Genomic DNA, 57,671 nt, shown 5'->3' with positions numbered 1-57,671 from the left:
GAAACTTGGTAATGACGTGCCGAATGATGTGGCCTCCGCTCTCGCATCTGCAGCCGCCGGGTGGAATGCCAGCAAGTGGTCAATTGCGGAGCCGGCTGCACTCTGCCCGCCCTCATTTAACCACATGCCTGGCACCATGGCGGAGAAATAGGGCCCCCACACGCCCGGCACGAAAACCGGTGCTGCGGTAGATGTCATTGTGCAAGAGGATGTTCCGAAAACGTAGGCCAGATTGGATGCCGCGCCATCCAGAACACCAACCGTGCCAATACCTCCGGCATGGGCATCGATCATACCGGCGGCAACCGCTGTCCCGGGATTTAGCCCCATCGCAGCGGCGGCCTCTGGAGTCAGCCCCTGACCAAGTCGTGTTCCTGGTTCAACGATGTGCGTTCCGATTCGAGAAAAGCCTTCATCTGCGAGAACCCCGAGGCCAATGTTTTCAAAATAGCTCGGATCCCATCTCTGCTCGTGGGCAAGATAAGTCCATTTGCAAGTCACCGTGCAGGTCGAGCGCGAAAGATCGCCGCTGGACTTCCAGGTCAGAAAATCGGCGAGATCGAAAAACTGCCATGTGGCATCGAATATCTCAGGTCGATTTTCTTTAAGCCACAGTATCTTCGGGGTTTCCATCTCAGGGGAAATCCGGCCTCCGACATAACGCAAAACATCATGACCCAAGGCATTTATGCGCTCCGCCTCATCAACCGCGCGGTGATCCATCCAGACGATAATGTCCCGTTTTTCATCTTCGGAAGGGCCGACCGGAAGAGACCGTCCATCCTTGCCTACCACGACCAGCGAGCAGGTTGCGTCAAATCCAAGTCCGACCACCAGTGCTGGATCGACAGCGGACATGGCAATCGTTTCACGGACGACGGTGCAGACCGCATCCCAGATTTCGGCGCTGGACTGCTCCACAAGCCCACCGGCTTCACGGAACAGGGAAATGTCGCGTTTGGCCACGGCCAGCATGTTGCCGTCGAGATCAAAAATCCCCGCACGCGCACTGCCCGTTCCGACATCCACACCGATGAGATAGCGCGAGGAATCTGACTTTGACGTCACGTGTGAAGAGGTCATGGTATTGGGCTCTTGCTGGTCTTTAAATGACAAAGGGACGGAGACGTCGATCAGAGATCGACGCTATTGGGAAGAATGACGAGATCGCGAATGGTGACGTTGCGGGGTCTCGACAGCATAAACAGAACCGCGTCAGCGACTTCTTTCGGCTGCATAAGACTGCCATTTGCCAACGCCTCATCCATTTTGGCCTTCGGCCAATCATCGAGCAGCGCCGTGACGACGGGACCAGGCAAGACGGCACCGACGCGCACGCCATGGGGGGCGACCTGCCGACGTGTCGAATGAACGAAGGCCTGCACCGCAAATTTCGAGGCGGTATAGATAGGCTCCCAAACGACAGGAACGACGCCCGCAATCGAGCTGGTAAACAGGATATCACCTGATTTTTGCGCGATCATATGCGGTAGAACTGCGTGAACCGAGCGGAAGGCCGCATTGATATTGAGGTTCAGCATACGGTCCCAGGCATCCGGATTGCCTTCTGCAACCGGCCCGCCAATATAGCCGCCGGCATTTGCGTGAAAGATGTCGAGGCCACCGGCAAGTTCAAGGATACGCGGCAAAATGGCCGACAGGTCCTCACCGTTCAGCAGATCAACCACCAGCGGCTTGGCGCGATCACCGAGTTCCCGGCACAGCGTTTCCAGCTTGTCGGCAGCGCGGTCGATCAGGACAACGGTTGCACCTTCCGCCAAAAGGGTTCTGGCGCATTCGAGGCCGATGCCGGATGCTGCACCGGTGATTGCGGCAACCTTGCCCTTCATGAGTTCAGCCATAATTTCTTCTCCACTTCCTAGAGCGCTTGCGTCCTTCAGGACGCACAAAGGACACTCTCACTTATTGAATCTACGCATCATGCTTTACGAAAACCGGCTCTGACTTTCCTGCCGATGCGCTAGGCACGGCCATGGCTGACACGCGATCGGCGTGCAAGCGAATCGACGATGACTGCAATTGCCAGAACGGCGCCGGTAATCATGTAGCGCAGTGACGAGTTGAGGTTCAAAAGGGTCAGACCGTTGGAAATCGCCTGAATGACGATAATGCCAAGAAGTGCAGAGTAGGCACTGCCACGACCGCCAAAAAGGCTGGTTCCCCCGATGACCGCTGCTGCAATCGCGTTGAGGTTGACATCCCCTGTTCCCGCCTGCTGACTGGACGAGGCAAGACGTGATGCAGACAGGACGCCACCAAGTGCGCCAAGTGTTGAGCACAGCATGAAGGCACTGAGATAAATCCGGCGGACATTGATGCCCGAACGGCGTGCTGCTTCCCGATTGCCACCAACGGCAAACATCGAGCGACCCCATTGCGTCTTCGTCAGCGCGTAGTTCAAGATAACCACCAGGGCGACGAACAAACCAAACATCCATGGCACCCCCCGACCGAGGTTCAGGTAATAGACGGCGGCTTCCAGCACGACGGTGAGGACGGCGGATTTGACAAGCAGATTGCCAAGTGGTTGCGAGGAAAGGTTAACTGCTTCGCGGCGCTTGCGGATCAGCAATCCCGCAACGACCATCACCAAACCGGGCATCAGCGCCAGAGCATGGGATATCCAGTCCGGCATCACCAGGATTTGGCCGAAACGAACCAGAGGTGAGGCATAGGGCAGATTGATGCTGCCTGTCGGGCCAAGAATGTAAAGCTGGAGACCAAGCAGTGCGAGCAATCCGGCGAGGGTGGCCACAAAGCTCGGCATTCCCAGACGATTGTACATCTGCGCATAAAGCGCACCCACTAGCGCACCGGTCAGAAGAGCAGCAAAGATCGCAACGATGACGGGAAGGCCGGAATTGACCCACAGCACGCCAATGATGGCCGATGACAGGCCGCTCATGGAACCGACCGACAGATCGATCTCTCCCAAAAGCAGGACACAGACGATCCCGAGCGAAATGATGCCGACGGTGGCGCAATCGAACAGCAGGTTGACCAGATTGTTCGGTGCCAGAAAAACCGGATTGAGAACACTGAAGACCGTCGAGATGACGATCAACCCGATGGCGACCGGCAGCATGCCCAGATCGCCCGAGCGTACACGGTTGATGAAGCTCTGCACCATGCCCGACAGGCCATCATTATGGCTGACACGTTCATCGCTGCGATCAAGGGCCTGACCCTTGTTTGAGTTGTTCTGGTTCATGCGGTGCTCCCGCTGTTTTCTGTAGGATGACCCGACTTGCGGTCGAGGCGACGGGACACGGAATTTTCTGTGGCTCCTGTGATGGATGCCACGAGTTCCTGATTGGACGCATCAGGGCTGAAAATGCCGTTGTTGCGACCAAGGCGCAACACAACCACACGGTCGGCAACGGCGCGGACATCTTCCATATTGTGGCTGATGATGATGACACCAAGCCCGCGATCCCGAACCCGCTCGATGAGGTTCAAGACCTCTGCCGTCTGGGCGACACCCAGTGCTGCGGTCGGCTCGTCGAGCATGATGATCTTCGGGTCGAGAAGAAGTGAACGCGCAATCGCGACGGTCTGGCGCTGGCCACCCGAAAGCGACGCTATAGGCTCGCGGACGGAGGGAATGCGCGCCGCCAGTTCCTTGAGAAGCGTCCAGGCGCGAACTTCCATGGCGACTTCATCGAGGTTCCAGGGCGATATTTCATGGCCAAGGAAAAGATTGGCTACGACGTCGAGATTTTCGCACAAAGCGAGATCCTGAAAGACGGTTGCAATCCCAAGCTCAAGCGCCCGGCTGGGGCTATCCAGAGAAACCTCTTTGCCACAAAATTCGATGGTGCCGGAGGTCGGTTGATGAACGCCAGCCAGTACTTTGATCAAAGTGGATTTGCCGGCGCCGTTGTCGCCAACGAGGGCAACAACCTCTCCAGCACGCACTTCAAGATCAATGTCGGTCAGTGCCGAGACCGCCCCGAAGTTTTTGGAAATATTGCTCAGGCGAAGAATAGGGTCGCCCTTTTTGGGGGCCGGATCTTGGGCCATGGATTGACACTCTTTTTTGCTTTTAGGGGTCAGCCCGGCCGGGCACATGGCCCGACCGGACATCCTTGGGAGATGTCTTACTGGATGCCGAGTTTCTTGCAGCCTTCGGCATATTCGCCTGTGCATACCTCTGCCGCCGTCTGAATCTTCTTGTCGAAGATTTCAGCCTTGATGTTTTTGGCTGTGACAACCGCAGGGATAAAAAGCTCGGATGGGGTGTCGTACAGCGAGGTCTTGGCTTCAGGCTTTTCACCCTTGAGAAGCTGAACCGCAACCTTGGCGGCGGCGGCGGCAACGACTTCCGATGGCTTGGAGATCGTGTTGTACTGATCACCGGAAATAATCAGTTGCAGAGCTGCAATCGTCGCATCATTGCCGGTTACCGGCGGAACGGGATTGACGCCAGCAGCCTTGAAGGCTGCAATCGCTCCGCCGCCGGTGCCGTCATTGGCTGCGACCACGCCCTTGATGTCGCCACCAAAACGGGTGATCTGGCCAGACGCCCATTCCTGCGCCTTTGGTGGTGCCCATTCCGGAGTGTCGAATTCGGCGAGAGTCTTGTAGCCGGAATCTTTCAGTCCGCTATGAATACCGTCGCGAATAAGGCCGGCGGCCGCATCCGTTGGAGACCCGTTTATCTGCAAGACGCCTGCGCCTGCGGGAACGCCCGAAGCCTTCAGATGCTCCACGAGTGACTGGGCGATTGCGTGGCCGATGCCTTCATTGTCGAAAGAGACGTAGAAGTCGGCAGGCTTTGCGGGGATCGGACGGTCATAGGCGATGACCTTGATGTCCTGGGACTGCGCGATTTCGACCAAGGCGGCTGCTGCTGCCGAATCGACGGGGTCGAGCACGATAACTTTGGCACCTTGCGCAATGACCGAGTTGAACTGCTGTTGCTGAAGCGCTGTATCGCCATTGGCGTTCTGATAGATGACCGTGCACTTAGCGCAGAGCTTAGCCATCTCAGCCTTGAAACCCGGATAATCGTGATTTTCATAACGCGTCGATGCCTGATCAGGCATCAGGAACGCGACCGTTGCTGCATCCTGCGCGTATGCAGAGCCAGTGAGCATGGCAAGCGCAGCCGATGCCATCATTGTTGAGCGAAAATTCATAGTCTCCTCCTTTGATATATAACCATGTCGAGAGAAGCATTCCGGTTTTACTGTCAGGGGCTGCGCCACAGCGGCACGCGCCTTGTCTGCGCGAGCTGGATGTTCCAACACGACCAACACTACCGGTTTTCGCAAATGCTCCCGATCGACCCTCCACAGTCAACCAATTTCATCGATTGCGCAGGTTGCTCAATCGATGGAGCATATTTGTCACGAAGTCATAATGGTGTCAAGTTGAGTTTGAAATGGAGACGCCCGTGAATCAGAAAAAGCTTACAAAGAAGACGACGATCTACGATCTGGCCGAACTTGCGGGAACGTCTGCCAGCGCCGTCAGTGCTGTCCTCAACGGGAGTTGGAAAAAACGCAGGATTAGCATTGCGCTTGCGGAGCGCATCAATCGCATCGCCGACGAACAGGGTTATGCGGTTAACATGCAGGCGAGTTTGCTCAGACGGGACAACTCGAAAATCATCGGCATGATCGTGCCGAAGTACGACAATCGGTATTTTGGTTCAATTGTCGAGACATTCGAAACCATGGCGCGCGCGCGCGGACTATTTCCGATCATCACCTGCACCCGTCGTGATCCTGAGCTGGAGATCGAAGCGGCCCGCGCCATGCTTTCCTATCAGGTTGAATGGCTGGTCGCGACCGGCGCGACGGATCCGGACCATATCAGTGACATGTGTATTGCAGCTGGGGTGGGAAGTTTGAACCTTGATCTTCCCGGAACGAAGGCGCCATCGATCATTTCCGACAACTTCGGCGGCGCGCGGGAATTGACAAGGCGTATTCTCATCAAAAGCAAACACGAGCACGGCGCGGCACAACCGCTTCTTTTCATCGGCGGCCGCGCAAGCGACCATAACACATCCGAGCGCATTCGCGGATTTCGCGCTGCCCACCAAGATATCGGCGTTCGCGTCGACGAAAGCCATATTCTGGCAAGTGGCTATGCCCCTGAAAAAGCTGAGGGATCGCTGGCGGCACTCGCGACGTCGGAAGGACATCTGCCGAGCGGTATGTTCGTAAACTCCACGATCTCGCTGGAAGGTGTCATGCGATGGATCAAGCGGTCGGGCCACTATAAAGAGCAATCACCTCTGATCGGGTGTTTCGATTGGGATCCGTTCGCCGATTTATTGGGAGACAAGATAGAGATGGTTCGGCAGGACGTTCAAGGCATGTTGACCGAGATATTTACAATCATCGACAGCGGGGCGTCCAGCACAACGGTTATACAGGTCCCACCGATCTTCGTGACAGGTGATCAGCCCGTACCAGTATATTAGAAGCCTTATTGTGTGCGACCAGGACCGGGGCTGCCGCAAAAATAGCGACAGGGTTGGTAAAGCGCAGATCATTGGGGATCTGCTAGAAATCCCCTTTATTTCTGTCGAATAGCGAGGTGCAAGTCTCCACCAACCCCGAACGCACGCACGGGAAATTCCCGCCGTAGCGCAAGGCGAAGACGCACCGAGACTGCCACTTCATTCAGATTCTCAAGCCGTCGCTTCCGAAGAAATGCAGATTTGCGTTGTCGAACGTCAACATGATCTCATCTCCCTTGCGAGGAGAAGCAACGCCAGGAAGTTTGGCCGCGACGGATGTGGAACCGCCTATATCGAGATAGACAATGGTGACTTCGCCCAGCTTTTCACTATGGACCACCTTGCCTTTGATTCTGGCAGTCTCTTCCGTTGCGGGATACAGGTGTTCTGCCCGGATGCCGGCACTCAGTTCCAAATTGTCTGCCATCGCTGCCAGGCTGGTTCGATCCGTCACATCGATGATGTTGCCTGCCATTACGATGTCGCTGCGGCTCTCTTTTTTCTGTAGTTTTGCCGGTATGACGTTCATCTCCGGCGATCCGATGAAGCGCGCAACGAAAAGGTTTTGTGGCGTGTCGTAGAGTTCCATCGGCGAGCCGATCTGCTCGATGCGTCCGGCATTGAACACGACGATCCTGTCTGCCAGGGTCATCGCCTCGACCTGATCGTGGGTCACGTAGATCATCGTGGTGTCCGGCATCGCCTCATGCAGACTGGCGATCTCCATGCGGGTCGCAACGCGCAGAGCGGCATCCAGGTTCGACAGGGGTTCGTCGAACAGGAACACTTCCGGATCACGCGTAACGGCACGACCGATGGCAACACGCTGGCGCTGGCCTCCCGAGAGGTTCTTCGGGCGACGATCCAGATAGGGCGTGAGCTGCAACATATCGGCGGCACGGCGCACGCGCGTATCGATGTCGCCCTTCGCCATGCCACTCACCTTCAATCCGAAGGCCATGTTGTCGTAAACCGACATGTGCGGATAAAGTGCGTAGGACTGGAAAACCATGGCAATGCCACGTTCGCCCGGCGGCACCTCGTTGACGACGGTGTTTCCGATTTTAAGCGTGCCGGATGTGATTTCTTCGAGACCTGCGATGATGCGCAGCATCGTGGATTTGCCGCAGCCGGAAGGCCCGACAAAAACGACGAACTCTCCCTTGCTGATGTCGAGATCTATGCCGTGAAGCACAGAAACGGCCCCGAACGACTTCTTGATTTGATGTAACGAAATTCCAGACATGATTTCCTCCCGCTAGAGCGTTTCCGCCTTTCTCCGAAACGCGAAAATGCTCTATCTATATGTTTTAGAGCATTATCCGGACGCAAAACCGCTGCGCACTTTTGCTGGAAATGCTCTAGTCTTTTACTGAACCTTGGTGGATTGAGCCGCGCGCCATTCTTCGTATTCGGCGCGCGCTTCGTCCTTAAGGGGATAATACTTGCGCAGATCGCCGCCCTGCGAGAGACGAAGGCGGGAGAAATCTTCCCATTCCGAATGTTCGCTCGCGATTTTCAGCGCCTGCTCGGCAAACTTGACCGGCACGACAATCGCGCCGTCATCGTCGGCGACGATGATATCGCCAGGCATGACCAGCGTACCGCCGCAAGCAATGGGAACGTTCACGGCGTGTGGAAAAAGGCTGGTCTGCGTATGGAAATTGGGGGTTGAGCCACGGGTCCACATCGGCAGGCCGATTTCGCGCGCCTTGCGGGTATCGCGAATACAGCCATCTACGATGACGCCCGCCCCGCCACGACCCTGGAGGTAGGTAATCATCATCTCGCCGAAAACGCCGCTGCGCATGTCGCCACGTGCATCGACCACGACGACATCGCCTTCTTCAACCTGATACAGAACCTGTCGGTGCATCTGCGCTTCCGGGTTTCCGTATTCATCGATGTCATAGACATCTTCGCGCTTGGGAAGAAATTGCAACGTCAGCGCCGGTCCGGCAATGGTCTTGCCGGGAGAGACGGAAACAGGCCCGCAGATATGCGCATCTCTTATGCCGATTTTACTCATTTCGCCGCTCAGCGTCGCGGTGCCGATTTCGGCAAGCGCCCGGATCAGTTCTTTGGAGGGGCGGACAATTGTTGGTATCTGCATGGGAGATCCTGCATCATTAAAAGAGGGTGGGGAGCCGGGCGGGACGATATCTCCGCCCGGCGATCAATGATTACTTCTTTGCAGAAGCCAGTTTTTCGATTTCAGCCTGCGCCCAAGCTGCGGCATCCTTCGGCGACTTGCCGTCAACGATCATCTGCTGCACGGATGTGGAGACGATCTTTGCGGTATAGACCTGAGACGCGAGCGGTGTCGGCGCGCCTTTGAAGCCAATCGTCAGGCCGTCTGTCGCAAGCTTGTCGAAGTTTGCAAAAGATGGATTGTCCTTGAAGAGCGGCATGCTCTTGGCCAGAGCGGGGAAAATTGGATACCAGCGGCCGCCTGTTGTTTGGATCAGCTTCTCGTAGTTTTCAGGCTGGAAGAAATACTGGATCCATTCCTTGGCAAGCGCTTCCTGTTTCGTCTGGCTGCTGACCAGCCAGGAGAAGGTACCGAGCAAGGTTGCCGAACGTCCCTTTTCGCCCGGACCCTTCGGGATATTGATCAGAGCAGAATTTTCCAGCAGCTTCTTGTCGTTTTCCACCATCCAGGAATAGACGCTGGGCGGGTTCATAATGAACGCGGCCCGGCCCGTCTGATAGGCGGTGTTGTTGCCGCCGTCATCCCAGGTTACGACGTTGCGCGGAATAGTGCCTTCTTCATACATGTCCTTGATGAACTGGTATGCCGCCACTGTTTCAGGAGAGTTCCACGTCACGCTCTTGCTGTCTTCGGCGAACATCGCGCCACCGAAGGACCAAAACAGCATACGCAGCTGGGATTCAGCGTCGTTGGCGTTGGAAAGCGGTATTCCGAGGCCGACATATTGCGGGTTCTTCTTGATGATTGCCTGACTGACCTTGCGAAGATCGTCCCATGTTTCCGGAACCGGCAGTCCGGTCTCGGCAATCAGATCTTTGCGGGCGAACATCGGCACAAGGTCGATTTCGATCGGAACGGAATGGGCATGACCTTCATACATGGCCTGCGGCACGACGCTTTCGTATACGCCGCCATCACGGGCGCGCATGGCGGCAAGAACGTCGTCCAGTGGCTTGGTCAGGCCGCTCTGCGCGTAATATTGAGAATTCTGGCCTAGCTGCATGAAAGCGTCAGGTGCAGCCTTGCCTTCGAAGGCGGAAGCGAGACGTTCGGTCAGAACGTTTGCAGGAACGACGACATATTGAACGTCTATGCCCTTCGCCTTGCCAAAGTCTTTCGCCATCTGGCCGATCAGCGCGTCTGCGTCCTTGTTGAACGCCTGCAAGCCCCACACGGTGAGATCCGCTGCACCTGCCGCCGTAGCAGCGCATAGCGCCAGCACAGATGCCATCAGGGTCGTTTTGAGTTTTATCATGTTGTCCTCCTCAGGTTGATAAAAAGTGTCAGCCTTTGACGCTGCCCGCTGCCAGTCCTTCGACGATGTAGCGTTGGGCGCCAAGGTAGATGATGAGTATGGGAATGATCGCCAGAACCGAGCTGGCCATGAGCTGGCCCCAGATGAACGTGTCACCCATCACCAGTCCCGAAAGACCGGCGGTGAAGGTTTTTGCCTGATCCGAATAGACGTAGACCAAAGCGAACAGGAACTCGTTCCAGGCATGGGTGAAGGCAAACAGCGCAACCACCGCAAGGCCGGGTGTGGCAATCGGCAACACCACACGGATCAGCGTTTGCAGACGCGTGGCGCCGTCCATCTGCGCCGCCTCGTCCAGCTCCAGAGGGATCGTGTGGAAGTAGCCGATCATCATCCATGTGCAGAAAGGCACGGTGAATGTGAGATAGGCGACGATGAGGCCGGGCCGCGTATCGATCAGACCGAGGTTCTGCAAGACCAGAAACAGGGGAATGAATAGAAGCGAGGGTGGCAGCAGATATGCAGCTACGATAAGCCGCGCGGCGTTGACACGCCCTTTGAACTTCATGCGGGCGATGGGATAGGCGGTCAGCGCACCGAGGCATACCGAGATCAGCGTCACGCCAACGGCAACCACGAAACTGTTGAAAAGATAGCGCAGGAACGGTGAACCGAACAGGGCTTCCCGATAATTCTCCAGCGTCGGCTCATGCGGAAACAGGGTGGGCGGCAGTGCGTAGATTTCACGCGGGATTTTGAATGATGTGACGACGACCCAATAGACCGGCGCCAACGACCAGAACAAAGCGATCGCGATACCGATTGCAGTCAGGATGTTGCGGATGAGTTTGGTTCTTTTTCTCTCCACCATGGTCTTATTCTCCGTCCCGGTTGAGCATGCGTTTGGTCAGCAGGAAGATCAGGATGACGAACACCGGCACGACCGAGACAATGACCGCCGAACCGAGGCCGAGCTGGCTCTGGGCGATGGCAAAGTCATAGGCCAGTGTCGGCATGATGTGCGTGCGACCTGCCGGACCGCCGCCCGTCAGCACGAAGACCATTTCGAACGAGTTGAATGTCCAGATGGTGGACAGCATAACGGTCACCGCCATGACACCACGCATTTGCGGCAGCGTGACAGAGAAGAAGCGGCGAACGATACCGGCACCGTCAATAGCGGCAGCTTCGTTGAGATCCGACGGAATGGAGGCAAGCGCTGCCACAAACATCATCGTAAAGAAGGGCAGGCCCTGCCAGACCATAGCGATGGCCACTGCAAACAGGGCAACCGAGGGATCAGACAGCCAATAGACCGGCTTATCGGACAGGCCCAGCAAAAAGACGAGATATTGGAGCACGCCGCTCTGTTCGTCGAAAATCCATTTCCACGAGAGACTGGCGATCATGCCCGGGACAGCCCAAGGCAGGAATGCCAAAGCACGAATAACACCGCGCATGGGCATTGGCTGGGATAAAAGCACCGCGAATGTCAGGCCAAGAACCAGCTTTACTGCGACCGTGCCCAGCGTCAGCACCAGAGAGTTCCACGCTGCAAGCCGGAACTGCGGGTCGGCAAACAGTTTTGCGAAATTCTGGAAGCCGACAAAGACGCCTGGCTGTGCGACGGCACGGCTGGTAAAGGCCGTCGAGATACCATCGATCAGCGGATAGGCGACGAAGGCTGCAAAGATTGCGGCAGCCGGTGCGAGGAAAAGATACGCGACCAGCCAGTCCGGCTTGTGACGACGCTTGCGCGAGGGGAGTGGCGGGCTGGAAAAGCCCGCTGGAACCGATGACGTAGCCATGGTGATTACCTCGTGCTTGCTGCTTCGGCTTCTGCCGCCTGCATCAATCCGCGCATGTAGCCGACCGCGTAGATACGCCCCAATCCCTCGTAGCCAGGATTGGCATTGGGCTCACCCCACATCACCGGGGCGTGGTCAGGACGCATGACGCCCTTAAAGCCAATGTCGCGATACGCCTTGATGGTAGCGTACATGTCCGTCTTTCCCTGGCCGTGGAACGTCTCGGTAATGTGATGGGCATCACCTTCGATATCGCGGAAATGGACAAAATGAATTCTGCCGTCGCGGCCTAACTGTCGGATTGTGGCCGGAACATCGGCATTCATCGCTGCGAAATTCGCTTGGCAAAATGTGATGCCGTTGGCAGGACTGTCGGAAATCGATAGCAGTCGCTCGAAAGCTTCTACGCTGCGCATGATACGACCGACGCCCAAGAGCGGCGACAGTGGTGGGTCGTCGGGATGCATTGCCAGCTTGACGCCAGCCTTTTCGGCAATCGGCGCAACGCGCTTGATGAAGGTTTCGAGAGTGCCCCAGAGCAGCTCTTCCGAAACAGTAACCTCACCCTTGGAGCGGTGGTCTTTTTCGATAATGGAATGATCGTAACTGGTGGTCAGCGCCCCGCCGGGCAAGCGTGTCGTTGTCGAGGTCCGCATCCAGCCGTGGACCGCCATCCAGCTATAGCAAAACACTTCGATCCCCAGCGCGCCCATGTTTTCGATCACTCGAATGACGCGTTCGATCTCTTCCTCACCTTCGGGAAGGCCGAGTTTGATGTTGTTCATCGGAACCCAGCCTTCGAGAACGCCGATCTTGAAGCCGAAGTCCTCGTAGGATTGCTGCACCTTTGCCAAGGTCGGCAGCTCCCATATAGGGACATCCAACGTCACGTCCCGGATTGTCACGCCATCGACAACACCCATTTCACGGCCGTAATGCCATTTGGAGTTCACCTCTGGCTCAAGGCACATCGCAATTCTCATGACTTCCTCCCAAACCAGCATTTTTTTGCTGGACACACCATAAATGTTCATATATGAACTAATATGCTTCTTATATGAACATTAGCGCTAAATTTACTCGTCCGTCAAGGCGCAGGAGGCCACATGCCGAACAGCAATCCGACGATTGAAAGAATGATGCAGATTTTCGAGGTCATCGAGAGCGTCGGCGATGCGGTGTCGCAAACCACACTGGTCGAGAGAACGGGGCTCGCACGTTCCACGGTTTACCGATTGCTGAACTCTCTAACCGAGTGCGGTATGCTGAGGGAGGTTTCGGCGGGCCGGTTCGCGTTCGGTGGGAGGATGTTACAACTCGCTGAAAAAGTGACGCCGGGCTCCGACTTCATTTCACGGCTGCGGTTCCTGCAACCAATCCTCGACAAACTTGCGTTGGATATTGGCCAGACATGCAAGATTTCGGTGTTTGAGAGAGGCGCAATCATGGTGGTTGCGGGAGCCAGCGCCCGCACGCCTCATGCAATGAGTTATACCATCGGCGAATATTTGCCTCTCCATGCAGGTGGCGCAAGTAAAGTCCTGATGGCTTATCTCGAAAATGCGCAACGCCAGCGGCTTTTGGGCAACAACAGGCCCTCTCTCACCGAGCGAACCATCGTCAATATGGATGAGTTCGAACATGAAATGCGTCTTGTCCAGGAAAGAGAGTGGGCGGAAGATCCGGGCGAGTATAGTCTGAGCGTATGCTCTTACGCGGCGCCTATTCGTGGCACGGGCACCGAAGTGATCGCTGCGCTGAGTGTTCCCTTCATGTCAGGGACAAGCGACGATGACCGAGCAGCAATTCTCCATGGTACTATTGTTGGCGCCCGCAAGCTTTCAGATGAATATCGCCGGTTCATCTGAGTGATTATCGCCCAGCCGGACTTCACGATTTTGTTGGCGTTGAAAAATCGAAGCGGATGGCGACATCAGACACGTTGTAGTCGCACTTATCACGAACCGAACCACTGGTACGGTTCCGTCGCGGACGCGCCGTTCTTCAGAGGTGGGCGACGGCGCTCCGCTCGTCAAACAATCTGGTGAGACCGTTCTGCTGGCGAATGATGTTCACCAAGGATCGTAGGGCCGGATGGCCGTGGCGGCGGCTATCGTAATAGACATGGAATGGCTCACCTGCCGATGCATGGTCGGATAAAACCACCTTCAAGGTACCTTTTCGGATTTCGTTCGCAATCCGAGCCTCCAACAAATATGCCAATCCAAGGCCGGCCTTTGCCACCGCTATGGTGGTCGCCGTGTCATTGATAGTGATCGAACCCGGCACGCGCAGCCTTACGGTTTCGTCGCCATCCGACAACTCCCATCTGAATGCGGCGTTATCGCCAAGAAGAAGCTGGAGGCAGGTATGCTGAGCCAAGTCGTCGATGGCGTTCGGAGTGCCGCGTTCCTGAAGGTAAGCGGGTGACGCCGCAACCACCCACCGCTGCGGGCCGGTCAGGGCCAAGGCAACCATGTCCTCCGGTACGGTATGGCCGTAGCGGAAGCCTGCGTCATATCCCTCAGCGACAATGTCGATCGGGCGGTCCTCCACGACAACTGTTATCCTGACCTCCGGGCACTGCCGTGCGAACTCCGGCAGCGCAGGCGCGATTAGCAGATGGGCGGCATCGGCAAACGCATTGACGCGAAGCTCGCCAAACCGGGCAGCGCCGGGTGCTTTTAGCGAATGCAGGGCCGCGCCAATGACATCAAACCCTTCGGCAAGTCGAGATGCGAGTTCCACGCCAAGATCCGTCGGTGCCACGGCCCGGCTTGTACGGTTCAATAATTTGGCGCCAAGGCGGCTTTCCAGACGCCGTATCGCGTGGCTGGCAGCCGATGGCGTCATGCCGAGTTCGATCGCCGCCGATTTGAAGCTCTGCCGCCGCACGATGGTCGTGAAGAGTCTCAAATCCGCCAGATCGACGCGCTCGAAAAAATCCATGATGCTTCTGCTTCATCGTTAGATTGAATCCTGCTCATCATAAAACATGCGGCTTTGGGCCTGGCAATTGCTATTACAAGTCATGAGAACTTTGAGGAGGAAGTAAGATGTTCAATGGATTTGTGTTTGACGACCTCAAGGGCAAGCGTGTCCTCGTAACAGGAGGTTCGACGGGAATTGGTGCGGCGGTCGCGTCGGCATTTGCGGCACAGGGTGCTCGCGTCGCCATTCACTTCAACGAAAGCCGCGATGCCGCCGCTGACCTTCACGCCCAGCATCCTGAGAATACCGTGCTCGTTCAGGGCGATCTGGGTGTTCCCGGTATCGGCGTAAAGGTCGTTGAGGAGGCATCACGTCTTCTCGGGGGTCTCGACGGCATCATCAACAATGCGGGCGGAATGTTGGGACGAGTGCCGACCACGGAAGCCACTTCCGAGCATTTCGACCGCGTCCTGGACCTGAATGCAAAGTCACTCTGGGAGGCAAGCGTCGCGGCCCACCGCCACATCGTTGCGTCCGGGGGTGGGTTCATCATCAACACAACGTCGATCGCAGCAAGAAATGGCGGTGGCGGTGGTGCCGTACTCTACGCAGCGGCAAAGGCTTTCGTCAGCAGTCTGACCCGAGGGCAGGCCAAGGAATTCATAAAGGACAAAATCCGGGTGAATGCGGTTGCTCCTGGGTTGATCCAGACACCATTCCACGACCGGTATACGTCGGCGGACGTCATGGCCGCGCAGCGAGTGACCATCCCCATGGGACGGGAAGGAACGCCGGAGGAATGCGTCGGAGCGTTCCTCTTCCTCGCCTCTGAGGCTATGTCCGGATACATCACCGGGCAGGTCATCGAGGTGAACGGCGGACAATTGATGCCATAAGGAGATAGACATGAACTATAGAGAATTTGGTAAGACGGGACGTTCGGTTTCGGACGTCGGTTTTGGTGCATGGGCGATTGGCGGCTCGTGGGGCGATGTTTCCGAAACGGATGCGCGGGCGGCGCTTAACGCTGCCTTGGATGCAGGTACGACATTCATCGACACCGCCGATGTTTATGGTGACGGGCGATCCGAGCGGATCATTGCTGATGTCCTGAAAGAACGTGGCGGCGAAAGGCCATTCGTTGCCACCAAGGCGGGACGTCGCCTGTCACCGCACGTGTCCGAAGGTTACAACAAGGAGAACTTGGTCTCGTTTGTTGACAGGTCGCTCGGTAACCTCGCAACGGATTGTCTTGACCTCGTTCAACTCCATTGCCCGCCAACGGAGGTGTACTATCGCCCCGACGTTTTCGAAGCTCTGGAATCGTTTATCAAGGCGGGGAAGATCCGAAGCTACGGTGTTTCCGTCGAGAAGGTTGAAGAAGGCCTCAAGGCGATTGAATATCCTGGCGTAGCGTCCGTCCAGATCATCTACAACATTTTCAGGCAGCGCCCGGCCGATCTATTTTTCCGCGAAGCCAAGCGCAGGGGCGTGGCGGTGATCGTTCGGGTTCCTCTTGCATCCGGTCTGTTGACTGGCAAGATGAATGCCCAGACCACCTTCGCTGCCGATGATCATCGGGCATTTAATCGCAATGGGGAGGCGTTCGACAAGGGTGAGACATTCTCCGGCGTCCCTTATGACGTGGCGCTAGAAGTCGTCGAAGATATCCGCAGGCTTGTTCCGGGTGACGTGACAATGGCCCAGTTCGCTTTGCGTTGGATTCTCATGAACGAGGCTGTCAGCACGGTCATCCCAGGCGCCAAAAACGCCGATCAGGCTCATGCCAATGCTTTGGGGAGCAGTCTCGCTGCAATCTCGCCATCGGCGATGGAGAAGCTCAAAGCTATCTACGAAAGCCGAATTGCGTCTCACGTCCATCAGATCTGGTGATCGTACTAAGCATACTTTGGAATTAAGTATGAAGGGTCATCAGGAAATGTCAGAGCGATTGGGCGATCCCACCCTGAAAGGGTCGCCCTTTCAATATTCTTGTCGACCTTTACCTAGCCAATCGGCTGGCTGGTCGCAACAATCCTGTCTGACGAATGCGCCAACTCTATCGCAAAGGCAGTATATGTTTGCCTTCAGATCACATCACCACGCGGATTGAGAGCGCTCATGGACAAAATTTTGCAGCAATTTTTGGCGATTGCAGAAACTGGATCTTTTAGTCAGGCTGCGAACTCGCTCTTTGTGACCCAGCCTACCCTGACCTTCAACATGAAGAAACTCGAGGAGAGCTTGGGTGTGCCGTTGTTGACGCGCTCGTCCAAGGGCACGACGTTGACACCCTATGGTGAGACGCTTTTTGAGAATGCGCGCATGATGCGCCGGCTTTACGACAACACGTTGAAGTCCCTGGAAGCGCAGCGCATTGGGGTTGAACGCGGTTTGAGCATCGGCACCGGCTATTCATGGTGGTTTCTGTTTTTGCGCGACCTCGTGTTCAAGCGGAACCAAGAATTTCCCACCGCCCCTTTGCACGTGAGTTTTGGCAATCAATTGCATTGCATGGATCAGCTATTGGCTGGGGAGATTTCGCTTTTTCTTGGACACGAAATACCTGGACTGGCGCGGGACTTCGGTACGAACTTCATACCTTTGGCGCGCGCGCGGTTAAGTTACTTCGCGCGTCCGGGTCACTTGCTTCTGGATGCGCCACGGCTGCGCCCGGAGATATTGGCATTTCCGCAAGTCCTGAGTGGATTGCCGGAAACAAGGCACAGGCGGCTTTTGCAGGCGAACTCCAGAGAGGACGTCGGGCGTGTCTTACAGGAAGACCGGTATGTTTTCGCGTCCAATTCGTTAAGCGCTTGCATCGAATTCGCTCTCAACAGCGACGCAGTTTGCCATCATGCCACTGTTATGAAGAGTTTTTTTCTCCAGCGCGGCCTTTGCGAAATCGAACTTCGAGAAACGGAAGTTGTTTGGGAAACCGTTGGTATCTACGTTCCTGAGGACGAAACGAGCGATAAGCGTGTTGCCGAGCTGATTACGGAAATCAAACATGCTATCGCTGCCGCGCTTGTTGGCCGGGAAGACCAGCTTCATCAGAACCCATAGATTTTATCTATGTTTCGTCGCTAAAATCGTATTATTCTTATATGTAATTCCTTGGTACCTAGTGAATCTCTGTTGGAGGAGAACGGCTGTCGGCCTGGGAGGTTACCATGACATATTCGCTTAATCGGCGATATTTTCTGAAGTTTACAAGCATTGCGGCTGCGGCAAGCGTTTTCAGAGCGCCTTTTGCGGCGGCGCAGGCCGAGCGTCTGCGGTTGATTTTCTGGGGTGGTCAGGATCGCGCTGACCGTACAAGCAAGGCCGGGGACATTTTTGCGGCCAAGACAAACATCTCGGTGGAAAGTGAATTTCTTTCATGGAACGACTACTGGCCGAAGCTTGCGACACAAATCGCAGGCGGTAATGCGTCGGACATCGTCCAGATGGACTACCGGTACATCGTGGAATACGCCAAACGCAACGCCATAGCGCCCTTGGACGAATTTGTCGGCAAGGAGCTTCTGCTCGAAGACTTCGACAAGGATCAGATTGCCGGCGGATCGGTGGGTGGAAAACTCTACGGCGTCAGCTTGGGTGCGAATTCCTCCGCGTTGATCATCAACAAGGCGGTGTTTGAAGAGGCTGGCATTGAAGCGCCGGGCAACGAACTCACCTTTGACGATCTCCATGGCTTTGCAGAAAAGTTCAAAAGCAAGAATGTGCGTGGCGGCATGAAAGTCACTGCCGACTCGTCTGGTCTGGAGCCGGCTTTTGAGAACTGGCTGCGCCAACGTAAAAAATCGCTCTACACGACCGACGGAAAGCTTGCGTTTGACGAAGCAGACGGCGCTGAATGGTTCAAATTATGGGCTGCATTGAGGGATGCTGGTGTCTGTGCTGGCGCAGAAGATCAGGCGCTCGACACGGGATCGATCGAAAGCTCCATGCTGGTGATCGGCAAAGCCGCGATGATTTCCTCGAATTCCAATCTGCTGATTGCGCATCAGGGTCTCGTCAAGGACAAGCTGTCTCTCGGTGCCTGCCCGCGGATTGCTCCCGGATCGGGAGGTGGCCACTATCGTAAGCCGGCGATGTTGTTTTCCATAGCAGCATCCTCGCAGAGCAAAGCGGACGCGGCAAAATATATCAGTTTCATGGTCAATGATCAGGATGCCGCCAAGGCCGTCAGTACGGAGCGCGGAATCCCTTGTTCCGCAGCCATCCGTGATTTTCTTGCTCCGACCCTGGGCGACGAGAAAAAATCGATGTTGGAATTTGTTGCCAATCTAGGAGATCTGCTCGGCCCGATCCCTCCGTCCCCTCCATCGGCTGCGGGGGAGATCGAACTCTCCATCCTTCGCACGCTCAGCCAGGAGGTTGCTTTCGGACAGAAGACGCCGGACGAAGCAGGAAGCGCACTCGTTTCCCAGGCCAACGACCTTTTGAGCCGAGGCTGACATGACGACAAAAATCGATGATCAGGCCATCCCTTTGCCCAAGGGGATGGCGGCGGGGAAGCCACGCCTGTGGTTTTCAGCACGCGAGCGCGCCGGGTACACATTTCTTCTTCCGTGGGCGATTGGATTTCTGGGGCTATCCGTTGGCCCCATGCTGTGGTCTTTGTACCTCTCGTTCACGAATTTCGATCTTCTCACCAGCCCAAAGTGGGTGGGTGCGAGTAACTATGTGCGGATGTTCTCCTCGGACCCGAAGTTTCTGACTTCGATGCGGGTGACCTTCTCTTTTGTGCTGTTTTCGGTGCCGTTGAAACTCGCCTTTGCTCTCGGCGTCGCACTGCTACTCAACAGAGGCATTCGCGGGCTTTCGCTCTACCGCGCCATGTTCTATCTGCCGTCACTTCTGGGGGCGAGCGTGGCCGTTGCCATCCTGTGGCGCCAGCTTTTCGCCGGCAACGGCTTGGTAAACAAGTTTCTCGCAATCTTCGGGATTGAGGGACCAAGCTGGATTTCCAATCCCTCTTATTCGTTGTGGACCCTGGTTGCCCTTTCTGTCTGGCAATTCGGCTCCCCGATGATCGTTTTCCTTGCCGGACTGCGCCAAATCCCGGCTGATGTCTATGAAGCGGCCAGCATCGATGGAGCGGGCAAGGTTCGTCAGTTCCTGCGGATAACATTGCCCTTGTTGACGCCGGTGATTTTCTTCAATGCCATCATCCAGACGATCGACGCGTTCAAGAGCTTCACCCCAGCCTTCATCATATCGGGTGGAATGGGCAATCCCGTCAACTCGACCTTGTTTTACACGCTCTATCTCTACCAGGAGGCATTCGGTTTCTTCCGCATGGGTTACGCGTCCGCCCTGGCGTGGGTGTTGCTTCTCCTGATCTCTTCATTCACCGCGTTCGCATTTCTCACCAGCCGGTATTGGGTTCATTACGATGAATAGCAAGTCCTATCCTGCGGCCCGTCAAGGCACGCGCTCCAAATCCGCTCTCGTTTCGCATGTCGTGTTGGTCGTCGCATCGGTGATAATGCTTTATCCGCTGCTCTGGATGTTGTCGGCATCCGTGCGACCGGAAAACGAGATATTCACGTCTGCCAGCATCATCCCGTCAAGCCTCAGCATCGACGCGTATATTCGAGGGTGGAATGGTCTCAAAGTCAGTTTCGGCACGTTCTTTTTCAACTCTCTGACGATCTCGATTCTGTCGGTTATCGGCAACGTCCTGAGCTGCTCGATGGCCGCCTTCGCTTTTTCTCGCCTCGAATTCCGCGGTCGAAAGATTTGCTTTGCGCTGATGCTGATCACTTTGATGCTGCCCTATCAGGTCACCCTCATCCCGCAGTACGTGCTGTTCCGCAGCCTTGGATGGGTGAACACCATTTTGCCATTGGTCGTTCCGAAGTTTCTAGCTGCCGACGCTTTCTTCATCTTCTTGATGGTCCAGTTCTTTCGCGGCCTTCCAAAAGAACTCGACGAGGCGGCGATGATGGACGGTTGCTCTGCCTGGCGAATCTATTGGCGGATCATGCTTCCGTTATCGACCCCGGTGCTGGCGACCGCGGCGATCTTCACGTTCATCTGGACATGGGACGACTTCCTTGGCCCCCTGATCTACCTGAGCGATATGCGCCAATACACTGTGATGCTGGGCTTGCGCACATTTACGGATTCAAGTGGAGTCTCGGACTTTGGTAGTCTGTTCGCCATGTCGGTTTTGACGCTCGTTCCGGTCTTTCTCTTTTTCCTCGTGTTCCAACGCCTTCTGATCGAGGGCATTGCAACCACTGGCATGAAACGGTGATCCCCATGAAAAAGCTATCGGTCGCCCTCGTCGGGTGCGGCATCGGACGCAGCCATATTGAGGAGGGCTACATCCCAAATGCCGACCTCTTCGATTTGAAAGTGGTTTGTGACCTGGATGCGGAGAAAAGCCGCAAGATTGCAGACGACTTCGGCATCAAGACGACGGTGCAGTCCTTCGACGCGCTGCTCGACATGCCGGACATCGACGTCATCGATATCTGCACACCTCCGCAGCTCCATCTGCCCATGATTATCAAAGCTCTCAAGGCTGGCAAACATGTCATCTGCGAAAAACCTCTCGTTGGGTCGCTCGCACAAATGGATATGGTGATCGAGCAGGAGAAAGCGTCTGTGGGCCGGTTGATGCCGATCTTCCAGTATCGCTTTGGCGACGGTGTGCAACAGGCAAAGGCCATCATCGACGCCGGTATCGCGGGTCGCCCCTATGTCGGCTCTGTCGAAACGTTCTGGCGCCGCGATGCCGACTACTACTCGGTTCCCTGGCGGGGCCGCTGGGCCACGGAACTGGGTGGCGTGCTCATGACCCATGCCATCCACCAGCACGACATTTTTACCTACTTGATGGGCGATATAACCCGCGTCTTCGGAAGGGTCGCCACGCGCGTCAATGACATCGAGGTGGAAGATTGTGTTTCCGCCTCGGTCGAGCTGTCCAGTGGCGCGCTTGGCAGCTTCACCGCCACCCTCGGTTCCGCAGATGAGATCAGCCGCATCCGGCTGGCCTTTGAGAACGTGACCTTCGAAAGCGATCTGGCGCCTTACAATCCGGGAGACCGGCCTTGGAAGATATTACCGAGAAACGAACGGGCGCGAGCCAGCATCGAAGCGGTTCTTGCCAACTGGGTCCATATTCCATCGCGGTTTCAAACCCAGCTGTTGCGGTTCTATCATTCGGTTGCGAGCCAGGGGCCGCTTCCGGTGAGCACCACAGACGCCAGGCGTGCACTGGAACTGGTGACGGCGTTCTACCAGTCGGCGTGGAATGGCAATGATGTGACTCTACCCATCTCGTCGGAACACGAAACCTATCACAATTGGGTTCCTGCTCATGCCCGCACGCCCATGGAGGTTCAAAATGTCAGCCACGGTTGAGCTTCAACAGGTCAGCAAGACCTACGGTGAACTGAAAGTCATTCACGGTGTCGACCTCAAAATCAACCCTGGCGAGTTTACCGTTTTCGTTGGTCCGTCCGGTTCCGGAAAATCGACACTCCTGCGGATGGTCGCCGGTCTTGAGGAGATAACGGATGGAGAGCTGATGATTGATGGCGCACGCGTCAACGATGTTGCGTCGGCTGAGCGCGGTATTGCGATGGTATTTCAGTCCTATGCGCTTTATCCGCATATGAGCGTCTACAAAAACCTGGCCTTTGGGCTTGAGACAGTACGCACGCCCAAGGCGGAAATCGAAACTCGTGTTCGACATGCAGCAGACATTCTGCAAATCGAACCGCTGTTGAAACGCAAGCCTCGCCAATTGTCGGGAGGCCAGCGCCAGCGCGTTGCAATCGGCCGCGCTATCGTGCGGGAGCCCAAAATATTCCTGTTCGACGAGCCGCTGTCCAACCTTGACGCCGAACTTCGCGTGCAGATGCGGGTGGAGATTGCAAAGCTTCATCGCAAGCTCGGCAGCACTATGATCTATGTAACGCATGATCAGGTCGAAGCTATGACGATGGCGGACAAGATCGTCGTTCTGAGAGGTGGCGTCATCGAACAGGTCGGTTCACCGCTCGAACTTTACAATCATCCCCGAAACCAGTTTGTCGCAGGGTTCATCGGTTCGCCGAAAATGAATTTTCTCCGTCTTGCCGGTCTGTCGCTGGAAAAGGGGTCCATTCAGGGCGGAGCAGGGTGGAGTGCGGAAACGCTTGGCATAAGGCCTGAGCACCTTCTCATCGAAAAGGCGCCAGCGCTAAAAGGTCTTGGTGTCGCTTCGGTCGACCTTGTCGAGAACCTTGGCGGACAAACCGTCGTCTATGCCACTCTGCGTGATGGGCAGTCGTTGACGGTTCTTCTCAATGGCCAGCGCGCGGTCAGTGACAGCATCGAAATTTATTTCGACCCGGCTCATGCGCACTTCTTTACAGCCGATGGGGACAGAGCGTCCCACCAGCAACATCAGTCCGCTTAGTGAGCGACGGCTCGGCCACCGGCGGCAGGGAGATTGCGAAGATGCGACACACATGGAACTGGGTTGAACCAACCGGCCTGACGACAATCTCCAATGTTGTACAGGCAGGCTTGGTCGCTCAACGGTTCGCAAAACCTCTCAAAGATTTATAATGATTTGGATAGGCCCAGACGGGCTTACACTGGAAGGAGTACAAGAATGCTGAGATTTGCCGTCGTCGGAATCGATCATGGGCATACGTTCGATCACGTGAAGGGCCTCCTTGCGGCTGGCGCCGAGTTTGTCGGCTATTGCCCGAAAACGTCCGTTCCGGCGCTTCTGGAAAATTTTCAGAAGACCTATCCGGATGTACCGCAGATCGATCGCGAGACGATCTTCGCCGATCCCTCGATCAATGTGATCTGCATAGCCGCCATCCCGCGAGACCGGGCCGGACTGGCGATCCGCGCGATGAAGGCCGGAAAAGATGTGATGACCGACAAGCCGGGCGTCACGACATTCGCACAACTCGAAGACGTCAAAAAAACGGTGGCCGAAACCGGTAAAATCTTTTCGATCTGCTTTTCCGAGCGCCATTGCGTGCGCTCCGCAGTCAAGGCAGGCAAGCTCATCAAAGAAGGTGCGATCGGCACGGTCATACAGACGCTCGGCATGGGTCCGCACCGCCTACAGCTTCCCACCCGTCCGGACTGGTTCTTCGATCCAGATGCCTTTGGCGGCATTATCGTCGACATCGCTTCTCATCAGATCGACCAGTTCCTGTTCTATACCGGTTCAACGAGCGGCGAGGTCGTGGCGAGCTCGATCGGTAATTTCGGCATGCCGGAAAAGCCAGCCTTCGAGGATTTCGGCGAAGTGCTGCTGCGCTCGAACACGGCGTCCGGCTACATCCGTGTCGACTGGTTCACGCCGGATGCACTGCCAACCTGGGGCGATGGCCGCCTGACCATTCTCGGCACCGAAGGCTACATCGAGCTTCGTAAATACATCGACATCTCGGGCCGCCCGGGCAAGGATCATCTCTTCCTCGTGAACGGCAAGGAAAACACCTACATCGATTGCAGCGACGAAAAGCTCGATTATTTCGAGGCTTTTGCTGCCGATGTACGTGATCGGACGGAAACCACGATGACGCAGGCGCATGTCTATGAGGTTTGCCGCCTTTCCCTGGAAGCGCAGACCAATGCCGCAAGCCTGGGTAAACGATAGGAGGATTGTCATGACAAGAAAACTACGCGTCGGCGTGATCGGTGCAGGCATCGCTGCGCGACACCTGATCGGTTACGACTGGAACAAGGATCTTTTCGAGGTTCCCGTGCTGTGCTCGCTGGACGAGAGCCGGGGGAGGGATCTTTGCGCCAAACACGGTATTGCCGAGTATACGCAGAACACGGATGAACTCTTCGCTCGTGACGACCTCGATATCATTGACGTCTCGACGCCACCAGGCTCGCACTTCGAATTTTGCCGCAAGAGCATCCAGTCCGGCAAGCACGTCATCTGCGAGAAGCCACTTTTTGGCTCTATTGCCGAGGTTGATGAGATGAGCCGCATTGTTGCCGGTTCAAACGGTAAGAAACTGATGCCCATTTTTCAGTACCGCTATGGCACCGGTTTGCAAAAGCTGAAGCGTCTGATCAATCTCGGCCTCGCCGGTCGTCCGTTTCTCACGACGATCGAAACGCATTGGTGGCGCGGCCCGGATTATTATGCCGTTCCGTGGCGTGGCAAATGGAAGACCGAACTTGGCGGTGGGCTGCTTGGCCATGCCATCCATGCGCATGACATGTTGAACTATGTGCACGGTGCCTGTGCCGAGGTGTTCTCTTATGGGGCGACCTTGGTTAATCCAATCGAGGTGGAGGACACGGCGGCTATCTCCATAAAAATGCAGAATGGCTCGCTTGCAACCTTGTCGATGACACTAGGATCGCGAAAGGAAATCTCACGCCTGCGCTTCTGCTTTGAGGATCTGGTGGCCGAAAGCATTGTCGAGCCATACACGATGGGTCGCGACCCCTGGACCTTTGTTGCGGGCAACGAGGAGCATCAAAAACGGGTCGATGACGCGCTTGCGGCTTACGAGCCCGAAGAGGACGGCTATACCCGCCAGTTTGAGCTCTTTTATCGGTCGGTCGTAGACGGCGGCGAGCCTCCCGTGACCCTTCAAGATGCCCGCAACTCGCTGGAGCTCGTGACCGCCGCCTACCATTCGCAACGAACCGGCACGCCGACGCAGATGCCGATTACGGCCGAACATCCGCTTTATCGGTCCTGGCTTCCCGAGGAAGAGCGCCGCATCGTCACGACGGCATAGGTTTCAATAGCAGTGCCCAAGACTACGATTGGAATCAGGTTGCAAACATTGCAAGGAAAGGCGGGTGGACCTCCTCTTGCGCTTGCCTGTCGACTTGGTTCATTGGTGGACCAGCGACAGGCGATGCACGGTGCTTGCACGTCATTTCGTCGTTACAATATTGGAAACACGTCCGCCTGATGTGACTGGTCGTCAGCGGAAAAATCGGAAACGCAGATCATGAAAACATTCGAACTGGCTCAATCCGGCGTTCAGGTCTCGAGCGTCATTCTCGGCCTCATGCGCATCGCCACGCTGACAGACGATCAGATTCGGTTGCTCTACAAAGCGGCCAAGGATAGCGGGATCAACGTTTTCGATCACGCCGATATCTATGGCGATGTGCCTCACCAGTGTGAGGCGCGTTTCGGAACGGCGGTCAAAATGTCGGCCTCTGAGCGGGAAGAGGTCGTGGTGCAGAGCAAGGTTGGAATTCGGTCTGGATTCTTCGATTTTTCCAAAGATCATATCTTGCAGCGCGTCGATGGTTCTCTGGCGGCACTCAAGACCGAATACATCGACGTCCTGCTTCTGCATCGCCCTGATGCACTGGTGGAGCCAGAGGAAGTCGCAGAAGCATTCGAGACGCTGCACAATTCGGGTAAGGTTCGGCATTTTGGTGTGTCCAACCACACGCCGGGCCAAATACGTCTTCTCAAAACGGCAGTCCGCCAGCCACTCGTTGCGAACCAGATTCAGTTGAGCATTGCCCACGCCCCGTCGATTGCGTTTGGCATAGCCGCAAACATGGCAGGTCTTGACCAATCGGTGGACAGGGACGGTGATATCATCAACTACAGTCGCACCCATGATATGACGTTACAGGCTTGGTCACCCTTCCAGAGAGGGTTCTTCGGAGGCGTCTTCGTAGGCGACCGTGAGAATTTTCCAAAGTTGAACATTGTGCTCGACGAACTTGCAGAAAAATACGGCGTGTCACCATCGGCGATCGCAGTGTCATGGATCGCGCGCCATACGGCGAACATTCAAACGGTTCTCGGAACGACCACTCCCGAGCGTGTCAGTGACGCGGCTGCCGGCGCGGACGTCTCATTGACGCGTGAGGAGTGGTATCGTCTGTTCACCTCCGCTGGCTATACATTGCCCTAACCTCCAGTCGAAGAGGCTCTGCAAATACCGAGTTTTGGTTTTCTGGCTAAGGCGGCGGTATTGCTGATCGTACGTTTGAATAGCATTTAAAATGTTGAAGAAATTCAGTATAAATATATATTGCCGACAATAGTCATATTTTGGTTGAAAAATCAGCTCGACGTTCTGCGCCGGATTATTGAGGAATTTACGTGACATGAACCGCAAGGCAGGCACTTCTGATTCGTTCGGAAAAAACTGGCGACCAAGGACGCCTGCGTAAAATGACTGTTTCTGATCACCAGCACACAAAAAACCAACGGAAGCGGAGCCTTTACGAAGAGCTTTATTCACGACTGAGGGACGATATTTCCCAAGGGCGGGTGCCTGCGGGTATCGTACTGACGGAGGCGCCTCTGGCAGAGCTTTTGGGAAGCAGTCGTGCACCGGTGCGGCAGGCTCTTCAACTGCTTGCCGAAGATGGCCTTATCAGTCGTTTCGATGGCCGTGGATTTGTCGTCGGCCCGGCAGGGACGCAGATCAGACGCATCAATATTACGGAAAGCCTTGGACACCTCGTTGACGCGCAGGAAAGACCGCTGTTTGCGTGGCAAGCGCTATACGAGGATGTAGAACGGATCGTTGTCTATCGATCCTTCTTCGGGCGGTTTCGTATCAACGAGTTGGAGCTTGCGCGCTACTATGGCGTGGGTCGCACTGTAGCAAGAGACGTTCTTCTCAAGCTGGAAACTCTGGGCATCACGGAAAAGGACGACAGCTTTCGTTGGTCGATCGTACCCCTCGACGAGTGCCGTATTGCCGATCTTTACGAAGTGCGGGAACATATCGAGCCGTTGGCACTGGCACGGGCCATGGATGCCGTGCCCGATGACCATATCGACAGGATGCTGACGCGGCTTTCGCAGACATTGGAGAGTTACCCAGCGGTCTCGGCTGCAACGATGTATGATCTCGAACTCGATCTGCATGTTCGCAGCATCCAGCCTTGCCCCAACAAAGAGCTTCTGAGCGTACTCCAGCGTACCCACTGCATTCTCACGCTCAGCAAGCATGTGCTTGGCATCCAAATGGAAATGCCGGAATACGAACCGTTTCTCGCCGAGCATATCGCCGTTTTCCGAATGATGAAGCGGCGCGACAAGGAAGGTCTCGTCCTGGCGATGCGCAGCCATATTCATGGCTCCCAACCGAAGGTGGTTGAGCGGGCGGCCACCGTGCGCAAAACCTATAAGCCGGACGATTGCAGCTTCATCATCTGATCGTTTCGCGGATCAGGTCACCGCGCCGACCTGCCACGGAACGAATTCGTTATCGCCATAATCGTAAATCTCGCTCAGCGTCTTTTTGCCGGATGCGACGGCGATGATGCTTTCGAATATCCGCTCGCCTGCCGCTTCGATGCTGTCTTCGCCAGTAACGATCCCACCGCAGTTTATGTCCATATCCTCTTGCATATGCTCATACATTTCCGTGTTCGTGGATATTTTGATGCAAGGCGCGGGTTTGAAACCCGAGACGGAGCCGCGGCCTGTCGTGAAACAGATGACATTGCAGCCACCAGCAACTTGGCCCGTGACAGCGACGGGATCATATCCGGGCGTATCCATGAAAACGAAGCCGGGCTCGGTGACAATTTCGGCATATTCGTAGACGGCTTTCAATGGCATTGTGCCCCCCTTGGCAACAGCACCCAGTGACTTCTCCAGAATTGTTGTCAGGCCACCCAGCTTGTTACCATGTGACGGATTGTTGTTGAGTTCGGCACCGTTTCGCTGTGTGTAGTCGCGCCACCAGTCGATCCGCGACAGAAGTTTTTCGGCAATTGCCGGGGTCGCCGCACGGCGGGTGAGCAGATGCTCCGCACCGTAGATTTCAGGGGTCTCCGCCAGAACGGACGTGCCGCCGTTGCGCACAATCAGGTCGGACGCGTAGCCGAGCGCCGGGTTTGCGGAAATGCCGGAATAGCCATCCGAACCGCCGCATTCCAGCGCCACCTTCAGGCCAGACAGGGGTTGTGGCGTGCGTTTGGCAGCGTTTACCTCCGGCAGCATATCGCGGATCATCTCGCTTGCCGCTTCGATCGTCTTGCGCGTACCACCGAGGTGCTGGATGGTCATGGTGCGCAGGCGCTTGCCTTCTTCCAGCTTGAAATGTTCGAGGATCGGGCCAATTTGGTTGGTCTCGCAGCCAAGGCCAATCATAAGGATCCCACCGAAATTGGGGTGCCGTGCATAGCCTTGCAGCGTGCGGATCAGCATCAGGTAGCCTTCGGCTTTGGTATTGATCGCGCAGCCGCCCCCGTGGGTCAGCGCAACAACGCCGTCGACATTGTCGAAACCGTCAAGCCCACCTGTCCGATTGAAGTGCGTGGCAATGGCTTTGGAGACCGTCGCCGAACAGTTCACAGTAGTGATGATGCCGATAAAGTTGCGTGTGCCGATGCCGCCGGCTCCGCGATCGAAGCCCATGAAGGTGCGGCGCTCGGCCTCGGGCAGCATCCCCTTTTCCTCTATATCGACGCTGAACTGATGCTGATGTTCGGATTCGATGACGGCAAGGTTATGGAGGTGAACATGCCCGCCAGCTGGAATGAACTGCGTGGCAATTCCGATCGATTGGCCAAACTTGCGAATTTCCTGCCCGGTGGGGATGTCGCGTACCGCAATTTTGTGACCCCGCGGAATCTGGTCCGCCGCGACAAGGCCATCAATTCCCGTCTCGGCGCCTGCTTTCACCATGGCACGCGCCACAGCTACGTCGTCTATGGCGTTCAGGAGGATTACCGGTGAGTTCGAAATGGACATGGCCGCTTTCCAGAGATGAATTGAAATAATGACTATTGCAGGCAATAAACAATCATGTTAGGTGAGTTTCGTCAAGGGAAATTGGGAAGCGAACTTGACGGGAGGACATCTTGGGCTATCAGTTTGATTTCAGCTTTGTGGTCGAGTACTGGCCTCAGCTCATCGACGGCGCTTTGCGCACGCTCTGGCTTTCGGGCTTCAGCATTGTGTTCGGTTTCGTCTTCGGCGCTGGGTGCGCCATTGCACGCATCCACGGTTCGCCCATGGCGCAGCGCTGTGTCGGCGCCTATGTCGACGTCATCCGCAACACGCCACTGGTCATTCAGGCCTTCTGGCTTTTCTTCGGCATGGCAGCGCTCGGCTTTCGCATTCCGGCTTTTTATGCGGCGATCATCACGCTGGTTATCAATGTCGGCGCCTACACGACTGAAATTTTGCGTGCAGGTCTGGAATCCGTGCCGAATGGCCAGCGCGAAGCGGCAAACTGTCTTGGCTTGAAGACATGGCAGGTGATTTTTTATGTCGAGCTGCCACAAGCCGTCGAGCGTGTTTATCCGGCGCTGGTCAGCCAGTTCATTCTGATGATGCTGGCGACGTCGATCATGTCGCAGATTTCCGTCGAGGAACTGACGGGTAGCGCCTACGGCATACAGTCACTCACCTTCCGTGGTTTCGAAATCTACATCGTCGTCGCCGCTGTCTACCTGCTTTTGTCATGGCTGACCCGTGCGGTCATGATGCTGGTGGGCAAGCTCGTCTTCACCCGAAAACGCCGTCTCGGCACGGCACTGTGAGGACATGATCATGGGTGGCATTACATATCCGCAGCTTCTTTTCATCCTTCAGGGCGCTGGCTGGACACTGGTTCTGTCGCTGCTGGGCTTCGTGGGCGGAACCGTTATCGGCCTGCCTGCCGCGATCGCCCGCACCTCGAAGAACGGCGCGCTTCGTATCGCGATCGCAGCCTATATAAATCTCATTCAGGGCATTCCTCTGCCCATCATCATGTTCCTGGCCTATTTCGGCATTTCGATTGCCGGCTTCAACGTGCCGGCGCTGGTGGCGGCGGGCATCGCGATGACTGCCTATTCCAGCGCCTACCTCGCTGAAATCTGGCGTGGCTCGATCGAATCCGTGCCCAAGGCGCAATGGGAAGCGGCGGAATGTCTGGCACTGACCAACCTACAGCGCCTCACGCATGTAATCTTGCCGCAAGCCGTGCGGATTTCCATCCCGCCGACCATCGGCTTTCTCGTGCAGATCGTCAAAAACACGTCTTACGCGGTTGTCATCGGATTTGCGGACCTCACCTATTCGGCCCGTCTGATCAACAATACGACCTTCAAGCCGTTCACCGTCTTCACGATCGCAGCCGTTCTCTATTTCGCGATCTGCTTTCCGCTCTCCAAGTATAGCAAGACGCTCGAACGCAAACTCAAACGCAGCTGATTTAGGGAAATGGCCATGTCGTCTCTGGTAGTGTTCAAGGATGTCCACAAAGCCTATGGACATGTCGAAGTCCTGAAAGGCGTCTCGTTCGATGTGCCGAAAGGCCACGTCGTCGCCCTCATCGGGCGCAGCGGTTCGGGCAAAAGCACGGCGCTTCGCTGTATCAACGGACTCGAGAAGATCAAGTCCGGCACGCTCGACGTTTGCGGCCGAAGCCTGGGTATGGACCCTGATCTGCGCGATTTGCGCATGGAAGTCGGGATCGTTTTCCAGAGCTACAATCTCTTTCCTCACCTGACGGTCGAGGAAAACATCACGCTCGCGCCTCGCCTTGCCAAGAAGCTCTCCAAGGCGGACGCCAAAACAATTGCCGAACGGGTGCTGAGGCAGGTCGGCCTGTCGGAAAAAGCGCAGTCCTATCCGGAACAGCTCTCCGGTGGCCAGCAGCAGCGTGTGGCGATTGCCCGTTCGCTTGCTATGGAACCACAGCTGATGCTGTTCGACGAAGTGACGTCGGCGCTTGATCCGGAACTGACCGGGGAGGTGCTCAGAACCATCGAGGCGCTGGCCCAGGGCGGTATGACCATGGTGCTTGTCACGCATGAGATGGCGTTCGCCAAGCGCGTCGCCGATACGATCATCTTCATGCATCACGGCGTCGTGTGGGAAACCGGCGATGGTTCTATGCTGGACAATCCGCAGACACCGGAACTGAAACAGTTCATCGGCAACGGCCTTTGACGACGACGATTTTTCTCACCATAGGGAGGTAACGATGGTGGCTTTTAAGGGACTGATCAAACTGACGCTGGCGGCTGCAACCGTCTTCACGCTGGCGCAGACGGCCATGGCCGATACGCTTGCCGACATCAAGGCACGGGGCCGCGTCCTTATCGCCATCGACCTGGGAGCCCCGCCCTACGGTATGCTCGACGGCAGCGCGAAACCGTCCGGTTCGGATGTTGAAGCGGCACAGGCGCTCGCGAAGGATCTGGGCGTGGAACTCGAAATCGTTCCGGTAACGGGACCAAACCGCGTGCCTTTCCTTTTGACCGGCAAGGCCGACATCGTCATGGCTTCCTTCTCCATCACCGACGAGCGCAAGAAGGTCATCGATTATTCGGCGCCTTACGGCGTTGTGCCGACGGTCATCGGCGGCCCTGCTGGTGAAGCGGTTGCCGATTTTGCGGCGCTTTCCGGCAAGACCGTCGCCGTAACCCGCGGTACCACAAGCGATGCGGCGCTCACCAAGGGCGCAAAGGCCGCCAGCGGTGTCGAAATCGTTCGTTACGAGGATGACGCGACGACAAATACCGCCATTTCCACCGGTCAGCAGGATTATATTGCCGCAGCTGCCTCCGTGATCAAGCAGGTCAATATCGCCAACCCCTCGCGCAATGTCGAAGTCAAATTCGTCATGACGACGGCGCCCTATGCCATCGGCCTGCGCCAAGGAGAGACTGAGCTGAAAGCCTGGCTCAACCAGTGGGTGGCCACCAATATCTCGAGCGGCAATCTCAACACGATCTACGAGAAGCATTTCGGCATTCCACTGCCGGCTGAATATCAGGCCAAGAAGTAAGAGGAACGGAAAAGTCTGCCCGGACCTTGCTGTCGGGGTGGGCTTTTTTGTGTACCAGAGAGGATTGAGACAATGCTGATTTCCCAGGTCAAGGCCAATGACGGTTCGATCACGGTCGCCGTTCGCGAAGCAGGCGGGATTGCCCGTACGGTTTTTGGTGCCAGCAGTGTGTATGCGCTGGCGCTGGAAGCCGCCAATTCGGGCAAGAGCCTCAAGGCTGTTGTCGAGGCCTACGGCCTTGGCGACGAAGTCGATCTTCAGGATGCCTACGCCAAGGGCAATTTCCTGCCACCGATCACCCATCCGGATGACGCACATCTGCACTTGACCGGCACGGGCCTGACGCATCTGGGCTCGGCATCGACGCGCGATGCTATGCATGCCGCCGTATCCAAGGTGGAAGAGGGCGCTACCGACACGATGAAAATGTTCAAGATGGGGCTGGAAGGCGGCAAGCCGAAGCCCGGTCAAAAGGGTGTTCAGCCCGAATGGTTCTATAAGGGCAATGGTAGCCAGGCGGTCCCACCCGGCGGCAACCTCGTCTCCCCATCATTTGCGCAGGATGGCGGCGAAGAGCCGGAAATGGCCGGCATTTACGTGATTTCCGACAAGGGTGCGCCCTTTCGCATCGGCTTTGCCGTCGCCAACGAATTTTCCGATCATGTGACCGAGCGCGTCAACTATCTCTATCTTGCCCATTCCAAGCTGCGGCCAGCAAGCTTCGGACCGGAAATCCGGGTTGGCGAAGCCCCAAGAGATATCCGCGGTACCTCGCGCATCATCCGCAACGGTGCTGTCCTTTGGGAAAAGCCGTTTCTGTCGGGCGAAACCAACATGTCCCATAGCTTTGCCAATCTCGAATATCACCATTTCAAGTACGGAATTTTCCGTGCACCGGGCGATGTGCATGTGCATATGTTCGGGACGGCGACACTGTCCTTCGGTGACGGCATCAAGACCGAAGCGGGTGATGTCTTCGAAATCGAGGCTGCCGAATTTGGTCTGCCGCTCCGCAACACACTGGCGAGTGCAGGCGAAGACGACGTGACGATCGGCCAGCTTTGATGTCCATGCATTTGACTGTGGTGCCTTTTGCAAGGGCACTCTATGCCACCGAGTAGGCTTCAAGCCTATGACTATCCATCAGAACCTTATTGGCGGCGAGTGGATCGGAGCCGACACTTCGAAAAACATCAATCCGTCCGACACCAATGAAGTCGTTGGTCTTTACGTACAGGCAAGCGCAGAAGACGCCAAACTCAGCTTTATCGGCCAGCTTCTATAATCATTGCCTTGGCCCACTGCCGTGAGTCATCGGGATAGTCGTTTCGATGGAGCCGAAACGACATGTTCCGTTCAAATCACACAGGCATTCTGAAATTCCAATTTTCATCTTTTCCTTTACAGCCCCTCTCTGGCAGATGAATGTGGCCATATACGCTAGTGAACGAAAAGAATGCCTCTTTTGAACCTGAAGCATCCACTGCCACCGCTCAACGCTCTTCGGGCCTTCGATGCGCTCGCCCGCTGCGGCAGCCTTCGAGCTGCCGCCGAAGATCTTGGCGTTGTGCCCGGCGCTGTTCGACAGCAGCTTCAAAGCCTTGAGGACTATTTCGGCGCGGCTCTTTTTCTCCGCACGGGTGGCCGTGTGACGCTCAATGCAACCGGACTGCGTTTGGCCGATGCGGTCGGAATTGCATTCGCGATTGTCTCTCGCGCGGCAGAAGAGGTCCAGCAACGGGATCGTAAGACGCGTCTTCGGCTTGGCGCGCCTATGCCGATGGCTCTCTCTTGGCTCATGCCGAAACTGTCGCGCATCCATGCCGATCTCCGCGATCTGGAAATTGACATCGTTCCGGTTGCCATCACCCGCACACTCGCCGATGCACCCGATATCGACGCCATGATTGCCGGTGGCGAATATCGGCCGCTGCCTGACATCGTCGCAACGGCATTCATGCCCGATGCCTTCGGCCCCGTTTGCAGCCCTGCCGCAATTGCGCTATCCGGCGCCGATCGAGAGGGATGGCTAGAAAACGTCACGGCCTTGGTGGCACGCGATGTGTCTTATCTGTGGGACGACTGGTTTCGCGAAAGCGGCACGCGTCCGTCGCGCTTCTTGAAGCGTGTTGAAATCGAGGATTTGACATTGGCGATCGGCGCGGCGAAGGCGGGCCTCGGCGTGACGATAGCGCCGCGTGTTTCGATAGAGACAGAACTCGCAGGCAATGCGCTGACAGCGCCGTTCGGTTTCGTACCTCGACCGGTCGGCTTCAGGCTGTGTTCTCGGATCGCGGATCGCAAGAGCAACGCGATCGGACTTCTCGCGGACTGGTTGTTGCGGGAAGGCCAGGCCAGCGATCCGGACTGAACAGGAAAACTGCCCATCACCGCAGTATTATATCTCTGTCGCCTACCGAATTTGCATATTAGGGACTATCCGCAGCGCACACATGACCAGCGGAGACAAGAGCCATGACCCGACAAGACCAGCTTTCGCGGATCGAATGGGTGGCGAACAGTTGCCCGCTGCTGAAGACGATAGCAGAAGAATTCTCGCAGACGCAGCCGTTTCGCGGTTTGACGATCGGCACGGCCATTCATCTGGAACCAAAGACTGTCGCTCTTCTCCTGACACTGCGCGCTGGCGGCGCCAGTCTTGTCGTGACTGGCAATCTCAACAGCACGCAGCCCGAAACGGTGGAATATCTTGAACGGCATCAGATCGATGTGATCGGCGGAAAAACGACTGACGCCGCTGCCCATAGCGGCTTTATCGATGCCCTGCTTGATCGCAAACCGGATCTGCTGCTCGACAATGGCGGCGATCTTTTCGGCCGCGTGGCCGATCGTCCCTATAAAAACCTCCTGGGCGGCACCGAGGAAACGACATCCGGCCGACGTCGTCTCGCGCCGATGCGCGTTGCGATCGGATTGCCGGTCCTCGTCATCAACGACAGCCCGATCAAGCAATTCGCCGAAAACCGCCACGCCGTCGGCCAGTCGCTGTTCGAGAGCTATATGCGTTTCACCAATCGCTCGACCAACGGCAAGCGCGTGACGGTTTTTGGCTACGGTGCGTGCGGAAAGGGCACGGCAGCCTGCTTTCGCCATGCCTACAGCGCCGTCAGTGTCGTTGATACCGATCCGGTCACGGCACTCGAAGCCCATCTCGATGGCTTCTCGACGCCGCTTAGACGTGACGCCATCACCTCGGCGGATTTGATTATCACCGTCACAGGCTTTGCCGATGTGATCACTGCCGCAGACCTGCCACTGTTCAAGGATGGTGTTATCCTGATGAACGGCGGACATTTTCCCACTGAGATCGACGTCGATGACATCAAGGCCGTGGTGGGTGCCACTAGAATCGATAGATATGCTGCCGATGGTATTGAAACCCTCCATCTAGAGGATGGCCGGAAAATCCATATCCTCGGCGGCGGTCATATGGCCAATCTTGCCGGTGCGCGTCCCTTGGGTAACTCGGTCGAATCCATGGATCTGGGCTTTGCCCTTCAGGCGCGCTGCCTCGAACGGGTCGCTGGCGGCCAGCTCGACCACACCTCCTGCGTGGTTCCGGTCCCTGCCGATATCGATGCGAAGGTCGCCTCTGCCTATCTTGATCTCAATCGCTAAGGACAATGTGGAATGTTGCGTTGGGGAATTCTTGGGACCAGTTTCATTTCGGACACGATGGCGCAAGCCATCGCCTCCAGCGAAAATTCACGTCTTGAAGCGGTCACGGGCCGTGATCCCGGCCGCCTGCAAAGCTTCGCGGACCGCCACGGAATTGCGAAGCGCCATGGCGATATCGGCGCGTTGCTGGAAGATGGCGATGTCGATGTGGTCTATGTTGGGCTGCCGAACAATGTTCACCACACGGCGGTAATAGCCGCTGCCGAGGCTGGCAAGGCAATTGTTTCGGAAAAGTCGCTCACCGTGACCATGGCGGAGGCTGATGCGCTCGCGGACGCCGTGCGGACATCCGGCGTATTTTTCATGGAAGGGTTGATGTATCTCAATCACCCGCTGATTGCCCGATTGGGTGCAATCCTTCGATCAGGTAGCCTAGGGGAACTCAGGTCGATCAACGGCCTCTATGCCGCCGATATCAGCAAATTCGTCAATCCCGCCGGCGGCGGCACGCTTTTCAATCTGGGATGTTATCCGGTATCGCTCTTGCATTATGTCCTGCAAACAATGTGCGGTGACGACGCGTTCAGTCTTAGGAAAATTGCCGGTCACGGCGTTATGTCTGGCACGGACGGCAATGTCAGTGACGCGGCGGTCTCTGTCCGGTTCTCGAACGGCGTGCTCGCTACGCTTCAGTCGACCGACAGCTATGGCATGGCATGGAATTTTACCATCTATGGCAACAAGGGCGTCGCCCGTTTTAAGACCAACCCTTGGCTTCCTGTCGCTGGCGACAATGTTATCGAGATTGAAATCTACGGCCATGCGCCGGAGCGGACCGTCGTATCCAGCGGGCTAGATGCCTTTCAGCATCAGGTATCGTCAGTCGAAACCGCCCTGCGCGACAAGCTGACACAAGCCCGTAGGCCTTCGCCCCGGCTCAAAGATTCGCTGGAGATCATGGGATTTCTCACCGACTGGCATGCTTGCTGCCGTGTCGACGACTGACGAGCAGGAAGCATTATATGGCAAAACGGCCCCGCCGAAACCAGATATTCATGCGGTTTTCGTATAGCTATTCATGGCAAATACGTTTTGTTTGCCGCAGGCCATCTTGATGAACCGCCGGGTCGGCCAACAAAAAAAGTGCTTGTCAGGTCATGTTTCGGATCGCACTTTGAAGCTGATCAGCAATCAACGGCAACTCTTCAAAATTCACGAATCTTTACCAAAAATTGCAAATATTCGTATGTATGTATCGATAGATTACTACAAACGTATGACAATCGAGCTGACTTTTCAAAAATATTTCCATTTAAAATTGTATTTTTATCCTTTTCTTTGCTTGACTACGACGCTTCGTAGATTGTAGCATTTGCGAGGGTTGTGTTTGCAAGAACAATCGGAGAGTGCGATTGGCATAACTAGGATTTTGATCAAAATCGTGTTTCTCGTGAGCATATAGCGATTTTAGATGATGTTTAATGGCTCGCCTTGAGCTGTACCTAGAGGAATACATCTGCGGTCTGGTTTATCCCGAAATTGGGAGACTGCTCACGCATCCTCATACTTTACTGCTATGTGAATATATAATTCCGTGTCCATTTCAGATTGGCATATTGTTACATCTACAGCGAAATCAACGATGGTCTAAAGCTCCGTCCAGACTTCGACTATTCATATTATATGAAAAGCGGTTCGGTAATCGATGGTCCCGAACCAGCACTTTTTCGAACGCCACTCGGGCTTCATGGTGCGATGCCGTTGAGTGGTCCACTAAGCGTCAATCTCGATATTAAAACCTTTTATGCAAAGTTTTCTGCAAATCGACCGCGCTCTATCGCTGCCCTATGATTCTCCAGCATGTGCCTAGACCATAGGCGATACCCTTGCTGAAGGTACAATTTATACGGGAGGTCCGGCCTGTCGAAATGCTGCCTGTATGGTAGGGCCTCTTTCCTGCCGAAGACATTGGCGGGTTTCCCGACCTAACCCCCGTCTATTTCATCATACCCAAGTTTAACATGGCAATATTTATGATCATTCACCTTAGGAGTGAGGAATTGAAATGATGAATCACTATTTTAGAAAATGCGTCGCCACTGCGGCTATTTTAATATCATATACTCTGGCACCCTGGGATCAAACAGCGTTCGCGATGGACAAACCATCAGACGATGGAGGCTCTGGTACCATCGTTGATTGCGCGGTTGCGGACGAAAATGCCTCTTCAAACATTCATTGTGTAAAGCCGCTCTCCACATGGCCGCTTCCAAATCCTTCCCTCAATAATGTCACTTTTTCTACGCTTCCGTCGCATGCCTCGGGGAAGACGGGCCAGCGGGGTTATGTCATCGATATCCGCGATGTACGATATTTGGACTTCAATATTCCCGAAACAAGATTCACACCTGTGGATTGCAGCCGCGTTAAACAGAGCATGTGGCCGAATGTAGCTTCCTGCAGCGCCCACACTCCAACGTGCGGCGAAATTTTTTCAGGCGACGCAACTACTGAAAGACTGTCATTTCCAACTTGGCCGCTTTCAAACTGGCATACCTTAAGACCCGGCATGCCGCAAAACGTTCCATCTTTCGCGATAAACACAAATCACTTTGACCTTCGTGGCTTTCGATGGCCAGAAAAACCAGACGACCTGCCTGGTGGCGTTAGCTACAACGAGCCGTGCAGCAAGCCGTTTGGAGCTTCAATATCGAATGGTTTCATCCTGGCCGACCCCAATACACCCGAAATCGATGTAGATGGCAGATCTTTGCCATTAAGCGATGCCCTCGCGCTTTTCCCGAGCGCGAGCGCGAGTCCGATTGCAATAATCCCCGCTGCGCAAATTTCGAGTTCTGGCGCGATATTTGGATCATCACGGGCAGTTATTGCTGGAAACCTGACCTTTCATAATGGTACTACCTTCTTAGCAGACGCTACAAAGCCACTCAGCCCGGTTGGACGCACTGCGATCGGGCTGACCCCTATAAACAACGGGCAAAGCTTCCGTATGGTCATCCTCGTTGTTCAGAATGGCAGGCGTGGCACAGGTGGAGACACAGGCTTTACCGTCCCAGACGTCAATAACTATCTCCGCGACAGCTTTGGGTCTCAGACTGTATTTGTTCTCGATGGATCCGGCTCGTCGCAGTTTGTAAGCAGTCAGCCGCCATCGATAGGTGCATTGGGGTCTGTTCCCTTTCATCGCTGCGTAGGGGCGCCTCGTACCGCCTGCACAGCGCCAGGCGATCAGGTTGGCAATAGGGATCGCGAGCGACCGATACCCACGTTTTTAAACATCCTGGCTCCTGGCAATCAAATTGAACCTCCGCGTGTCGCCGTCACACAATCTCAATCCTGGACGTCAGATATGGCCGGTTGGACTTCTAATTCAACAAATCCACGCTTTGCTGCGGATGTGAATGGAGATGGCCGAAATGATCTAATTGGATTCGGGACAAATTCCGTAATAATCGACATCAGTACCGGAAGTTCGTTCTATCGGTCCTCAACACGTCTTAATGACTTTACGACTTCGCAAGGTTGGTCGAATTTTAATGAATATCCTCGCCTTGTTGGCGACGTTGATCGTTCCGGACATGCGGCTATAGTAGGATTTACAAAAAAATCTGGACAAATACGGGTTTCGCGGAACTCGAATGGTATATACATTAATTCGGAGAATTGGTCGACCGACGCTATGGCAAATTGGCCATCGTGGAACACGTTTCCCCGGATGCTAGGTGACGTGGACGGAGATGGAAGGCAAGACATTGTTGGCTTCGGACAAACGGAGGTCTTTGTTGCTTTATCGACGGGAGCTGCTTTCTCGCCATCTAGAGTGTGGTCAACAAATTTTACAGTCAATCAAGGTTGGACTACACAAGATAGATTTCCGCGATTGGTCGGAGACGTTGACGGCGACGGGCGCGCCGATATTGTTGGTTTCAATGAGCAGGGCAACGTCGTTGTATCCCGATCGACCGGACAAAACTTCGCACAAGAGACCAATTGGCTCACGGGGCAGACCGGTTGGACGAGTCAAGACACGCTTCCTCGCTTTCTCCAAGACATGAACGGTGATGGTAAAGCTGACGTTGTTTGGATATCTGCCAGGCAAGTTCTGGTAAGCTTTTCGACAGGGACTAGTTTTACGTCGCCCTCGTTTTGGTCTAATGATTTTTCGCAAGCCCAAGGTTGGGCGAGCATGGATAGATTTCCGCGCTTAACCGGCGACTTCAATGGCGACGGAGTAGGTGATTTGCTTGGCTTTGGCAACGCGTCCAACCCAATTGTAATCCGTGCAAATACAAGTGGCGGCCCATTCATTCCTAAATAAAGTCTATGGAGGCGGACGCCCCTGGAAGCTTGTTCCCGGTGGCGTCGGCCCCAGCTTGCCTTATGCAGTCGAGCAGGCTCGCCGAAAGGATGACGACCAAAAAAGGAGGTAATGTGGCCTGAAACAGTCATTACGATGGAAAAGGCAGAAATACCATTCTTGGTTGGGGTTACGGCGCGTCCTGGCAATCAAGATGTGCTACGCGCTTTCGATACTTGAGCGAAAGAAACAGCATCAGTCCTACAAGGAACAACATAATCGTATTGAAAATAATAACCGATGGCGCACGGAGAAGAAGACCGTATGCAATCCAAAGAATTGCGCCAACAATCAAAAGGCCGTTCGTACCTGTCGATATTCCTTCAACGTTCCTTGTTCGCACAATTGCGACGATTTGGGGAAGCCAGCAGAGGGAGGTTATCGTTCCTGCGATGGTACCAATAATTTCCGCGTTAAACACCTATGTTCTCCTTAATAACGCCGTTGCCTGACCAAAGCTCAGGAGTCTTCATGTTTCAGCCATCGGCCAGTTCGGTACTTGAAGGTTCCGCGCTCAGGCTGCTTCCGGTGTCGGCGGCGTAAAGATGAATGCCATCCTGGTCGATGGCGATGCCAACTTGCTCTCCGGGCTTCGGTGTTGTCCGTACCGTCGTCGCTACCGCAAAGGGCATGCCATCGAGATCGACATGCACAATCCGGCTTGCGCCCAACTCCTCGATGAAGTTGACTGTCGCAACCAATGAGCCTGCCGTGCCGGGTGCTACGAACTGAGCTGCCTCGGCCCGCACGCCGAGTGTCACGCGTCGGCGGGCGAATGGACGCCCCCGGTTCCCGGATAGCGCCACACGACCGAAGGTCTGGTCGTCGCCATAAACGAATGTCCCATCTTGGCCGATCTGACCTTCGAGAAGATTCATGCCAGGCGTGCCAACAAAGCCGGCTACGAAGCGTGTGGCTGGCCGGTGATAGACCTCGTCCGGTGTACCAACCTGTTCGACCCGACCGCCGTTCATCACGATGATTCGGTCGGCCAGCGTCATGGCTTCGTGCTGGTCATGCGTGACAAAGATCGAGGTCGCCCCGAGGCTCTGGTGCAGGCGGCGGATTTCCGCCCGCATGGTGATGCGAAGCTTGGCATCGAGATTGGACAAGGGCTCGTCGAAGAGGAAAACTCCGGGTTCGCGAATAATCGCGCGGCCCATGGCGACACGCTGACGTTGGCCGCCTGACAGGGCAGCGGGCTTGCGGTCAAGGAGGTTTTCCAGCCCCAACGCCTTGGCGGTCTGCTGGACACGGCGTTCACGCTCAACCTTCTCGACGCCGGAGACCTTCAGCCCATAACCGATATTGCCTGCCACCGTCATGTGAGGATAAAGGGCGTAATTTTGGAAGACCATCGCGCAGCCGCGTTCGCGCGGTTCTATTTCATTCACGACCTTGCCGCCAATGACGATCTGGCCGCCGGTGATGTCCTCCAGCCCGGCGATCATCCGCAACAGCGTGGACTTGCCGCAACCTGACGGGCCGAGGATGACGATGAATTCGCCGGACTCGATTTCAAGATCCACACCGTGAACAACGGCGTTCTTCCCATAGCTTTTTTTGACGTCACGAAGAGAGATCGGTGCCATCGATGTTTCCTTCCACATTGGTTCTTGACGCGACGCACTTATGCCGGCAGCACGTCCTTGGATGAGCAGCGCAGGAAATAGTCGGTCGCCAGAGCGCAGGCGCCTTTATTTAGAGAAGTGTCGTTGATAGGCACGACCACGGGCTGCTTGAGCAGTTTTCTGGAGTCGTGATCTCCAAGTACATTGTTGCCGATTGGAACGACGAGGATGGCGTCGCATATCGCTTGGAGAACCACGCGAGGCAACTGAGAGCAGACAAGGACCGCGGGCACGTCATAGAGATGAATGGCCATCTGGACTGCTGGCGAAAGTTGCGCACCAGCCCCTACACACCACGAGACAACCTGACGATCCATCGACATATCGTCCGTCCAGTCGTCGAGTCGAGTGAGCCGGGCAGCTTCCAGAAAATTCGGAACCGTGGGCCGAAATTTTGTGGGCGGCACAAAAAAACCTACCTCGCCAGCATTTGCGGCCATGCCCTCGTAGAGTTGTCCGTTGTGGACGAGGGCTCCACCGATACCATTCGTGAGATAGATGCAGGCATAGCTGCTATAGCGTCGAGCGAAACCTTCGCGGATCGTACCGACGGCAATCGCCTTAGCGTCGTTCTGCAGGTTTACTGGGAGGCCAAATTGGGCCTCGAAATACTCCTTGAGGTCGATCGCCGACCAGGCGACCGGATTGCCGATAGAAACGACAACGTGACCGCGCTCGATCAGAAAGCCCTGCGCAGCGATCCCGATTCCGACGACGCGCTCGCGCCCGCCAAATGCGGAAAGGGCCCGTGCTATCTTGCGCGATGCAAGCTCCAGCGCAGGTCCTGGCTCGCGGAAGTCACCCTCCTCTTCGTCTTTCATGAGACGCGAGCCGGCCAAATCCTCGACAGTCACGATCAAACGATAGGTGGAAAGCGCCAAGCCGATGACAACGAGGCTACCGGCACGGAACGCAAGTCTTCGCGAAGGCTGGCCCCTCTGTCCGTTCGCATCCGGTTGCTCATCTAGAATGCCGTTTTCGACGAGTCCCTTGATCGTCCGCGTCATGGTTTGCGGCGAAACCCCGAGAATATGGGAAATCTCCAGCCTACTCGGCGCATCGCCATCGATAACCGCTTGAAGTGATCGGCGCTGGATGAGATTCAAGTCTCGGTGATGGATCATTCCTCGACCTCCGTGACCCGCAGTTCAAGCTTTAGTCCCAGCGGGAGCGGGCGGTCGTAATCCGCGACCGCGTCATTGAAACCCTTGCAGAAATCTCCCGGCCGTAGCAGCGAACCTCCGAATGGCTGAAACAGCTGCGTCGATCCGCCACCGTCGAGATGCAGCCCCTCGACTGCCCCGAAACGGAGAAGAAGCTCGGCGATATCATGCAGCGTTGCACCGATGGCTGCACCAGCACCCTCGACGTAAGAGGATTTGCCCTCCACCGCGATCAGGAACAGATGCCCCTCGGCGTCGATGCCCGCGCCCAAGCGCGCGGCACGAGTTTCATGCAAATCGGCATGCCAGTCATAGGGCGAAGGCTGAGACAGATCGCCTTCCACACCCTCGACGAATACGCCTTCCTTCAGGAATGCCGCCTTGTCGGTCTCGATACGACCGCCGGTAACAAGGCGCGGGCCGGATTGCACGCCTTCCTCTATATGGCCTTTCAGGAGACGATAGGTGACGGGCTCTCCTCTATGCAGCGCGTCAAGCAGGGTTTGATCCGGTTCCCCGGGAAAGCGGATAACGCATCCGGTTCTGGGTATCGGGAGCTGTCCTCCTCTTGCGATCGCGACAGCATGGCGGCCTACGACCGCGATTTCGACCGCCACTTCGGACGCGGGAGTCAGCCCGTCCATGCTGCCGAAATAACGCGCGATGGCGACCGGCCGCGGCACATCGTCGAAAGCACCCGCGCCGTGCGCCGGAATCTCCATCCCGCCCGGCAGGACGAGCACGACATCCTCGAAGGCGTTGTTGGTGATCATACACCTGCCGCTGTCGCTGACGAGGCAGGCGCGCGGCACCTGCGGCGGATGGAGGATCACGCCCTTGGCGACGACCATGCCGATGGGGTCTCCGTACGCCTCGAAAGGTGTATCGAACTCGCGGGGGTCGAACAGGAAGTGGTTGGCGTTTGCCAGGATTTGGTTCCGCGCCAAGGTCGCGCTTCGAAGCCGCAGAAGGTCTACATGCGCGAGTGGAACCGGAAGTTTTCCCGGAACCGGACCACGACGATCGTGCCACAGTTCCGTGGTCGTCACGCGCACCCCCCGATATCCGTGGCTGATGATCGCTACGCGCTCTGCCCATACCTCGATTTCTGCCGCGCCGAATCCCGGAAGAGATTGGGGCTGCGCGCTTCGCACTGCCGGATGTGGAACGGGGTAGGTTGTGGTCTCCAGTCTCGCGCTGCTGAGGCCAGCGGCGATCATGTCGACAGCTTCGGCGGGAGGCGCCAGGTTGAGGCTTTCGACATGAAAGCGCTCCACCGGAATGAAAACCACCTGGGCTTCGGCGCCCGAGGCAAGGGTGATGACGTCTTTTCTCAGTCTGTGCACGTTGTTGATATCCATTTGCATTTATTTGACGCCGCCGCCCATGAATCCTTGCAGCACATAGCGCTGCCCGAGGATGTAGATCAGAACGAGCGGCAGGATGGAGATGACGGACCCGGCCATGAACAATGTCCATTGCGCTTCATATTCGCTCACCAGACTCATGAGACCTCGGGGAACGGTGTAGAGCTCGGGCGAGTTCAGATAGAGGATCGGCCGAAGTAGTTCGTCCCAGTTGTTGATGAAGGCGACGATGAACACTGAGATCAGGGCCGGGATCGACAGTGGCAGGTAGATTTCACGGAAAATACGGAACGGAGAGGCCCCGTCCATCCGTGCGGCCTCTGCATAATCGTTTGGGAGCGCCGAGAAATATTCACGCAGCATGAACGCGCCGAACGCACCCACCAGAAATGACGGCACGATCAGCGGCAGGAAGGTGTTGATCCAGCCTAACTGCCGCATCAGCAGGTATTCTGGGATGATGGTCACTTCGTTCGGGACGAAGGCGGTCGCCAGAACGATGGCAAAGAGCACGTTCTTGCCGGGCAGCGGCAATTTCGCAAAGGCATAGCCGGACAATGTGCAGGTGATGACCTGCCCGACCGCCGCCAGTCCGGAAACCAGAAGCGAATTGAGGAAGTAACGCCCGAAATCCAGCTCCGTCAGCACCCTGCTGTAATTCACCAGCGGCGCATCGGTGAACATCGTGGTCGGAATGAAACTTGGCGGTACGCGGAAGATATCCGCTGGCATCTTGAACGATGTCAGCAACATCCAGATGAAGGGCGACAGCGTGAAAAGCGCGTAGATGGAGAGGACGCCATACAGCAACGGTAATGTGAGCCTGTTACTCATGCACCCATCTCCTGCGGAAATAGAAATTGACCAGCGTGAGCAGGCCGATGGCGAAGCACAGCAGATAGGCAAGCGCTGAGGCATATCCCATCTGGAAGTGGACGAATGCGTTCTCGTAGATGAAGAACGCGAGCGTGGTGGAGGCGCCGTTAGGGCCGCCGCCGGTTAGGGCATAGGTGATCTCGAATGTCTGGGTAGAGCGGACCAGCGCCATAATCAGGACGAAGAAGATACTGCCAGAGATGAGCGGAATGGTGATCTCGAAGAACTGGCGGAGCTTGCGGGCGCCATCCATGCGGGCGGCTTCATAGACGGAGGTGTCGATTGTCTGAAGTCCCGCCAGCAGCAGCAGCATGAAAAACCCGCTATCTTTCCAGACGGAAACGATGGCGACCGCAGGCAGGGCCAAGACCGGGTCGGCCAGCCAGGCCGGGGGGCTAGAGACACCGAACCAGAGTAGGAGATTGTTGAGCAATCCGAACCGCGTGGAAAAAATCCATTTCCAGACCAGAACCACCGCGACCGTGGAACTGATGTACGGCAAGAAGAATGCGCCGCGGAAAAAGGCCGAGCTTCTAAGGCCGTTGTTCAGGAGAACGGCGAGGACGAGCCCTATGATGATGACACCCGGCACATAGATCGCCATGAACCACAGCGTGTTCATGAACACTCGGCCGCTGGTCGGCGAGGCGAGGATGTGGAGATAGTTGTCGAACCCCACCCAACTCGGAGTATCGAAAATTTGCCACCGCATGAAGGACATCGCGAATGCCCAGACGATGGGAACGAGCCGAAAAACACTGAGCCCGATCATGGTGGGCAGCAGGAAAAGCAGGCCGATGAAGACGGCATCTCGCCGGTTCTTTGTCATGTCGGTATCCTTTGGGCCGACAGGCGAACGGGATCATGTCGCTCGCCGGCCCTTTGTTGAACATGGATCAACGTTTCATGACGTCGTTGGCATAGGCGACGAAACTCGCGATCGCATCATCGAGCGACTTACGACCGTTGAATACTTCGTCGAGTTCGCCGTTCACGCCAGCAGAGCCCGAGGCGCCATAACCGCGCCATGCGTCCCAGCTACGGCTAAAGCCGGTGTAGAGCGCCTGCCGGCCGATCTGAAGCAGAACGGCCTTGTTGTCCGGCTGCTGATTGCGCTCCAGCCAGTCTTCCTGTGCCGCGATCGCATCGAAGGCCGGAACCTTGCCGCCAAGGAAATCCGAAGGACTGCGTCCCTCACCCGTCATAAACCGGATGAAGGCGACGGCGAGTTCCTCATGCTTCGAACCCGAACCAACTGCCAGCATGTCGGGCCAAGCATAGGACCGCAGGGTTTGCGGGGTTGCATCCGGCCCTGCGGGGATTTCGGCAATACCCCACTGGAAACTGTCGCCTGCGACGGTTCGGATGTTGGAGATATTCCATGAACCATCCACCCACATCGCCGCCATGCCGAGCGGGAAGGCATCCTGTTGGCGAACGCCTTGCAGATCCTGCGGTCTGGGTGCGACTTTTTCGGTTATGGTGAGATCGGTAAGGAAACGAAGGGCGTTGACGGCGGCTTCGTTGGGTTCCAGTGCGGTGCCTGCTTCATTGAGATAGCGCCCACCATTGCGGAACACCCATCCGTCGACCTGGGCGTAACGGCCGTAAATCCAGTAGCCCCACTGTTCCGGGTAGCCGTCGCCATTGGTATCTTTCGTCAATGTCCGTGCGGCATTGAGAAAGTCCGCCCAAGACCAGTTGGCTGAAGGATAGGAAACGCCAGCGGCATCGAAGGCCGTTTTATTGTAAAACAGGACTGGCCCCGACCAGCTTTGCGGGACAGCGAAAAGGCCATTGCCGAAACGCGCCGTCGCCACCGCGTTTCCATTATAGCCGGCAAGGGTGCCTTCATCGAGATGAGTGCCGAGATCGACGAGATTCCCGGCTTCGACCCATTGTTGGATATAGCCCGAGGACATCATCATGACATCGGGCAGGTCTTTCGCTGCTGCCATCGCGGAAACGCGCGGCCAATAGTCGGATGGCGGCAGGGCTTGGGCCTGAATGTGAACACCGGGATGCGCGGCCTCGAAAGCGGCGATGGCCGGACGCTCCTTCTCAAGTTGGGTTGGGTCCCAGCTCATGTAGCGCAGGGTAATGTCTGCGGCGGAAGCCATGCCGCCGGTGGAGAGAATTAGGCCTAAAGCGAGAGTAAGAGATCGTGACATGGTGCGCTCCGAATTCGCGACTATTTATTTCTAGTTTGGCATTTAATAGCGAATTAGCACCACATCATTGCAACCATATGACAGTATCGATAACCTTCCGGCGGAAAGCGTTAGATTAGCGAACGAGCGATCTTGTCGGCCAGAGCGTTCGCCTCTTCCTCCCCCATGCTGCCATGACGCAATCGAAAGAAAATAAATAAGCAACTGATATTAAAAGATATTATAAGTGTAATTCGTTGATCCCACAGAAACGGCGAGGCTATTCATAGCGCCCAGCGCGCGCTCCCACAGCTTTGTCCTAAAAGAAATCGGAATCTCTCACGGTCACATTTATACAACCTCTCTATATGAGGTTAGCTATATAATTTTTATTAAGGAAATAAATGCGAGTTTATCGCAACGTCGTGATTGTCCTGCATAGTGGGAGCTATGACATTGAACTGCAATGATTTCCGCTGAACAAGAACCCGCTGCGCTCGGGATTCAGATGATTTTGCAAGGAACGCGATCATCCCGTCATCGGTAGTACGTGAAACACCATACCCACTCGACCGCAGAGCTTACAGGCGCAAAATCCCATCGAGCGACTTCTGTAGCTTCAACAACTGGCGGCGAAGCGCAACACGATACGACAGGCTCGCGGCAAACTACCTCTCTGCAATCACCCTTGCATCAATCATTACCGCGTGGATTTGAATGAGTTTTCACCATACGAGCAGAGTCTCCCAATAGATCAATAGTGATGTTTTTTTGGGGAGCGGTGGCGCTCCCTATCGTAGATCAGGCGAAACCTGTGAGCGCGAGCCATCAATAAATCCGCCAGTACCCGGAGAACAGACTGGATCGTCATCATAGAGCTCCTCGCTTCAGTTCCGATAGATACGCACGCCAGCCGCCAAGCGCTGTAATCTCGTGCGCACCATCAACGGCATGGGTCTCACAGAGAAATCCGGAAATCTTTGAGCCGTCATCCAGCGTCACTTTGCCGATGCCGAGAGGGGCCGGGATGTTCTGGACGAAACGGCCGAAAGCATCGGGCGACACTTGCCACACCTCGACCTCAAGTCCGTTCCCAGAAAAACCGGGTTCTCGAATGAGTGCAGGCTTTGGCGGCGTCGTGTTGGGCAAGACGAACAGGCGGTAATCGCCCGCAGTGCGGCACGTCTTGATAAGCCTGCCGCCGGGGCCTGTCAGTTCGTGGTTTAATGGCATGCCACTGAGATGTGCGCCGACAACCATGATGGTGACATTGCCATCGTCCTGCTCCAAAACCCGGCTGGCCTCTGGAAGCACGGCCTGTTTGTCCTTGCCCATGCCGGCGGCGGCGGCACGGTGAAGTGCATCGGCAAAGGGGGCAAGCGCATCATCTGAAAAAGACGGTCCAAACAGAGTAACACCGGCGGGCAGATGATTATCCACATCAAAACCGGCAGGCACAGCGATTGCGGCGTAGCCGAAGAGGTTGGCGAAGTTGGTGTAGCGACCAAAATGACCGTTCTTTGCGATAGGGTCGGCCAGCATAGTGTCGACCGTATAGGTCGTGGGCGAGGTTGGCAGCATCAGCAGGTCTACCTTTGCCCATTCTTCAAACGTCTGCTGGCGCAGCGCTTCAAGCTTATAAAGACCTTCGAACGCATCCACGGCAGTGTACGCCGTCGCACCAGCAATGATGGTGCGCACCGTTGGGTCGACGTCTGTGGCATTCGTTGTAAAGAAATCCTTCACCGCCGCCAATCGCTCGGCGACCCATGGCCCGTTGTAGAGGAGTTCGGCGGCTTGACGGAAGGGCGCATAATCAAACTCTACGATGTGCGCGCCGAGTGTTCTGGCGCGTTCTATGGCCGCATCGTAAAGAGCTTCATAGGCAGCATTGCCATAAAATTCTCGCTCGGTGTTTGAAAGCACACCGATCCTCAAACCAGTCGCAGGCAGATAAGCGGCCTTGGCCTTCTTCGAAAAGGGATCGGTCGCATCATAACCTTCCATGACCTTGCGAACAGAAACGCCATCTCCCACCGTTCCCGTGAAAACCGTGACCACATCCACCGAACGGCAGGCCGGAACGACACCGACATTCGGCACAAGTCCGGGTGTCGGCTTGATGCCGACGATGTTGTTGAACGCCGCCGGAACACGACCGGAACCTGCCGTGTCCGTGCCGAGTGCGAAGCTGGCAAGCCCAGAAGCGACTGCAACCGCAGAGCCGGAAGACGATCCGCCCGAAACATACGCCGTGTCGAAGACGGAGCATGGCGCGCCGTGCGGTGAGCGTGTGCCGTTCAATCCGGTGGCGAACTGATCGAGATTGGTCTTGCCGATAACGAGGGCACCAGCGGCTTTCAATCGGGCGATAACCGTCGCATCCTTTTCAGGGTGATATGCGAAAGCAGGGCAGGCGGCGGTCGTTGGCAATCCTGCCACATCGATATTGTCCTTCACCGCAAAAGGCACGCCCCAGAGCGGCAGACTGTTGGGTTGCGGAGATCGTGCCATAAGATCGCGCGCAGCCCTGCGCAGATCATCTGCCGGGGTTTTGGTGATAAAGATTGCCGGATCGTCAGAGGCTTCGATACGGGCAAGCACCTCTTCCACGAGGTCTAGCGGTGAGAGCCCGACATCATAAGCCTGGCGCAACGAGGTGAGATCGAGAAATACGGGAAGCATCAAGCATCCTCCAGAACAACGAGCACGTCGCCCGCTTTGACATTTCGACCCGGCCCGGCGCGAAGATCGCGGACGCGACCCGGCGCATGGGCGGTGACGGTGATTTCCATCTTCATGGATTCGATGATCGCAAGTGTGTCACCTGCTTCCACGGTCTGGCCTTTCTCGACCAGCACCTTCCAGACGTTGCCGGGGACGGCGCTTTCAACACCGAAGCAACCTTCGGGAATATCGCCGCCAAGCCCCATACCACCGCTCTCATCGACCACGAAACTGTCGAGACCTTGCTCTTTCCAACGCTGACGTTCTGCCTCAAAGGCAGCCTGTTGCTTTGATTTGAAGGCGCCGATACCAGCCGCGTTTTTGGCAAGTTCCGCCTCATAGGCAGCATAGGAGAATTCGCCCTCTTCGATACGAACAGGGTAACCGCCATGGGGGAAGGCCGCGCGGGCTTCCGTTAATTCCTTATGGTCGACGGGGAAGAACCGGACCTGATCGAAGAAATCGAGCAGCCACGGCTTATCCTTGCCGAAGACCGGGGTTTGCCGCCATGTGTTCCACATCTGGATGGTGCGTCCAAAGAGCTGATAGCCGCCAGGTCCCTCCATGCCGTAGATACACATATACGCGCCGCCGATGCCGACTGCGTTTTCCGGCGTCCAAGTGCGGGCCGGGTTGTATTTGGTGGTGACGAGGCGATGGCGCGGGTCGAGCGGTGTGGCAACCGGGGCACCGAGATAGACATCACCGAGGCCCATCACCAGATAGGACGCATCGAAGATCGTATTCTTCACAGCCTGCTCATCTTCCAAGCCGTTGATGCGGCGGATGAACTCGATGTTGGACGGGCACCATGGGGCGTTGGGGCGCACCAATTCCTGATATTTGCGCATGGCAAGCTCGGCATCCGGGTCGTTCCAAGACAGCGGCAGCCAGACGGTGCGGCTCGGCACTTTCACCGAATGAACGGAGGGCATTCCGTCCTCTATATCTGAAAGCAGACCAAGAAGCCGGGTGCGAGCAAGGTTTGATCCGTCGTAGTGGATTTGCAGCGAACGGATGCCGGGTGTGAGATCGATCAAACCCGGAACCTTTGCTTCTTTCACCGCCTGCATCAGCAGGTGAGCGCGCAGCCGCAAGCCGATATCGAGCTGCATGGAGCCGTATTCAATCAGCAAATTGTCATCACCCTGACGGCGATAGGTGACCGGAACCTCCGTATCGTCACGTTTCGCCAGAATTGGTGACCCGGCATCCTCACCGATGCGCTTCACCATTGGGCCAGCAATCGGGTCTTCAGCGCGGGTCACAGCGTAAAAGCTAATCTTGTCGCCAGGCTTGAACTGGCCCATTTTCCATTGTTCATCCGCCGCAATCACTGCCGGGCAAACGAAGCCGCCAAGCGAAGGGCCATCGGGACCGAGGATGATTGGCATATCGCCCGTGAAGTCGATAGCGCCGATGGCATAGGCATTGTCGTGAAGGTTGGAAGGATGAAGACCCGCTTCGCCTCCATCCGTCCGCGCCCATTTCGGTGCAGGCCCGATGAGACGAACACCAGTGCGGGCCGAGTTGAAATGCACCTCATATTCGATGGAGAACAGCGTTTCGATATCGTCCTCGAGGAAGAAATCGGGTGCGCCATGTGGGCCGTAGAGGACACCGACCGACCAGTCGCGGCTAAGCTGCGCAGGCTGGGTTGCGGGTTTCACATCGGATTGAGAGGCGTTGGCGAGGCGCAGAACATGGCCTGCGCGCAATGTGCCGGTGGCGTTGCCGCCAAATTGGCCCAGCCCGAACGTGGCACGAGAACCGAGCACGACAGGCGCGTCAAATCCGCCGGACACCGCCAGATAGGCTCGCTGTCCAGCACCTTTGATCTGGCCGATGGTCAGTGTTTGTCCAGACTTGACCTCAACAGCCGTGTTGTGAGCAACGGGTTCTCCGTCCAATTTCATCGGCATGTCTGCGCCCGCCAGCGCCACGGTGACATTGGAGAAGAACTTTAACACCGGCCCGGAAACGGTTAGTTCAAGCGCCGCCGTGTGATCATGGTTGCCGACAAGGCGGTTGGCGTGGCGGAAGGAGCGTTCGTCCATGGGTCCGCTTGGCGGCACCCCGACATGCCACAGGCCAAGACGACCCGGCAATTCCTGAAGGCTGGACTGCGCACCGGGAGTGATGACCTCAACCACATCTGGCACAAAGGCGAAATCTTTCAGCGCTGTTGTTGCGACATCTCCGCTGCCGAAAAGATCGGATGCGGCGATGGCCTTGAGATAGTCCAGATTTGTCTCAATGCCGGAAATCGACGTTTCCGATAGTGCCTTTTCCATCCGCGCGATGGCGTCATCACGATTGTCCCCGGCGACGATGATCTTGGCGAGCATCGGATCGTAAAACGGCGTGACTTCCGTTCCCGTCTCAATCCAACCGTCCACCCGCACGTCCTGCGGAAACACCACGTCCGTCAGCAAGCCGGCGCTCGGGCGGAAATCGGCATGCGGCATTTCCGCATAAACGCGGGCTTCGATGGCGGCGCCTTTCGGCGTCAGTCTTTCCTTGCCGGTCAAGACATCGTCACCAGCCGCCTGCCGGACCATCCATTCGACCAGATCGATGCCGAAAACCGCTTCTGTTACCGGGTGTTCAACCTGCAAACGAGTGTTGACCTCAAGGAAATAGAATTCCTCTCGGGCAGGATCGTAGATGAACTCCACTGTACCGGCGGATTCGTATTTCACTTGCGAACCCAAGGCGACAGCCGCCGCATGCAGCTTTTGACGGACAGCGTCGGGCAAGTTGGGGGCTGGCGTTTCTTCAATCACCTTCTGGTTACGGCGTTGAAGCGAACAATCACGCTCACCCAACGCGATCACCCTGCCTTCGCCGTCCCCGAAGATCTGCACCTCGACATGGCGCGCCTTGGCGACGAAGCGTTCGAGATAAACTCGCGCATCACCAAAACTCGCCTTCGCCGTGCGTTGCACACTGTCGAACGCCGATTTCAATGCTGCCGGGTCGGCGCAAAGCTGCATGCCGATGCCACCGCCGCCCGCAGTGGATTTCAGCATCACTGGATAACCAATGCCATCGGCAGCCGCCAACGCTTCATCCGCCGAGGCAAGCAGATCCGAACCTGGCAGAAGCGGAACGCCGCTCCGTTTCGCCAGTTCACGGGCGGTGTGCTTTAGCCCGAAGTCGGCAATGTTTCCCGGCTTGGGGCCGATGAATGCGATGCCCTCTGCCTTCAACCTTTCAGCAAAACCAATGTTTTCCGAAAGAAAACCGTAGCCGGGATGCACCGCTTGCGCGCCCGTTGCCTTGCAGGCAGCAATGACAGCATCGACATTCAGATAGCTTTCGGCGGCCGGTGCCGGGCCAAGGCGAACGGCCTCATCCGCCAGCAAGGTCGCCTTGGCGAAACGGTCGGCATCGGAGTAAACGGCGACGGAGGCGATGCCCATCTGGCGCAATGTGCGGATGACGCGCACAGCAATTTCGCCGCGATTGGCGATCAGAACCTTGGTGAACATGGCCATCAACCTTCCTCGTTCCAGACCAGCACGCGGATCGGCGTCGGATCGAAACCGTTGCAGGGATTGTTGATCTGCGGGCAATTGGAGATGACGAGCAGCACGTCCATCTCCGCCTTCAGTTCGACGTAGTCGCCCGGTGCCGAGATGCCATCCACAATGGTCATGCCGCCGTTTGGCGAGATCGGCACGTTCATGAAAAAATTGATGTTGGGGGCGACGTCGCGTTTGCCCATGCCGTATTTGGCCACTTCCGCAACGAAGTTGTCGCGGCACGCGTGAAGATATTTCGTGCCGTGGCCGAAGCGCACCGTGTTGCTCTCGCAGGAGCAGGCGCCGGCGGATGTATCATGACGACCGCAACTATCGGCGGTCATCTGAAGCATGACCCGACCTTCATTCGACATGACTTTCGTGCCGGTCGAAATATAGGCGGCATTCTGTTCGCGCACCGTGTCCTGACTGGAATAGCGCTCGGAATAATCTTCGGCGTTGTAAAACAGCGTATCGATGGCCTGCTGGCCGTAGCTATCCTCGATGCGAACAGTCTGGCCTTTGGCAACGATGGTCGAGAATGGCTTTTCAGCGGCAATGTAGTGGTCCTGCACAGCGTTTTCGAGCGTGCGGGAGAGGGCGGTTTGAATGAAACTAGTCATGATCTTGTCTCCCGGCTCAGATTGTCGCCAATGCGTTGTTCTCGAAACCACGGATGGCTTCGGCGGTCGCCGTGCGGCAAAGGTCATCCTTCGCAACCGCTTCAGCAGCGATACGGGTTATTGTTACCGGGTTTGGCGCGTAGACGGGGTTGGGGTCGAGCGGGTGCGGGCAGTTGGAAAAGCCGATGATCATGTCCATCTCGGCACGCAACTCCACATAATCGGCACCATTCAGCAAAGCCGGATTCCAGAAGAACTGCCCTTCGGCATCGACGCGAACTGGCGCGAAAAGCGTCAGCGCGGCCGGAATGTCGCGCCGGTCAAGGCCGATCTTCATGGCGAGCTTGATGAAATTATCCCGCGTATCGCGCAACAATGTGCCTTGATATCGCGCGTTCGTCGCCGCGTTGGAGCCACCGACGAGGCAATCATGCGCGCCGGAGGAATCTTCGGTGATGGAGAACATCACGCGCCCCATATCTGAAAAGATGACACGGCCTTTGGAAAGGCCCGTCGTCCATTGCATTTTGACCGTATCGGCCAGGTTCATACGCTCGGAGGTTTCAGCAGCGGCCCACGCAATGAGCGCGACGGAGGAAAAGCCGTGACTGAGGCTGATACGTATCGTCTGTTCGCGAGCAACCTTGGTTGACCAGTACCAGCCGCCGGGAATGACCTCCTGGTGCACAACGTTGTCGTGCGCAACAGGGATTTCGGGATAGGGGCTGAACCCCGGCAGGGTCTTGGGCGCGAAATCCAACCCTTTCCTCTGGTGTTCTTCATAGCGTGCACGATTGGCGGCAATTTCTTCGGGCGAACGTCTTTGGTGCATAATGTGCTCCATGGCGGTTGAGTTCGGGTCGTCCCGGTGGGTCTGCCCGTAATGCCGGGTCGTCCCGGCGGGCTTTGATGGTTCAGGCGGCACTTCCGGCGCGGCGCGGCGGCCATATCGGAAGATCACGGGTAATCGTTGCGCCATAGCGCAGCTTTTCTTCGGGTCTGTCACGCGGACGCTCAAATGCGACAACCCGCGTTGCCAGCGTGAAGGCTTCACGCATATCGTGCGTCACCATCACCACCGTCATCGGCGTCTCGTTCCACAGACGTTTCATCAACAGGTGGATTTCGGCGCGTATGCCGGGGTCGAGTGCGCCAAATGGCTCATCCAGCAACAGAACCTTCGGGCGCATCAACAGTGCTTGCGCCAGTGCCAAACGCTGCTGCATCCCGCCGGAAAGCTGTGCCGGATATTTTTCTTCCGTACCGGCAAGGCCGACATCGGCAATCATGGCGCGGGCTTCTTCTATTGCACCACGGCGGGCGGCACCGAAAAGTTTGCCCGTGAAGCGTGATGCCGCAAGCTCCTTGCCGATCAGCACATTGCCCAGCACCGTCAGGTGCGGAAAGACCGAATAACGCTGGAAGACAACGCCCCGGTCCGGCCCCGGCTCCGGCGAAAGTGGCTGACCATCCAGACGTATGGAGCCGCGTGTTGGGTTTTCCTGCCCTAAAAGCATACGTAGAAACGTCGTCTTGCCGCAGCCCGAAGGGCCGACCAGAGCGACAAAAGCGCGGGACTCTATGTCGAGCGATATGTTCTCCAGAACGATCTGGTCACCATACTCTTTCCAGACATTCTCAATGCTGATCGCACTCATGACTTGATCTCCAATGCGGACCAAGGGAAGACGGACAGCCTGAAACGCTCCAGCAGCCAGTCTGTCAAAACAGCGATGAGGGTAATCCAGACCACGTAGGGAAAAATCACGTCCATCGCCAGATAACGGCGTACGAGGAAAATGCGATAACCGAGGCCGGAGTCCGAAGAAATTGCCTCGGCGGCGATGAGAAACAGCCATGCTGGCCCGATCTGCAAACGCAGGCAGGTGATAAGGCGCGGCAAAACCTGCGGCAGAACCACCCGCAGCGCGACCTGCCAGGAGTTTCCGCCAAGAGTCTCTGCCTTGATGACCTGCTCACGCGGCAACTCGATGGCTTTGAGGGCCAGATCACGGATCATGACCGGCGTGACGCCGATGACGATCAACGCAATCTTCGAAACTTCCCCCAGACCCAGTGCGATGAACAGAATGGGCAGGAGCGCCAGCGGCGGCACCATCGAAACTGCTGCAACAAAAGGCGAAAGCAGCGAACGGGCATAGGGTAACATGCCAATCATCATGCCGATGGCCAATGCTGTGGCCGTCGCTATGCCGAGGCCTGAGAAAAGTCGAATGAGACTTGCAATCGTATCGGTCCACAAAACGATATCGCCGGTGCGGGCATCCGGTATGAAAGCCATCCGGTTGATGGCATCGGCAAATCCCGCAAACCCCGGCAGCAGCTTGTCATTGGCGTTTTCAGCCATCCTTGCCGCCGAGCCAATCGTGTAAGCGATCAGAACTGCTGCGAAGGGCAGAGCAGCAAGGGCAAGTCGGGCACCGCTTGAAGGCCGCGTATTGATCCAGCGCATGGAAAGGCTCCTGATTGAAGCGTCATCACAATGCCGGGCGCTTGTCGCCCGGCTGTAGCGTCGTGAAACGGTCGCCCTTACAGCGTGCCCTTGGCGGCAGCATCCATGTATTCGGTGGTGAAACGGAACTTCACATTGGCCTTGTCGCCATGGATCGCGCCATCAGGAAACGCGATGCCGATGACATCGGCCGAAGGTGCACCATTGCCGAGAAGACCTTTTTCGAACAGGAAGTTACGAACGAGATCCATGGTCTTCGGCAGGTTTGGCGAAGCCGTGAATGCAACGGCATCGGCAGGCTTGTCGAACAACTTGGTCGCGGCCATCTGTGCCTCGAAGCCGGCAAGATCGGTGCCGGAAGCCGTACCCATTGCCGAACGTGCGGCCTTGCCTTCAGCGCTATCGGCGGTCATCACCGTCATCGTGTCGTACCAGATGCCGGCAAGTGCCTTGCCGAAATCCGGATTGTCTTTCAGCACATCACTATTGGCGACCATCAGGTCGATAATCTCGCCGGGGATTTGCGAGCTGTCGAAGACCTTCTTGGCCGATGGTGTTTCGAGGATTGCGGAAACCAGCGGGTTCCAGGTCACGACTGCGGTGACATCAGGCGTCTGGTAGGCGGCGACCATATCGGCGTCTGAGGTGTTGACGACCTTAACATCGCGCTCGGTGGAGCCGATGCT

51 protein-coding genes (2 of these 51 only partly in view) are annotated in these 57,671 nt (G+C 56.3%); 24 read left to right on the top strand and 27 right to left on the bottom strand.

Annotation, left to right across the window (positions count from 1 at the left end; genetic code table 11):
- The 5 genes from RMR16_RS17800 to RMR16_RS17780 all read right to left on the bottom strand — a co-directional run.
- A protein-coding gene (locus RMR16_RS17800) for an FGGY-family carbohydrate kinase (RefSeq protein WP_320198646.1) crosses the window boundary here: on the bottom strand, positions 1 to 1,083 show its 5' portion. 555 nt of this gene lie to the left of the window's left edge; the window shows 1,083 of its 1,638 coding nt (coding positions 1–1,083); the start codon lies at positions 1,081 to 1,083; its stop codon lies beyond the left edge, outside the window.
- 50 nt (positions 1,084 to 1,133) lie between these two features.
- On the bottom strand, positions 1,134 to 1,862 hold the full coding sequence (locus tag RMR16_RS17795; RefSeq protein ID WP_320198645.1) for an SDR family oxidoreductase: 729 nt from the start codon (positions 1,860 to 1,862) through the stop codon (positions 1,134 to 1,136).
- Between the two features lie 119 nt (positions 1,863 to 1,981).
- Complete coding sequence (locus tag RMR16_RS17790) at positions 1,982 to 3,232, bottom strand: sugar ABC transporter permease (protein ID WP_320198644.1); 1,251 nt, start codon at positions 3,230 to 3,232, stop codon at positions 1,982 to 1,984.
- Positions 3,229 to 4,044: an ATP-binding cassette domain-containing protein gene (locus RMR16_RS17785; protein WP_320198643.1), complete on the bottom strand. Its 816-nt coding sequence runs from the start codon at positions 4,042 to 4,044 to the stop codon at positions 3,229 to 3,231. The genes RMR16_RS17790 and RMR16_RS17785 overlap by 4 nt, the downstream gene beginning before the upstream one ends.
- A gap of 77 nt (positions 4,045 to 4,121) precedes the next feature.
- Positions 4,122 to 5,162, bottom strand: coding sequence for an ABC transporter substrate-binding protein (locus RMR16_RS17780; protein ID WP_320198642.1), 1,041 nt, complete (start codon positions 5,160 to 5,162; stop codon positions 4,122 to 4,124).
- A 257-nt stretch (positions 5,163 to 5,419) separates the two neighbouring features.
- Between RMR16_RS17780 and RMR16_RS17775 the strand changes: the two genes are divergently transcribed.
- Positions 5,420 to 6,457, top strand: a complete 1,038-nt coding sequence (locus RMR16_RS17775) for a LacI family DNA-binding transcriptional regulator (protein WP_320198641.1) — start codon at positions 5,420 to 5,422, stop codon at positions 6,455 to 6,457.
- Between the two features lie 202 nt (positions 6,458 to 6,659).
- Here the strand turns inward: RMR16_RS17775 and RMR16_RS17770 are convergent, their stop codons facing one another.
- The 6 genes from RMR16_RS17770 to RMR16_RS17745 all read right to left on the bottom strand — a co-directional run bounded on the left by RMR16_RS17770 (position 6,660) and on the right by RMR16_RS17745 (position 12,754).
- Entirely contained in the window at positions 6,660 to 7,742 is a 1,083-nt protein-coding gene (locus RMR16_RS17770) for an ABC transporter ATP-binding protein (protein ID WP_320198640.1), read from the bottom strand.
- A gap of 123 nt (positions 7,743 to 7,865) precedes the next feature.
- Positions 7,866 to 8,609 carry a ribonuclease activity regulator RraA gene (locus tag RMR16_RS17765; RefSeq protein WP_320198639.1) on the bottom strand — a complete coding sequence of 248 codons (744 nt, stop codon included), beginning with the start codon at positions 8,607 to 8,609 and terminating at the stop codon, positions 7,866 to 7,868.
- 70 nt (positions 8,610 to 8,679) lie between these two features.
- Positions 8,680 to 9,963, bottom strand: coding sequence for an ABC transporter substrate-binding protein (locus RMR16_RS17760; RefSeq protein WP_320198638.1), 1,284 nt, complete (start codon positions 9,961 to 9,963; stop codon positions 8,680 to 8,682).
- Positions 9,964 to 9,991: 28 nt separating this feature from the next.
- Entirely contained in the window at positions 9,992 to 10,834 is an 843-nt protein-coding gene (locus RMR16_RS17755; protein WP_320198637.1) for a carbohydrate ABC transporter permease, read from the bottom strand.
- Positions 10,835 to 10,838: 4 nt separating this feature from the next.
- Positions 10,839 to 11,771, bottom strand: coding sequence for a carbohydrate ABC transporter permease (locus tag RMR16_RS17750; RefSeq protein ID WP_320198636.1), 933 nt, complete (start codon positions 11,769 to 11,771; stop codon positions 10,839 to 10,841).
- A 5-nt stretch (positions 11,772 to 11,776) separates the two neighbouring features.
- Positions 11,777 to 12,754 (bottom strand): mannonate dehydratase, encoded by a 978-nt coding sequence (locus RMR16_RS17745; protein ID WP_320198635.1) that lies wholly within the window; start codon positions 12,752 to 12,754, stop codon positions 11,777 to 11,779.
- Between the two features lie 123 nt (positions 12,755 to 12,877).
- On the opposite strand from RMR16_RS17745, the gene RMR16_RS17740 reads away from it, so the two are divergent.
- Positions 12,878 to 13,639: an IclR family transcriptional regulator gene (locus RMR16_RS17740; protein WP_320198634.1), complete on the top strand. Its 762-nt coding sequence runs from the start codon at positions 12,878 to 12,880 to the stop codon at positions 13,637 to 13,639.
- A gap of 136 nt (positions 13,640 to 13,775) precedes the next feature.
- Here the strand turns inward: RMR16_RS17740 and RMR16_RS17735 are convergent, their stop codons facing one another.
- Positions 13,776 to 14,720, bottom strand: a complete 945-nt coding sequence (locus RMR16_RS17735; protein WP_320198633.1) for a LysR family transcriptional regulator — start codon at positions 14,718 to 14,720, stop codon at positions 13,776 to 13,778.
- Positions 14,721 to 14,827: 107 nt separating this feature from the next.
- Between RMR16_RS17735 and RMR16_RS17730 the strand changes: the two genes are divergently transcribed.
- The 12 genes from RMR16_RS17730 (at position 14,828) to RMR16_RS17675 (ending at position 27,855) form a co-directional block, all read left to right on the top strand.
- Entirely contained in the window at positions 14,828 to 15,598 is a 771-nt protein-coding gene (locus RMR16_RS17730; protein WP_320198632.1) for an SDR family NAD(P)-dependent oxidoreductase, read from the top strand.
- 10 nt (positions 15,599 to 15,608) lie between these two features.
- A complete protein-coding gene (locus RMR16_RS17725) occupies positions 15,609 to 16,595 on the top strand; it encodes an aldo/keto reductase (protein WP_320198631.1) in 987 nt (328 codons plus the stop codon).
- 228 nt (positions 16,596 to 16,823) lie between these two features.
- Entirely contained in the window at positions 16,824 to 17,768 is a 945-nt protein-coding gene (locus tag RMR16_RS17720) for a LysR family transcriptional regulator (protein WP_320198630.1), read from the top strand.
- 107 nt (positions 17,769 to 17,875) lie between these two features.
- On the top strand, positions 17,876 to 19,165 hold the full coding sequence (locus RMR16_RS17715) for an ABC transporter substrate-binding protein (protein WP_320198629.1): 1,290 nt from the start codon (positions 17,876 to 17,878) through the stop codon (positions 19,163 to 19,165).
- Positions 19,166 to 19,211: 46 nt separating this feature from the next.
- Positions 19,212 to 20,114 (top strand): carbohydrate ABC transporter permease, encoded by a 903-nt coding sequence (locus RMR16_RS17710; RefSeq protein ID WP_320198998.1) that lies wholly within the window; start codon positions 19,212 to 19,214, stop codon positions 20,112 to 20,114.
- A gap of 85 nt (positions 20,115 to 20,199) precedes the next feature.
- Positions 20,200 to 20,973: a carbohydrate ABC transporter permease gene (locus RMR16_RS17705; RefSeq protein ID WP_320198997.1), complete on the top strand. Its 774-nt coding sequence runs from the start codon at positions 20,200 to 20,202 to the stop codon at positions 20,971 to 20,973.
- Between the two features lie 5 nt (positions 20,974 to 20,978).
- Positions 20,979 to 22,088: a Gfo/Idh/MocA family protein gene (locus RMR16_RS17700; protein ID WP_320198628.1), complete on the top strand. Its 1,110-nt coding sequence runs from the start codon at positions 20,979 to 20,981 to the stop codon at positions 22,086 to 22,088.
- On the top strand, positions 22,072 to 23,130 hold the full coding sequence (locus RMR16_RS17695; protein ID WP_320198627.1) for an ABC transporter ATP-binding protein: 1,059 nt from the start codon (positions 22,072 to 22,074) through the stop codon (positions 23,128 to 23,130). The genes RMR16_RS17700 and RMR16_RS17695 overlap by 17 nt, the downstream gene beginning before the upstream one ends.
- 198 nt (positions 23,131 to 23,328) lie before the next feature.
- Positions 23,329 to 24,339: a Gfo/Idh/MocA family protein gene (locus tag RMR16_RS17690; protein ID WP_320198626.1), complete on the top strand. Its 1,011-nt coding sequence runs from the start codon at positions 23,329 to 23,331 to the stop codon at positions 24,337 to 24,339.
- Between the two features lie 10 nt (positions 24,340 to 24,349).
- Entirely contained in the window at positions 24,350 to 25,447 is a 1,098-nt protein-coding gene (locus RMR16_RS17685; protein WP_320198625.1) for a Gfo/Idh/MocA family protein, read from the top strand.
- Positions 25,448 to 25,666: 219 nt separating this feature from the next.
- Complete coding sequence (locus RMR16_RS17680; protein WP_320198624.1) at positions 25,667 to 26,596, top strand: aldo/keto reductase; 930 nt, start codon at positions 25,667 to 25,669, stop codon at positions 26,594 to 26,596.
- Between the two features lie 263 nt (positions 26,597 to 26,859).
- Complete coding sequence (locus tag RMR16_RS17675; protein ID WP_320198623.1) at positions 26,860 to 27,855, top strand: GntR family transcriptional regulator; 996 nt, start codon at positions 26,860 to 26,862, stop codon at positions 27,853 to 27,855.
- A 12-nt stretch (positions 27,856 to 27,867) separates the two neighbouring features.
- On the opposite strand, the gene RMR16_RS17670 is transcribed toward RMR16_RS17675, so the two are convergent.
- Complete coding sequence (locus tag RMR16_RS17670) at positions 27,868 to 29,400, bottom strand: UxaA family hydrolase (protein WP_320198622.1); 1,533 nt, start codon at positions 29,398 to 29,400, stop codon at positions 27,868 to 27,870.
- A 110-nt stretch (positions 29,401 to 29,510) separates the two neighbouring features.
- Between RMR16_RS17670 and RMR16_RS17665 the strand changes: the two genes are divergently transcribed.
- The 10 genes from RMR16_RS17665 to RMR16_RS17620 all read left to right on the top strand — a co-directional run bounded on the left by RMR16_RS17665 (position 29,511) and on the right by RMR16_RS17620 (position 40,409).
- Complete coding sequence (locus tag RMR16_RS17665; RefSeq protein WP_320198621.1) at positions 29,511 to 30,194, top strand: amino acid ABC transporter permease; 684 nt, start codon at positions 29,511 to 29,513, stop codon at positions 30,192 to 30,194.
- 10 nt (positions 30,195 to 30,204) lie between these two features.
- Positions 30,205 to 30,849 carry an amino acid ABC transporter permease gene (locus tag RMR16_RS17660; protein WP_320198620.1) on the top strand — a complete coding sequence of 215 codons (645 nt, stop codon included), beginning with the start codon at positions 30,205 to 30,207 and terminating at the stop codon, positions 30,847 to 30,849.
- Positions 30,850 to 30,864: 15 nt separating this feature from the next.
- Entirely contained in the window at positions 30,865 to 31,590 is a 726-nt protein-coding gene (locus RMR16_RS17655; protein WP_320198619.1) for an amino acid ABC transporter ATP-binding protein, read from the top strand.
- Between the two features lie 34 nt (positions 31,591 to 31,624).
- On the top strand, positions 31,625 to 32,431 hold the full coding sequence (locus RMR16_RS17650; protein ID WP_320198618.1) for a transporter substrate-binding domain-containing protein: 807 nt from the start codon (positions 31,625 to 31,627) through the stop codon (positions 32,429 to 32,431).
- 72 nt (positions 32,432 to 32,503) lie between these two features.
- Positions 32,504 to 33,496, top strand: coding sequence for an AraD1 family protein (araD1, locus tag RMR16_RS17645; RefSeq protein WP_320198617.1), 993 nt, complete (start codon positions 32,504 to 32,506; stop codon positions 33,494 to 33,496).
- Between the two features lie 67 nt (positions 33,497 to 33,563).
- Entirely contained in the window at positions 33,564 to 33,716 is a 153-nt protein-coding gene (locus tag RMR16_RS17640; RefSeq protein ID WP_320199022.1) for a hypothetical protein, read from the top strand.
- A 171-nt stretch (positions 33,717 to 33,887) separates the two neighbouring features.
- Positions 33,888 to 34,802, top strand: a complete 915-nt coding sequence (locus RMR16_RS17635) for a LysR substrate-binding domain-containing protein (protein ID WP_320198616.1) — start codon at positions 33,888 to 33,890, stop codon at positions 34,800 to 34,802.
- A gap of 104 nt (positions 34,803 to 34,906) precedes the next feature.
- Positions 34,907 to 36,070 carry an adenosylhomocysteinase gene (locus RMR16_RS17630; protein WP_320198615.1) on the top strand — a complete coding sequence of 388 codons (1,164 nt, stop codon included), beginning with the start codon at positions 34,907 to 34,909 and terminating at the stop codon, positions 36,068 to 36,070.
- Positions 36,071 to 36,082: 12 nt separating this feature from the next.
- Positions 36,083 to 37,075 (top strand): Gfo/Idh/MocA family protein, encoded by a 993-nt coding sequence (locus RMR16_RS17625; RefSeq protein ID WP_320198614.1) that lies wholly within the window; start codon positions 36,083 to 36,085, stop codon positions 37,073 to 37,075.
- Positions 37,076 to 38,135: 1,060 nt separating this feature from the next.
- Positions 38,136 to 40,409: an FG-GAP repeat domain-containing protein gene (locus RMR16_RS17620; protein ID WP_320198613.1), complete on the top strand. Its 2,274-nt coding sequence runs from the start codon at positions 38,136 to 38,138 to the stop codon at positions 40,407 to 40,409.
- A gap of 169 nt (positions 40,410 to 40,578) precedes the next feature.
- Here RMR16_RS17620 and RMR16_RS17615 read toward each other — a convergent pair whose 3' ends face one another.
- The 14 genes from RMR16_RS17615 to RMR16_RS17550 all read right to left on the bottom strand — a co-directional run.
- The gene (locus RMR16_RS17615) at positions 40,579 to 40,869 is read right to left on the bottom strand and encodes a SemiSWEET family sugar transporter (RefSeq protein WP_320198612.1); all 291 of its coding nucleotides are present in this window, start codon (positions 40,867 to 40,869) and stop codon (positions 40,579 to 40,581) included.
- A 55-nt stretch (positions 40,870 to 40,924) separates the two neighbouring features.
- Positions 40,925 to 42,040: a sn-glycerol-3-phosphate ABC transporter ATP-binding protein UgpC gene (gene ugpC / locus RMR16_RS17610; protein WP_320198611.1), complete on the bottom strand. Its 1,116-nt coding sequence runs from the start codon at positions 42,038 to 42,040 to the stop codon at positions 40,925 to 40,927.
- A 38-nt stretch (positions 42,041 to 42,078) separates the two neighbouring features.
- Positions 42,079 to 43,203, bottom strand: a complete 1,125-nt coding sequence (locus RMR16_RS17605) for an ROK family transcriptional regulator (RefSeq protein ID WP_320198610.1) — start codon at positions 43,201 to 43,203, stop codon at positions 42,079 to 42,081.
- On the bottom strand, positions 43,200 to 44,609 hold the full coding sequence (locus tag RMR16_RS17600) for a phosphodiester glycosidase family protein (RefSeq protein WP_320198609.1): 1,410 nt from the start codon (positions 44,607 to 44,609) through the stop codon (positions 43,200 to 43,202). Before RMR16_RS17600 ends, RMR16_RS17605 begins: the two co-directional genes overlap by 4 nt.
- Entirely contained in the window at positions 44,610 to 45,443 is an 834-nt protein-coding gene (locus RMR16_RS17595; protein ID WP_320198608.1) for a carbohydrate ABC transporter permease, read from the bottom strand.
- Positions 45,436 to 46,314 (bottom strand): carbohydrate ABC transporter permease, encoded by an 879-nt coding sequence (locus tag RMR16_RS17590; protein WP_320198607.1) that lies wholly within the window; start codon positions 46,312 to 46,314, stop codon positions 45,436 to 45,438. The genes RMR16_RS17595 and RMR16_RS17590 overlap by 8 nt, the downstream gene beginning before the upstream one ends.
- Positions 46,315 to 46,381: 67 nt before the next feature.
- Complete coding sequence (locus tag RMR16_RS17585) at positions 46,382 to 47,656, bottom strand: ABC transporter substrate-binding protein (protein ID WP_320198606.1); 1,275 nt, start codon at positions 47,654 to 47,656, stop codon at positions 46,382 to 46,384.
- An 849-nt stretch (positions 47,657 to 48,505) separates the two neighbouring features.
- A complete protein-coding gene (atzF, locus tag RMR16_RS17580) occupies positions 48,506 to 50,320 on the bottom strand; it encodes an allophanate hydrolase (RefSeq protein ID WP_320198605.1) in 1,815 nt (604 codons plus the stop codon).
- Positions 50,320 to 53,856 (bottom strand): urea carboxylase, encoded by a 3,537-nt coding sequence (gene uca / locus RMR16_RS17575; RefSeq protein WP_320198996.1) that lies wholly within the window; start codon positions 53,854 to 53,856, stop codon positions 50,320 to 50,322. Before uca ends, atzF begins: the two co-directional genes overlap by 1 nt.
- 5 nt (positions 53,857 to 53,861) lie before the next feature.
- Positions 53,862 to 54,512 (bottom strand): urea amidolyase associated protein UAAP2, encoded by a 651-nt coding sequence (locus RMR16_RS17570; protein WP_320198604.1) that lies wholly within the window; start codon positions 54,510 to 54,512, stop codon positions 53,862 to 53,864.
- Positions 54,513 to 54,528: 16 nt separating this feature from the next.
- Complete coding sequence (locus RMR16_RS17565; RefSeq protein ID WP_320198995.1) at positions 54,529 to 55,347, bottom strand: urea amidolyase associated protein UAAP1; 819 nt, start codon at positions 55,345 to 55,347, stop codon at positions 54,529 to 54,531.
- Positions 55,348 to 55,426: 79 nt separating this feature from the next.
- Positions 55,427 to 56,170, bottom strand: coding sequence for an ABC transporter ATP-binding protein (locus RMR16_RS17560; RefSeq protein WP_320198603.1), 744 nt, complete (start codon positions 56,168 to 56,170; stop codon positions 55,427 to 55,429).
- A complete protein-coding gene (locus RMR16_RS17555) occupies positions 56,167 to 56,985 on the bottom strand; it encodes an ABC transporter permease (RefSeq protein WP_320198602.1) in 819 nt (272 codons plus the stop codon). The genes RMR16_RS17560 and RMR16_RS17555 overlap by 4 nt, the downstream gene beginning before the upstream one ends.
- Before the next feature lie 77 nt (positions 56,986 to 57,062).
- A protein-coding gene (locus RMR16_RS17550) for a putative urea ABC transporter substrate-binding protein (RefSeq protein WP_320198601.1) crosses the window boundary here: on the bottom strand, positions 57,063 to 57,671 show its 3' portion. Its footprint extends 465 nt past the window's final position; only the last 609 of its 1,074 coding nucleotides appear in the window; the start codon falls outside the window, past its right edge — the gene reads right to left on this strand; the stop codon is at positions 57,063 to 57,065.

This window comes from Agrobacterium sp. rho-13.3, assembly GCF_033957765.2.
Taxonomy (GTDB): Bacteria; Pseudomonadota; Alphaproteobacteria; order Rhizobiales; family Rhizobiaceae; genus Agrobacterium.
Note: the sequence above shows the minus strand (reverse complement) of the source record. Positions and strands in the feature narration are given on the sequence as shown.

Coding starts and splice junctions, on each gene's coding strand:
- RMR16_RS17795 (WP_320198645.1), bottom strand. CDS start 1,862: ATGGCTGAACTCATGAAGGGCAAGGTTGCCGCAATCACCGGTGCAGCA.
- RMR16_RS17790 (WP_320198644.1), bottom strand. CDS start 3,232: ATGAACCAGAACAACTCAAACAAGGGTCAGGCCCTTGATCGCAGCGAT.
- RMR16_RS17785 (WP_320198643.1), bottom strand. CDS start 4,044: ATGGCCCAAGATCCGGCCCCCAAAAAGGGCGACCCTATTCTTCGCCTG.
- RMR16_RS17780 (WP_320198642.1), bottom strand. CDS start 5,162: ATGAATTTTCGCTCAACAATGATGGCATCGGCTGCGCTTGCCATGCTC.
- RMR16_RS17770 (WP_320198640.1), bottom strand. CDS start 7,742: ATGTCTGGAATTTCGTTACATCAAATCAAGAAGTCGTTCGGGGCCGTT.
- RMR16_RS17765 (WP_320198639.1), bottom strand. CDS start 8,609: ATGCAGATACCAACAATTGTCCGCCCCTCCAAAGAACTGATCCGGGCG.
- RMR16_RS17760 (WP_320198638.1), bottom strand. CDS start 9,963: ATGATAAAACTCAAAACGACCCTGATGGCATCTGTGCTGGCGCTATGC.
- RMR16_RS17755 (WP_320198637.1), bottom strand. CDS start 10,834: ATGGTGGAGAGAAAAAGAACCAAACTCATCCGCAACATCCTGACTGCA.
- RMR16_RS17750 (WP_320198636.1), bottom strand. CDS start 11,771: ATGGCTACGTCATCGGTTCCAGCGGGCTTTTCCAGCCCGCCACTCCCC.
- RMR16_RS17745 (WP_320198635.1), bottom strand. CDS start 12,754: ATGAGAATTGCGATGTGCCTTGAGCCAGAGGTGAACTCCAAATGGCAT.
- RMR16_RS17740 (WP_320198634.1), top strand. CDS start 12,878: ATGCCGAACAGCAATCCGACGATTGAAAGAATGATGCAGATTTTCGAG.
- RMR16_RS17735 (WP_320198633.1), bottom strand. CDS start 14,720: ATGGATTTTTTCGAGCGCGTCGATCTGGCGGATTTGAGACTCTTCACG.
- RMR16_RS17730 (WP_320198632.1), top strand. CDS start 14,828: ATGTTCAATGGATTTGTGTTTGACGACCTCAAGGGCAAGCGTGTCCTC.
- RMR16_RS17725 (WP_320198631.1), top strand. CDS start 15,609: ATGAACTATAGAGAATTTGGTAAGACGGGACGTTCGGTTTCGGACGTC.
- RMR16_RS17720 (WP_320198630.1), top strand. CDS start 16,824: ATGGACAAAATTTTGCAGCAATTTTTGGCGATTGCAGAAACTGGATCT.
- RMR16_RS17715 (WP_320198629.1), top strand. CDS start 17,876: ATGACATATTCGCTTAATCGGCGATATTTTCTGAAGTTTACAAGCATT.
- RMR16_RS17710 (WP_320198998.1), top strand. CDS start 19,212: ATGGCGGCGGGGAAGCCACGCCTGTGGTTTTCAGCACGCGAGCGCGCC.
- RMR16_RS17705 (WP_320198997.1), top strand. CDS start 20,200: ATGCTTTATCCGCTGCTCTGGATGTTGTCGGCATCCGTGCGACCGGAA.
- RMR16_RS17700 (WP_320198628.1), top strand. CDS start 20,979: ATGAAAAAGCTATCGGTCGCCCTCGTCGGGTGCGGCATCGGACGCAGC.
- RMR16_RS17695 (WP_320198627.1), top strand. CDS start 22,072: ATGTCAGCCACGGTTGAGCTTCAACAGGTCAGCAAGACCTACGGTGAA.
- RMR16_RS17690 (WP_320198626.1), top strand. CDS start 23,329: ATGCTGAGATTTGCCGTCGTCGGAATCGATCATGGGCATACGTTCGAT.
- RMR16_RS17685 (WP_320198625.1), top strand. CDS start 24,350: ATGACAAGAAAACTACGCGTCGGCGTGATCGGTGCAGGCATCGCTGCG.
- RMR16_RS17680 (WP_320198624.1), top strand. CDS start 25,667: ATGAAAACATTCGAACTGGCTCAATCCGGCGTTCAGGTCTCGAGCGTC.
- RMR16_RS17675 (WP_320198623.1), top strand. CDS start 26,860: ATGACTGTTTCTGATCACCAGCACACAAAAAACCAACGGAAGCGGAGC.
- RMR16_RS17670 (WP_320198622.1), bottom strand. CDS start 29,400: ATGTCCATTTCGAACTCACCGGTAATCCTCCTGAACGCCATAGACGAC.
- RMR16_RS17660 (WP_320198620.1), top strand. CDS start 30,205: ATGGGTGGCATTACATATCCGCAGCTTCTTTTCATCCTTCAGGGCGCT.
- RMR16_RS17655 (WP_320198619.1), top strand. CDS start 30,865: ATGTCGTCTCTGGTAGTGTTCAAGGATGTCCACAAAGCCTATGGACAT.
- RMR16_RS17650 (WP_320198618.1), top strand. CDS start 31,625: ATGGTGGCTTTTAAGGGACTGATCAAACTGACGCTGGCGGCTGCAACC.
- araD1 (WP_320198617.1), top strand. CDS start 32,504: ATGCTGATTTCCCAGGTCAAGGCCAATGACGGTTCGATCACGGTCGCC.
- RMR16_RS17640 (WP_320199022.1), top strand. CDS start 33,564: ATGACTATCCATCAGAACCTTATTGGCGGCGAGTGGATCGGAGCCGAC.
- RMR16_RS17635 (WP_320198616.1), top strand. CDS start 33,888: ATGCCTCTTTTGAACCTGAAGCATCCACTGCCACCGCTCAACGCTCTT.
- RMR16_RS17630 (WP_320198615.1), top strand. CDS start 34,907: ATGACCCGACAAGACCAGCTTTCGCGGATCGAATGGGTGGCGAACAGT.
- RMR16_RS17625 (WP_320198614.1), top strand. CDS start 36,083: ATGTTGCGTTGGGGAATTCTTGGGACCAGTTTCATTTCGGACACGATG.
- RMR16_RS17620 (WP_320198613.1), top strand. CDS start 38,136: ATGATGAATCACTATTTTAGAAAATGCGTCGCCACTGCGGCTATTTTA.
- ugpC (WP_320198611.1), bottom strand. CDS start 42,040: ATGGCACCGATCTCTCTTCGTGACGTCAAAAAAAGCTATGGGAAGAAC.
- RMR16_RS17605 (WP_320198610.1), bottom strand. CDS start 43,203: ATGATCCATCACCGAGACTTGAATCTCATCCAGCGCCGATCACTTCAA.
- RMR16_RS17600 (WP_320198609.1), bottom strand. CDS start 44,609: ATGCAAATGGATATCAACAACGTGCACAGACTGAGAAAAGACGTCATC.
- RMR16_RS17595 (WP_320198608.1), bottom strand. CDS start 45,443: ATGAGTAACAGGCTCACATTACCGTTGCTGTATGGCGTCCTCTCCATC.
- RMR16_RS17590 (WP_320198607.1), bottom strand. CDS start 46,314: ATGACAAAGAACCGGCGAGATGCCGTCTTCATCGGCCTGCTTTTCCTG.
- RMR16_RS17585 (WP_320198606.1), bottom strand. CDS start 47,656: ATGTCACGATCTCTTACTCTCGCTTTAGGCCTAATTCTCTCCACCGGC.
- atzF (WP_320198605.1), bottom strand. CDS start 50,320: ATGCTTCCCGTATTTCTCGATCTCACCTCGTTGCGCCAGGCTTATGAT.
- uca (WP_320198996.1), bottom strand. CDS start 53,856: ATGTTCACCAAGGTTCTGATCGCCAATCGCGGCGAAATTGCTGTGCGC.
- RMR16_RS17570 (WP_320198604.1), bottom strand. CDS start 54,512: ATGACTAGTTTCATTCAAACCGCCCTCTCCCGCACGCTCGAAAACGCT.
- RMR16_RS17560 (WP_320198603.1), bottom strand. CDS start 56,170: ATGAGTGCGATCAGCATTGAGAATGTCTGGAAAGAGTATGGTGACCAG.
- RMR16_RS17555 (WP_320198602.1), bottom strand. CDS start 56,985: ATGCGCTGGATCAATACGCGGCCTTCAAGCGGTGCCCGACTTGCCCTT.